Origin of the sequence: Roseateles asaccharophilus, from assembly GCF_031458115.1 — a bacterium.
Lineage (GTDB): Bacteria > Pseudomonadota > Gammaproteobacteria > Burkholderiales > Burkholderiaceae_C > Pelomonas > Pelomonas asaccharophilus_A.
In genome coordinates this window covers 55766-111603 of the sequence record NZ_JAVDXV010000004.1, presented here as the reverse complement: position 1 = coordinate 111603, position 55838 = coordinate 55766, and the positions used below count along the sequence as shown (strand labels likewise).

General features: G+C 70.2%; 48 protein-coding genes and 6 tRNA genes (2 of these 54 running past the window's edge). 27 read left to right on the top strand and 27 right to left on the bottom strand.

What is annotated here, in order from left to right; all coding sequences use genetic code 11:
- The 3 genes in view from J2X21_RS11400 to J2X21_RS11390 are tightly spaced (at most 21 nt apart) and all read left to right on the top strand, a layout consistent with a single transcriptional unit that may run on beyond the window.
- Nucleotides 1-489: the 3' portion of a tRNA-uridine aminocarboxypropyltransferase gene (locus J2X21_RS11400; RefSeq protein WP_310328584.1), read on the top strand. Its footprint begins 60 nt before the window's first position; the window shows 489 of its 549 coding nt (coding positions 61-549); its start codon lies off the left edge, out of view; its stop codon occupies nt 487-489.
- A 21-nt stretch (nt 490-510) separates the two neighbouring features.
- On the top strand, nt 511-2589 hold the full coding sequence (locus J2X21_RS11395; protein WP_310328581.1) for a protein-disulfide reductase DsbD family protein: 2079 nt from the start codon (nt 511-513) through the stop codon (nt 2587-2589).
- A complete protein-coding gene (locus J2X21_RS11390) occupies nt 2589-3197 on the top strand; it encodes a redoxin domain-containing protein (RefSeq protein WP_310328580.1) in 609 nt (202 codons plus the stop codon). Before J2X21_RS11395 ends, J2X21_RS11390 begins: the two co-directional genes overlap by 1 nt.
- Here J2X21_RS11390 and J2X21_RS11385 read toward each other — a convergent pair.
- Nucleotides 3194-4105, bottom strand: a complete 912-nt coding sequence (locus J2X21_RS11385; RefSeq protein ID WP_310328579.1) for a glutaminase — start codon at nt 4103-4105, stop codon at nt 3194-3196. The two genes, J2X21_RS11390 and J2X21_RS11385, sit on opposite strands and share 4 nt — an antisense overlap.
- 32 nt (nt 4106-4137) lie before the next feature.
- Between J2X21_RS11385 and J2X21_RS11380 the strand changes: the two genes are divergently transcribed.
- The 7 genes from J2X21_RS11380 to J2X21_RS11350 all read left to right on the top strand — a co-directional run bounded on the left by J2X21_RS11380 (nt 4138) and on the right by J2X21_RS11350 (nt 11250).
- Entirely contained in the window at nt 4138-5028 is an 891-nt protein-coding gene (locus J2X21_RS11380; RefSeq protein WP_310328577.1) for a class I SAM-dependent methyltransferase, read from the top strand.
- Nucleotides 5029-5059: 31 nt separating this feature from the next.
- Nucleotides 5060-5584, top strand: a complete 525-nt coding sequence (locus J2X21_RS11375) for an RNA polymerase sigma factor (RefSeq protein WP_310328575.1) — start codon at nt 5060-5062, stop codon at nt 5582-5584.
- Nucleotides 5581-6159, top strand: coding sequence for a hypothetical protein (locus J2X21_RS11370; RefSeq protein WP_310328574.1), 579 nt, complete (start codon nt 5581-5583; stop codon nt 6157-6159). Before J2X21_RS11375 ends, J2X21_RS11370 begins: the two co-directional genes overlap by 4 nt.
- The gene (locus tag J2X21_RS11365; RefSeq protein ID WP_310328572.1) at nt 6156-7778 is read left to right on the top strand and encodes a serine hydrolase domain-containing protein; all 1623 of its coding nucleotides are present in this window, start codon (nt 6156-6158) and stop codon (nt 7776-7778) included. Before J2X21_RS11370 ends, J2X21_RS11365 begins: the two co-directional genes overlap by 4 nt.
- 69 nt (nt 7779-7847) lie before the next feature.
- Nucleotides 7848-8300, top strand: a complete 453-nt coding sequence (locus J2X21_RS11360) for a (2Fe-2S)-binding protein (RefSeq protein ID WP_310328571.1) — start codon at nt 7848-7850, stop codon at nt 8298-8300.
- Nucleotides 8297-10318 (top strand): xanthine dehydrogenase family protein molybdopterin-binding subunit, encoded by a 2022-nt coding sequence (locus J2X21_RS11355; protein ID WP_310328570.1) that lies wholly within the window; start codon nt 8297-8299, stop codon nt 10316-10318. Before J2X21_RS11360 ends, J2X21_RS11355 begins: the two co-directional genes overlap by 4 nt.
- Before the next feature lie 2 nt (nt 10319-10320).
- Nucleotides 10321-11250: a helix-turn-helix transcriptional regulator gene (locus J2X21_RS11350; RefSeq protein WP_310328567.1), complete on the top strand. Its 930-nt coding sequence runs from the start codon at nt 10321-10323 to the stop codon at nt 11248-11250.
- A gap of 3 nt (nt 11251-11253) precedes the next feature.
- Here J2X21_RS11350 and J2X21_RS11345 read toward each other — a convergent pair whose 3' ends face one another.
- From J2X21_RS11345 to J2X21_RS11275, 15 genes are all read right to left on the bottom strand, one after another.
- Nucleotides 11254-11568, bottom strand: coding sequence for a DUF3325 domain-containing protein (locus J2X21_RS11345; RefSeq protein ID WP_310328566.1), 315 nt, complete (start codon nt 11566-11568; stop codon nt 11254-11256).
- Complete coding sequence (locus J2X21_RS11340) at nt 11561-13231, bottom strand: PepSY-associated TM helix domain-containing protein (protein WP_310328564.1); 1671 nt, start codon at nt 13229-13231, stop codon at nt 11561-11563. The genes J2X21_RS11345 and J2X21_RS11340 overlap by 8 nt, the downstream gene beginning before the upstream one ends.
- 15 nt (nt 13232-13246) lie before the next feature.
- On the bottom strand, nt 13247-13558 hold the full coding sequence (locus J2X21_RS11335; protein ID WP_310328563.1) for an iron uptake protein: 312 nt from the start codon (nt 13556-13558) through the stop codon (nt 13247-13249).
- 231 nt (nt 13559-13789) lie between these two features.
- Entirely contained in the window at nt 13790-15247 is a 1458-nt protein-coding gene (locus J2X21_RS11330; protein ID WP_310328562.1) for a serine/threonine-protein kinase, read from the bottom strand.
- Between the two features lie 13 nt (nt 15248-15260).
- Complete coding sequence (locus J2X21_RS11325) at nt 15261-16133, bottom strand: c-type heme family protein (RefSeq protein WP_310328561.1); 873 nt, start codon at nt 16131-16133, stop codon at nt 15261-15263.
- Nucleotides 16134-16275: 142 nt separating this feature from the next.
- Nucleotides 16276-17493, bottom strand: a complete 1218-nt coding sequence (locus J2X21_RS11320) for an RtcB family protein (protein WP_310328560.1) — start codon at nt 17491-17493, stop codon at nt 16276-16278.
- A 68-nt stretch (nt 17494-17561) separates the two neighbouring features.
- The gene (locus tag J2X21_RS11315; RefSeq protein ID WP_310328559.1) at nt 17562-18698 is read right to left on the bottom strand and encodes a slipin family protein; all 1137 of its coding nucleotides are present in this window, start codon (nt 18696-18698) and stop codon (nt 17562-17564) included.
- Nucleotides 18699-19193: 495 nt separating this feature from the next.
- The gene (locus J2X21_RS11310) at nt 19194-19754 is read right to left on the bottom strand and encodes an HNH endonuclease (RefSeq protein ID WP_310328557.1); all 561 of its coding nucleotides are present in this window, start codon (nt 19752-19754) and stop codon (nt 19194-19196) included.
- Nucleotides 19755-19795: 41 nt separating this feature from the next.
- A tRNA-Leu gene (locus J2X21_RS11305) sits at nt 19796-19880 on the bottom strand.
- Between the two features lie 17 nt (nt 19881-19897).
- A tRNA-Asp gene (locus J2X21_RS11300) sits at nt 19898-19973 on the bottom strand.
- An 11-nt stretch (nt 19974-19984) separates the two neighbouring features.
- Nucleotides 19985-20061 (bottom strand) — tRNA-Pro (locus tag J2X21_RS11295).
- 100 nt (nt 20062-20161) lie between these two features.
- Nucleotides 20162-20237, bottom strand: a tRNA-Trp gene (locus tag J2X21_RS11290).
- 7 nt (nt 20238-20244) lie between these two features.
- Nucleotides 20245-20319, bottom strand: a tRNA-Glu gene (locus tag J2X21_RS11285).
- A gap of 7 nt (nt 20320-20326) precedes the next feature.
- Nucleotides 20327-20403: transfer RNA gene (locus J2X21_RS11280), tRNA-Arg, on the bottom strand.
- A 351-nt stretch (nt 20404-20754) separates the two neighbouring features.
- Nucleotides 20755-20931: a hypothetical protein gene (locus J2X21_RS11275; RefSeq protein ID WP_310328556.1), complete on the bottom strand. Its 177-nt coding sequence runs from the start codon at nt 20929-20931 to the stop codon at nt 20755-20757.
- A 166-nt stretch (nt 20932-21097) separates the two neighbouring features.
- On the opposite strand from J2X21_RS11275, the gene J2X21_RS11270 reads away from it, so the two are divergent.
- Nucleotides 21098-21463 (top strand): hypothetical protein, encoded by a 366-nt coding sequence (locus tag J2X21_RS11270; RefSeq protein ID WP_310328555.1) that lies wholly within the window; start codon nt 21098-21100, stop codon nt 21461-21463.
- 7 nt (nt 21464-21470) lie between these two features.
- On the opposite strand, the gene J2X21_RS11265 is transcribed toward J2X21_RS11270, so the two are convergent.
- Nucleotides 21471-23183, bottom strand: coding sequence for a sensor domain-containing diguanylate cyclase (locus J2X21_RS11265; protein ID WP_310328554.1), 1713 nt, complete (start codon nt 23181-23183; stop codon nt 21471-21473).
- A gap of 122 nt (nt 23184-23305) precedes the next feature.
- On the opposite strand from J2X21_RS11265, the gene J2X21_RS11260 reads away from it, so the two are divergent.
- From J2X21_RS11260 to J2X21_RS11240, 5 genes are all read left to right on the top strand, one after another.
- On the top strand, nt 23306-23983 hold the full coding sequence (locus J2X21_RS11260) for a response regulator (protein WP_310328553.1): 678 nt from the start codon (nt 23306-23308) through the stop codon (nt 23981-23983).
- A complete protein-coding gene (locus J2X21_RS11255) occupies nt 23984-25369 on the top strand; it encodes a sensor histidine kinase (RefSeq protein ID WP_310328551.1) in 1386 nt (461 codons plus the stop codon).
- A gap of 33 nt (nt 25370-25402) precedes the next feature.
- Entirely contained in the window at nt 25403-25900 is a 498-nt protein-coding gene (locus J2X21_RS11250) for a GAF domain-containing protein (protein ID WP_310328549.1), read from the top strand.
- Nucleotides 25897-26307: a DNA-binding transcriptional response regulator gene (locus J2X21_RS11245; RefSeq protein ID WP_310328548.1), complete on the top strand. Its 411-nt coding sequence runs from the start codon at nt 25897-25899 to the stop codon at nt 26305-26307. Before J2X21_RS11250 ends, J2X21_RS11245 begins: the two co-directional genes overlap by 4 nt.
- Before the next feature lie 68 nt (nt 26308-26375).
- On the top strand, nt 26376-26930 hold the full coding sequence (locus tag J2X21_RS11240; protein WP_310328547.1) for a hypothetical protein: 555 nt from the start codon (nt 26376-26378) through the stop codon (nt 26928-26930).
- Nucleotides 26931-27003: 73 nt separating this feature from the next.
- Here the strand turns inward: J2X21_RS11240 and J2X21_RS11235 are convergent, their stop codons facing one another.
- The gene (locus J2X21_RS11235; protein ID WP_310328545.1) at nt 27004-27798 is read right to left on the bottom strand and encodes a carbon-nitrogen hydrolase family protein; all 795 of its coding nucleotides are present in this window, start codon (nt 27796-27798) and stop codon (nt 27004-27006) included.
- A 108-nt stretch (nt 27799-27906) separates the two neighbouring features.
- Between J2X21_RS11235 and J2X21_RS11230 the strand changes: the two genes are divergently transcribed.
- On the top strand, nt 27907-28734 hold the full coding sequence (locus J2X21_RS11230; protein ID WP_310328543.1) for a substrate-binding periplasmic protein: 828 nt from the start codon (nt 27907-27909) through the stop codon (nt 28732-28734).
- On the opposite strand, the gene J2X21_RS11225 is transcribed toward J2X21_RS11230, so the two are convergent.
- Nucleotides 28731-32798, bottom strand: a complete 4068-nt coding sequence (locus J2X21_RS11225) for a YhdP family protein (protein WP_310328540.1) — start codon at nt 32796-32798, stop codon at nt 28731-28733. The two genes, J2X21_RS11230 and J2X21_RS11225, sit on opposite strands and share 4 nt — an antisense overlap.
- A 212-nt stretch (nt 32799-33010) precedes the next feature.
- On the opposite strand from J2X21_RS11225, the gene glnE reads away from it, so the two are divergent.
- The 3 genes from glnE to J2X21_RS11210 are packed head-to-tail and all read left to right on the top strand — an operon-like array spanning nt 33011 to nt 36987.
- Nucleotides 33011-35728, top strand: a complete 2718-nt coding sequence (glnE, locus tag J2X21_RS11220; protein ID WP_310328537.1) for a bifunctional [glutamate--ammonia ligase]-adenylyl-L-tyrosine phosphorylase/[glutamate--ammonia-ligase] adenylyltransferase — start codon at nt 33011-33013, stop codon at nt 35726-35728.
- Nucleotides 35729-35771: 43 nt separating this feature from the next.
- On the top strand, nt 35772-36362 hold the full coding sequence (gene rrtA / locus J2X21_RS11215; RefSeq protein ID WP_310328535.1) for a rhombosortase: 591 nt from the start codon (nt 35772-35774) through the stop codon (nt 36360-36362).
- Complete coding sequence (locus J2X21_RS11210; protein ID WP_310328533.1) at nt 36352-36987, top strand: hypothetical protein; 636 nt, start codon at nt 36352-36354, stop codon at nt 36985-36987. The genes rrtA and J2X21_RS11210 overlap by 11 nt, the downstream gene beginning before the upstream one ends.
- A gap of 9 nt (nt 36988-36996) precedes the next feature.
- On the opposite strand, the gene J2X21_RS11205 is transcribed toward J2X21_RS11210, so the two are convergent.
- Nucleotides 36997-38154: an NAD(P)/FAD-dependent oxidoreductase gene (locus tag J2X21_RS11205; RefSeq protein ID WP_310328531.1), complete on the bottom strand. Its 1158-nt coding sequence runs from the start codon at nt 38152-38154 to the stop codon at nt 36997-36999.
- A gap of 18 nt (nt 38155-38172) precedes the next feature.
- Between J2X21_RS11205 and J2X21_RS11200 the strand changes: the two genes are divergently transcribed.
- From J2X21_RS11200 to J2X21_RS11190, 3 genes are all read left to right on the top strand, one after another.
- Nucleotides 38173-39057: a DMT family transporter gene (locus J2X21_RS11200; protein WP_310328529.1), complete on the top strand. Its 885-nt coding sequence runs from the start codon at nt 38173-38175 to the stop codon at nt 39055-39057.
- 67 nt (nt 39058-39124) lie between these two features.
- Complete coding sequence (locus J2X21_RS11195; RefSeq protein WP_310328528.1) at nt 39125-39781, top strand: glutathione S-transferase family protein; 657 nt, start codon at nt 39125-39127, stop codon at nt 39779-39781.
- A gap of 96 nt (nt 39782-39877) precedes the next feature.
- Complete coding sequence (locus tag J2X21_RS11190) at nt 39878-41953, top strand: S8 family peptidase (protein ID WP_310328526.1); 2076 nt, start codon at nt 39878-39880, stop codon at nt 41951-41953.
- Here J2X21_RS11190 and J2X21_RS11185 read toward each other — a convergent pair.
- The 3 genes from J2X21_RS11185 to J2X21_RS11175 form a co-directional block, all read right to left on the bottom strand.
- A complete protein-coding gene (locus tag J2X21_RS11185; protein WP_310328524.1) occupies nt 41901-42572 on the bottom strand; it encodes a hypothetical protein in 672 nt (223 codons plus the stop codon). The genes J2X21_RS11190 and J2X21_RS11185 overlap by 53 nt on opposite strands.
- A complete protein-coding gene (locus tag J2X21_RS11180) occupies nt 42569-43288 on the bottom strand; it encodes a biotin--[acetyl-CoA-carboxylase] ligase (protein ID WP_310328522.1) in 720 nt (239 codons plus the stop codon). Before J2X21_RS11180 ends, J2X21_RS11185 begins: the two co-directional genes overlap by 4 nt.
- 162 nt (nt 43289-43450) lie before the next feature.
- The gene (locus tag J2X21_RS11175) at nt 43451-43912 is read right to left on the bottom strand and encodes an SET domain-containing protein (RefSeq protein WP_310328519.1); all 462 of its coding nucleotides are present in this window, start codon (nt 43910-43912) and stop codon (nt 43451-43453) included.
- 117 nt (nt 43913-44029) lie between these two features.
- Between J2X21_RS11175 and J2X21_RS11170 the strand changes: the two genes are divergently transcribed.
- The 4 genes from J2X21_RS11170 to J2X21_RS11155 all read left to right on the top strand — a co-directional run bounded on the left by J2X21_RS11170 (nt 44030) and on the right by J2X21_RS11155 (nt 52496).
- Nucleotides 44030-46627 (top strand): DNA topoisomerase III, encoded by a 2598-nt coding sequence (locus tag J2X21_RS11170; protein ID WP_310328515.1) that lies wholly within the window; start codon nt 44030-44032, stop codon nt 46625-46627.
- Nucleotides 46628-46691: 64 nt separating this feature from the next.
- Nucleotides 46692-48551 carry an ATP-binding protein gene (locus J2X21_RS11165; protein ID WP_310328512.1) on the top strand — a complete coding sequence of 620 codons (1860 nt, stop codon included), beginning with the start codon at nt 46692-46694 and terminating at the stop codon, nt 48549-48551.
- Entirely contained in the window at nt 48548-49540 is a 993-nt protein-coding gene (locus tag J2X21_RS11160) for an AEC family transporter (protein WP_310328511.1), read from the top strand. Before J2X21_RS11165 ends, J2X21_RS11160 begins: the two co-directional genes overlap by 4 nt.
- A 121-nt stretch (nt 49541-49661) precedes the next feature.
- The gene (locus J2X21_RS11155; protein WP_310328510.1) at nt 49662-52496 is read left to right on the top strand and encodes a M16 family metallopeptidase; all 2835 of its coding nucleotides are present in this window, start codon (nt 49662-49664) and stop codon (nt 52494-52496) included.
- On the opposite strand, the gene J2X21_RS11150 is transcribed toward J2X21_RS11155, so the two are convergent.
- The 4 genes in view from J2X21_RS11150 to J2X21_RS11135 are tightly spaced (at most 49 nt apart) and all read right to left on the bottom strand, a layout consistent with a single transcriptional unit that may run on beyond the window.
- The gene (locus J2X21_RS11150; protein ID WP_310328508.1) at nt 52482-53249 is read right to left on the bottom strand and encodes a ParA family protein; all 768 of its coding nucleotides are present in this window, start codon (nt 53247-53249) and stop codon (nt 52482-52484) included. The genes J2X21_RS11155 and J2X21_RS11150 overlap by 15 nt on opposite strands.
- 49 nt (nt 53250-53298) lie before the next feature.
- Complete coding sequence (locus J2X21_RS11145) at nt 53299-53628, bottom strand: antibiotic biosynthesis monooxygenase family protein (protein WP_310328507.1); 330 nt, start codon at nt 53626-53628, stop codon at nt 53299-53301.
- A complete protein-coding gene (locus tag J2X21_RS11140; protein ID WP_310328506.1) occupies nt 53628-55622 on the bottom strand; it encodes a B12-binding domain-containing radical SAM protein in 1995 nt (664 codons plus the stop codon). Before J2X21_RS11140 ends, J2X21_RS11145 begins: the two co-directional genes overlap by 1 nt.
- Before the next feature lie 33 nt (nt 55623-55655).
- Nucleotides 55656-55838: the 3' portion of a GAD-like domain-containing protein gene (locus tag J2X21_RS11135; protein ID WP_310328505.1), read on the bottom strand. Its footprint extends 453 nt past the window's final position; 183 of the gene's 636 nt are visible here — the last part of the coding sequence; its start codon lies beyond the right edge, outside the window — the gene reads right to left on this strand; it ends in the stop codon at nt 55656-55658.

Genomic DNA, 55838 nt, shown 5'->3' with positions numbered 1-55838 from the left:
TTGCCGGTGCCGCCGCTGGCGCACCGCACCGAGCTGCTGATCCTGCAGCACCCGGCCGAGGCCGGCCACGCGAAGAACACGGCGCTGCTGCTCACGTTGGGGCTGCAATCGGCCCGGCTGCTGCGCGGTGAGGTATTCGACGCCGGCCTGGCCGCGCCCGGCACGACGCTGCTCTATCCCGGCGAGGGCACGGCGGCGCCGGCCGACGTGAAGCGCCTGGTGTTGCTGGATGGCAGCTGGCGCCAGAGCCGCCGCCTGCTGTCCGCCAACCCGTGGCTGGCCACGCTGCCGCGCCTGAGCCTGCCCGAGCAGCCGGGCCGCTATGCGATCCGCCGCGCGCACCGGCCGGGTCAGCTGTCCACGCTGGAGGCTGGCCTGCATGCGCTGGCCTTGCTGGAGGGCGGTCCGGAGCGCTTCGCGCCGCTGTGGGCCACGTTTGAAGCCTTCGTCAAAGCCGGGCTTTACAGACGGGAAACGGGGATGACCTAGCATTTCCGGATGCTTTTGCTCTTGCGTCTTGCCCTTTCGGCCCTGCTGGCCGCCCCGTTGTTGGCCTCGGCCGCGCCCTCCGAGGCCGCGACGGAGCATGTGAAGGCCCGTCTCGTGTCCAGCCAGTCGGCCGTCGCGCCGGGCCAGCGCTTCACGGTCGCGCTGGAGCAGGACATCAAGCCGCACTGGCACACCTACTGGATCAACCCCGGCGATTCCGGCCAGGCCACGACCATCGACTGGACCGGCGCGGAGGCCGGCCCCATCCAGTGGCCCACACCGGCCGTGCAGCCTATCGGGCCGCTGGTCAACTATGGCTATGAGGGCCGCCCGGCGCTGCTGGTGGAGCTGACCGTGCCGGCTGATGCCAAGGCCGGTGGCCGCTTCAAGCCGGTGGCCGAGGTGCGCTGGCTGGTCTGCAAGGACGTCTGCATCCCCGAGCAGGTGACGCTGGGGCTGGATCTGCCGGTCGCGGCGCAAGCCCAGGCCGGCGCCGATGCGGCCCAGATCGACGAATGGCGCCGCGCCGTGCCCCAGCCGGCACCGTTCGCGGTGCAGATCAAGCCGGCCGCGCAGGGTGTGCAGATCAGCGGACCGACGGCGGGCGTCACCAAGGCCTATTTCTTCGCCGACACCTGGGGCGCCGTCACGCACAGCGCGCCGCAGGCGCTGAAGGCCCAAGCCGACGGCTGGGCGCTGGACGTGCCGGCCGGCGAAGACCCGGTGAAGGCCGGACAGCCGCTGTCGGGCGTGCTGGTGCTGACGTCGTCAGCCGGCGAGCAGGCCTGGACCGTCTCCGCCCCCATGCCCGAGGGCGCCGGCAAGGGCCCCGCGCCGGCCGACCTCGGCGCACCGGCCGCCGCCGCTGCGGCCGTGGCGCCGGTGGAAAGCGACCTGGGCTTGCTGCCCGCGCTGGCGCTGGCGCTGGTGGGCGGCCTGATCCTGAACCTGATGCCCTGCGTGTTCCCGGTGCTGTCCATCAAGGCGTTGGCGCTTGTGGGCGGCGGCAACCACAAGGCCGAGGGCCTGGCCTACACGGCCGGCGTGCTGGCCAGCTTCGTGCTGCTGGCGGCCGTGCTGATCGCGTTGCGCGCCGGCGGCCAGCAGGTGGGCTGGGGCTTCCAGTTCCACTCGCCGGTGTTCGTGCTCATCGTCGCCTACCTGCTGTTCCTGGTCGGCCTGAACCTGTCCGGCTTCTTCGACGTGGGTGGCAGCTTCACCGGCATCGGCTCGGGCCTGGCCGCGAGGCAAGGCTTGGCGGGCAGCTTCTTCACCGGCGTGCTGGCGGCCGTGGTCGCCACGCCGTGCACGGCACCCTTCATGGGCGCGGCGCTGGCGTTTGCGCTGAGCCAGCCGGCCGCGGTCATGCTGGCCGTGTTCCTGGCGTTGGGCCTGGGCCTGGCGCTGCCGTTCCTGATCCTGGCCTTCTGGCCCGCGGCGCAGCGCTGGCTGCCGCGCCCGGGCGCGTGGATGGACAAGTTCAAGCAGTTCCTCGCCTTCCCGATGTACGGCGCGGTCGTCTGGCTGCTGTGGGTGCTGGCGCAGCAGGCCGGGCCGGATGGCGTGGCGCTGGCGCTGATCGGTCTGGTCGTCATCGCGTTCGGCCTGTGGTGGCGCAACGCCAGCGGCGCGAGCGCCGTCGGCACCGTGGCGGCGCTGGCCGGCGTGGTGCTGGCATTGGGCCTGTCGACCTGGATCAAGCCGGTGGCGGCCGACGTCGCGACGGCCGGCGCTGCTGCCGGCCACGAGCCCTACAGCGCCGAGCGCGTGACCGAGTTGCGCGCGCAGAACAAGCCGGTGTTCATCAACATGACGGCTTCGTGGTGCATCTCCTGCCTGGTGAACGAGCGCGTGGCGCTGTCCCGCCCCGAGGTGAAGGACGCGTTCGCCAAGGCCGGCATCACCTACCTGAAGGGCGACTGGACCCGCGAGGATCCCAAGATCACCGCCGTGCTGAAGGCCCATGGCCGCTCCGGCGTGCCGCTCTACCTCTACTACGCACCGGGCGCCGCCGAGGCGCAGGTGCTGCCGCAGATCCTCACCCCCGGCCTCGTCATCGAGGCTGTTTCCTCCCCTGCAACCCCCCGGAGTTCGACATGATGATGAAACTGCTTCGCCGCTCGCTGATCGCCGCCGTCGTCGCCGCCCCCGTGCTGGCGCTGGCCAATGCCAACGTGGACGCCGCCGCGCCCGCGTTCACGGCCACGACGGCCGATGGCAAGACCGTGAACCTCGCCGACTACAAGGGCAAGACCGTCGTGCTGGAGTGGACCAACCATGACTGCCCCTTCGTCAAGAAGCACTACAACGGCAACATGCAAAGCCACCAGAAGGACGCCGCTGCGCAGGGCGTGGTCTGGCTGCAGGTGATCTCGTCGGCCCCCGGCCAGCAGGGCCATGTCGATGGCGCCACCGCCAAGAAGCTCAACGCCGACCGCGGCGCCGCCCCGGCCGGCACGCTGCTGGACCCCAAGGGTGAACTGGGCAAGCTCTACGGCGCGCAGACCACGCCGCACATGTACGTCATCAAGCCCGATGGCACGCTGGCCTACAAGGGTGGCATCGATAGCATCGCCACCGCCAAGGTGGACGACATCGCCAAGGCCGAGCCCTATGTGAAGCTGGCGCTGGCCGACGTGGCTGCGGGCAAGAAGGTCGAGAAGTCGTCGACGCGGCCCTACGGCTGCTCGGTGAAGTACGCCTCCTAAAAGACCGACAGCCCGGTCTTGGTGACGAAGAGTTCCAAGGCCTGGCGCCCCAGGAAGGAATTGCCCGTCTCGTCCAGCGCGGGCGACCAGACGCACAGCGTGAGGTGGTCCGGCACCACGGCGACGATGCCGCCACCCACGCCGCTCTTGCACGGCAGCCCGATGCGGAAGGCGAACTCGCCGGCCGCGTCGTAGGTGCCGCAGGTCAGCATCAACGCGTTCACACGCCGCGCCTGCGCCGAACTCAGCACCGGCGTGCCGGCCAGCGGGTGCTTGCCGTCGCGGCACAGATAGCCGGCGGCGCAGGCCACCTGCTCGCAGGTCATCGCGATGGCGCACTGGTTGAAGTAGACGTCCAGCACCGTGGCGATGTCGTTGTCCAGCGTGCCGAAGCCCTTCATGAAGTTGGCCAGCGCGGTGTTGCGATAACCCGTGTCGGCCTCCGATTGCGCGACCTCGGTGTCGATGCTCACCGGCTCGCCGCACAGCCGTGACAGCAGCGCCAGCAGCTCGGCCTTGCCGTCACCCAGCGACACAAGGCGATCGGCCACCGCAATCGCGCCAGCATTGATGAAGGGGTTGCGCGGGATGCCCCGCTCCGTCTCCAGTTGCACCAGCGAGTTGAACGGGCTGCCCGACGGCTCGCGGCCAATGCGGTCCCACAGCGCCTCGCCCAGCGCCTTGATCGCCAGCGTCAGCGAGAACACCTTGGACATGCTCTGGATGGAGAAGGGCACGGCGCTGTCGCCGGCCTGCGCCACCTCGCCGTCACAGGTGCGCAGCGCAATGCCGAACTGCAGCGGCGACACCCGCGCCAGCGCCGGGATGTAGCTGGCCACCTTGCCGCCCTCGCCCAGCAGCGGGCGCAACTCGGTGTTGATCTGGTCGAGAACGAGTTGGAAGTCCATGGTTGGATCCTAGACCCCGGGACAATCGCGCGATGCAAGCCCTGCTCGACGCCATTGCCACGATGGCGCTTCCCACCGACGCCCAGCGCCTCTTCCACGGCCGCGGAGGTCTTCACCCCGGCTGCGAGCACCTCGCGCTGGATGCCTTCCCACCGGTGCTGCTGCTGACCTCCTTCAAGCCGCTGGATGACGTGGCTCTGGCCGCCGTCGGCGGCGCGCTGACCGCGCGCTTCGGCGACGCGCTGAACTGGGTCTACCAATCTCGCGGCGAGGGCGCCGAAACGCGCTTGATGATCGGCGCCGTGCCCGAGCCGCACATCGTCACCGAGGCCGGCACGCGCTATGTCGTACACCTGCTGCGCGGCCAGAACCATGGCCTGTTCCTGGACATGGGCGAAGGCCGGCGCTGGGTGCGCGAGCACATCACTTCCGGCGCCAAGGTGCTGAACCTGTTCGCCTACAGCTGCGCGTTCTCCGTCGTCGCGCTGCAGGCGGGTGCCAGCGAAGTGGTCAACGTGGACATGGCGTCAGGCGCGCTCGCCACCGGCCGCACGAACCATGAGCTGAACGGTGTGAAGGCCGGCGCGAAGTTCCTGGCCCACGACATCTTCAACTCCTGGGGCAAGCTGACGCGCGGCGGGCCTTACGACCTGGTCGTCTGCGACCCACCCAGCTTCCAGAAGGGCAGCTTTGTCGCGACCAAGGACTACGCACGGCTGGCCCGCCGCCTGCCCACGCTGCTGGCGCCAGGCGGCCACGCGCTGCTGTGCCTGAATGCGCCGGAGCTGGGCGTGGACTTCCTGCGCGAGGCCGTGGAAGCCAATGCGCCCGAGCTGAGCTTCATCGGCCGCGTGGCCAACCCGGCCGCCTTCCAGGACGTGTCCGAGGACCGCAGTCTCAAGGTTCTTGCCTACCGGCTGTAAGAAGTTCCGCGCGGCCGTCACTACCTGCTGCATGACCGCTTCGAACCCGCAAGACCAGCTCTATCGCCAGGCCATCGCGGCCCACGGCGCCGAGCTGGCCCGCTGCTGCGCAGGCTATGAGCGCGACGCCGCCTTGCGCCAGGAGCTGCAACAGGAGCTGCACCTGGCGCTGTGGCAGAGCCTGGCCGGCTTTCGCGGCGACTGCTCGCTGCGCACCTGGGTCTACCGCGTGGCCCACAACGTCGGCGCCCGCCATGTGCAGCAGCATGCCGGCAAGAGCACCAAGATGCTGGAGCTGGACGAGATCGAGCATCTGCCCGATGAGCGCCTGGACCCCGGCCATACCGAGCGCCGGCTGGACCTGCAGCGCGTGCTTGCGCTGGTGCACCGCCTGGCGCCGCTGGACCGCGAGCTGATGCTGCTCTACCTGGAGGAGCTGGACGCCGCCAGCATCGCCGACATCACCGGCCTGTCGGCGCGCAATGTCGCCACCAAGATCCACCGCATCAAGGCGCTGCTGGCCAGCCAGTTGAGTGCCCCGAGGAGCGCGCGATGACCACGCATACCGCCGAAGACGGCGCCCGCAATCTGTGGCGTGGGCAAGACCTGCCAGCGCTGCAGCCCCTCCAGTCGCAGGCGTTGGCGGAGCAGGCCGAGAAACTGCAGGGCATCGTGTCGCGGCGCAACCGGCGCGAGACCCTCGTCGCGGCCTTGCTCGCGCCGACCTTCCTGTTCTTCGCCTGGTTCTTTCCGCATTGGCTGACCAAGCTCGGCGCGCTGCTCATCGTGGCGGGCGGTGGCTTCACGCAGTGGCAGATGCGCCGCCGTGCGTCGGCGCGGCCGCTGCCCGAGGCCTGGGCCGGCAGCCTGCTGGCCTTCCACCGGGAGGAGCTGGTCCGCCAGCGCGACGCGCTGCGTTCGGTCTGGCTCTGGTATGTCGCGCCGTCGGTCCCCGGCATGGCCTTGTTCCTGTGCGGGCGGCAGATCGAGAACGGCTTCTGGCAGCCGTGGATCTTCGTTTTCGTCGCGGCGGTGCTGGGCGGCGTCGTGCTGCTCAACCTTCACGGCGCACGCCGACTGCAGCGCCGCATCGACAAACTGGATCAACTGACCCGAGAGGACATTGCATGACACGCCACCTGTTCGCCGCCTTGACGTGCCTGCCCATGCTGGCCATGGCGGTGCCAGCGAGCGACGCCGACGTCGAGAAGCTGCTTGCCGACCGCTTCGACAGCGACCGCAGCGGCGCGTGTGTGCAGGCCGCCGTCATCGAGCCGGGCAAGGTCTGGCGCGCCACGCGCTGCGCCGGCACGCGCAAAGACGGCGCACCGGCGGCGGGCGCGGCCTTCGAGATCGGATCGGTCACCAAGACCATGACCGCGGCGCTGGTGGCCGGGTTGATCGACGCGGGCCGCTGGTCGCTGGACGACCCCGTCGCCCGCCACCTGCCCGAGGGCACGGTCGTGCCACGCCAGGGCGAACGCCAGATCCTCGTGCGCGACCTCGTCACGCACACCAGTGGCCTGCCCGCGTTGCCACCCGGGTTGTCCGTCATCGACCCCGCCAACCCGTATGCGTCGCTGACGGAGGCCCAGGTGCTGGCGGCGCTGAAGAAGGTGCAGCTCACGCGCCCCATCGGCAGCCAGCCCGAGTATTCCAATTTCGGCATGCTGGTGCTGTCCATGGCCGTGGCGCGCAGCCATGGCGGCGATCTGGAGGGTGCGCTGCGAGAGCAGCTGTTCAAGCCGCTGGGCATGAACACGGCCTACATCGCCAAGCCGCTGGGCGCCGCGCCCGCCATGGGCCACCTGCCGGACGGTACGCCCACGCCGGCCTGGACCATCGCCACCAACCTGGCCGGCGTCGGCATGGTCAAGGCCACGCTGGACGACATGGTGCGCTACGCCCGCGCCCAGCTCGGCGATGGTCCGGCGGCACTGGTCGCGCAACTGCGCCGCACGCAGCAGCCGCTGGCCCATGGCTTCGGCATGAACTGGGTGCTGCACAAGCGGCAAGGGCGAGACATGGCCCTGCATGAGGGCGGCACGGGCGGCTTCTCGTCGCTGGTGGTGCTGGAACCGGCGGCCAAGCGTGCCGTCGTGGTGCTGGCCGACACGGCGTTGACCGACCTGGGCGGTTTGGGTGATATCGGCCTGGCGCTGCTGGGCAACGAGATGCCATTGCAACCCCGCCGCGCCGTCGAGGCGCCCGCCGCGCTTCGTCAGGCGCTGGTCGGCGACTACGAGCTGGGCCCCATGCGGCTGAAGATCTGGGAGGCCGACGGCAAGCTGATGGCCCAGGCCGCTGGCCAGGGCGCTTTCGAACTGCGCCACGACAGCCGCGGCGACTTCTACCCGCTGGGCCTGTCAGCGCTGCTGCGCCCCGAGCCGCCCGAGATGGACAAACCCGTCGCGCGCTTCATGTGGCACCAGATGGGCGGCCAGACGCAAGCCCGCCGCGTGGGCCTGGTGGAGTCGCCGCCCACCATCACCAACGCCGCCTGGCGCGACTGGGCCGGTGAATTCCAGCTGGCGCCGCAGTTCAGCTTGAAGGTCTTTGAGCGAGATGGCCAGTTGATGGTGCAGGGCAGCGGCCAGCCGGCCATTGCGGCCGAGGTGGAGGGCAAGGACCGCATCGCGATCAAGGCCGTCGGCGCTGTCGTCGAGTTCGAGCGCAATACCGATGGTCAGGTCATTGCGGCCGTGCTGCTGCAGGGCGGGCAGAGGCTGCGCGGCGCCAGGAAACCATAGCTGGCGCAATTCTTCTATACCGCCCCGCCGCCGTGGAGGATGCTCCGGCCACTTCTTCAAGGAGTGGCGATGGAACTTCAGATCAACGGCCAGCCGTACGCCGTGGCGCCAGAGTGGCGCGACGAGATGCTGCTGCACGTGCTGCGCGAACACCTGGGTCTCGTCGGCAGCAAGTTCGGCTGCGGCGTGGGCCTGTGCGGCGCCTGCACCGTGCTGCTGGACGGCACGGCCACGCGCAGTTGCGTGCTGCCGCTGGGTGCGGCGGTTGGGCATGAACTGACGACCATCGAAGGGCTGGCCCGCGACGACGGGCAACTGCATCCGCTGCAACAGGCCTGGCTCGAGGAGCAGGTGCCGCAATGCGGCTATTGCCAGGCCGGCCAGCTGATGAGCGCGGCAGCGCTGCAGCGCGGCAACCCCAAGCCCGACGCCGCCGCCTGCGAGACGGCGATGGCTGGCAACCTGTGCCGCTGCGGCACGCAGCAGCGCATTCGCAACGTGCTCATCAAGGTGGTGCGATGAGCGCCGTGCTGTCCCGCCGTGGCGTGCTGGCCGGGCTTACGGTCGTGCTGTTCAGCGGCTGCGCGCTGCCGGTCATCCCCAAGCGCCCCGCCCCCAAGCTGGAGGATGCGCTGGGCTGGATACGCCATGACGGCGCCGGCCTCTACACGTTGTGGCTGCCGCGTGTGGAGATGGGGCAGGGCATCCTGACCGGACTGAAGCAGATCGCCTGCGCCGAGCTGGGTGTCGCCTGGGATGCGGTGACGGTGAAACTGCCCAGCACGCAAGACATTCCCCGCGTGAAGGCGACGGTGGGCAGCGACTCCATCAAGGACTACGCGCTGCCGCTGGCGCAGGGCTGTGCGCTGTTGCGTGACGCAGTCGCGCGCGGCGGCTTTGCTGCGGCGGGCGACAAGCCGCCCACGCCGCGCTGGCCGACTGCTGATCGGCCCGACCTGCGCCGCCCGCCGCTGGCGCAAGGCGAGGCCATCGTCACCGGCCGCCCGCTCTACGTGGCCGACGTGCGCCGGCCCGGCATGGTGTTCGGGCGCGTGCTGTATGCGCCGCTGTCGCCAGAGTTCGCGTCGTCGCCGCGCGCCTTCGACGAAGCTGCCGCACGGGCGCTGCCGGGCTTTGTGGCGCTGGTGCGCAGCCCGCTGTTCGAGCAGGGCCAGGCGCGGGGCATCGCCATCGTTGCGGCCACGCCGGGGGCGCTGGACCGCATCACCCGCGCGCTGGCCGTGCAGTGGCAGATGCAGACGCCATCCGTCGGTGGGCGCGAGCTGCTGGACGTCGACGCCCGTCTGCCGCACGCCGTGCATGACGACAGCGTGCCGCGCGAGGGCGCCTGGGACGTGGACCTGCGTTTCGACATCCCGCCCGCCACGCACGCGTCCATCGAGCCGCGCGCGGCCGTGGCCGAGTTCGACGCGCAAGGCCGGCTGCAGCTGTGGGTGGGCAGCCAGGATGTGTTCTACCAACGCGACGTCGTCGCCAAGCGCCTGGGCCTGGATGACGACGAGATCACCGTGCACAGCCACCGCCTGGGCGGCGCATTCGGCGCGCGCACCATCTGCACCGTGGAGCTGGAGGCGGCGGTGCTGGCCCGCGCCGTGGGCAAGCCGGTCAAGGTGCAGTGGACGCGCGCGCAGGAGTTCGCCCAGGGCTTTCACCGCGCGCCGTCCCGCCACCGCCTACGCGTGCGGCTCAAGGACGGCCGGTTGCAGCACTGGTGGCATGCCTTCGCCAGCGCACACGTCCTGTTCACCAACGCGGCCATGCCTCCGTGGATGCAGAGCGTGAGCCGCTTCATCGGCGACGCCGGCGTCGCGCGCGGCGCCAAGCTGCCGTACCGGGCGGCCTTGCGCGAAACGCGCTTTGCTCTGCAGCGGCTGCCGGTGCTGACGGGCCCGTGGCGCGGCCTGGGTGCGGGTCCCAATCATTTCGCGGTGGAGTCGACCATCGACGAATGCGCGCGATTGGTGGGTCAGGATCCGCTGGCATTTCGGCTGGCGCATGTGGAGGACGCGCGGCTGGCGCGCGTGCTGCAGCGCGTGGCGCAGGCGGCGAACTGGGGCCAGCCACTTGCCGGCGAGCGCGTGGGTCGCGGTCTGGCCTGCGGCATCTACAAGGACATGAGCTACGCGGCGGTCGTCGCCGACGTGGCCGTGGCGCCCGACGGCGCCGCGCGCGTGCTGCGGCTGTGGTGCGCGCATGACTGCGGCCGCGTCGTCAACGCCAGCCAGGTGCGCGCGCAATGCGAAGGCAATCTGGTGTGGTGCGTGGGCATGGTGCTGGTGGAGCAGTTGCCGTTCGAAGCGGGCGAGGTCAAGGCGGCCAGCTTTGCCGACTCGCCCATCCCGCGCTGGGGCGACATTCCGCAGATGCACATCGAACTGGTGGACGAAGGCGACGCGCCCACCGGTGCCGGCGAGACGGCCATGGTGGCCGGCGGCGCGGCGATTGCGAATGCGCTGCGTGCGGCGACCGGCGTGCGGCTGACGTCGCTGCCTTGGCGACCCACAATGCCGGCCCAGTGAGCATGCCCATCGCCCCGCCCGACTTCGCCAGCGCCGCGATGCTGCGTGTGCTCGCCCAAGGCCTGCGCGAACTGGGCCTGGAGGCGCCCGCCACGCCCGACGGCGCCACCGTGGGCCTGGACGCCAAGCGCGCGTTGCTGCATCACGCCATCCAGCAAGGCGGCATGCGCTGCCTGGCGCTGCTGGGCCGCGGCCTGCATCGCTTCACGCACGACCCCACGCACCGCGCGCTGGCCACGGCCCGCGATGCGCGCGACCTGTTCGAGCGCTGGGCGCGGCTGGAGCGCTACATCCACTCGCGCCACCGCGTACAGATCGTCGCAGTGGGTGTCGGCGAGGCGCGCCTGCGCCATGTGTCGCTGCGCGCGCAGGCGCCACCGCATGCCGCCGAGGACCTGGTGGTGCTGGGCGTGCTGGTGGCGTTTCTGGAAGCCTGCGGCCACACGGGCCTGCAGGCCTGGGCCGGTGCCGTGCGCGTCTATCCGGCCTGCGGTGATGAGGCTCCTGGCGCTGACAGCAGCGAATGGCGCATCACGTGGGCTGCTCACGCCATGCCGTCACGGCCGGCGGGGGCGGACCCGGGCGACCTGGCGCCGGACGAGGTCTGGTCGGGCGATGTGAAGGCCTTGTTCAACGGCTTGGTGGCCCGGCTGCCGGCCGCACCCGCCATGGACGCGCTGGCCCGTGAACTGGGCCGCGCCCGCCGCAGCCTGCAGCGCGAGCTGCAGCTGCAAGGCACGGGCTACCGTCCACTGCTGGCCGAGGCGCGCTACCGCACGGCAGCTTGGTGGCTGTTGCAGACCGATGCGGCGCTGGCCGAGATCGGCTTCCTGTGCGGCCATGCAGACCAGTCGCACTTCACGCGCGAGTTCCGCCGCCGCAGCGGCATGACGCCGGCCGACTACCGGCGGCATTTCGCCGCCGCGAGCTGAGCCTCAGCGGGCCGGTGCCGGCCAGACCGCGCGCAGCCAGTGCGGGCGGGTCGACAGCGTCATCGCGACGCCCACCGCCGAGCCGGCCAGCAGCATGAACCACACCAGCACGGCCATCGTCGCGTGATCCACGGCCAGGCACAGCGCGAACGACAGCGCCAACGCGGCGCCACCGCCCCAGCGCAGCCGCGCCGACGGCGGCGTGGCCGCATCGCCGTGCACCTGCGCCCAGTGCACATCCATGCCCAGCGCCAGCCAGGCCAGGCCCACCAGCGTGGCCGCGGCGGCGGCGATCAGCAGCAGCGACGACTCAGCCATGCGACACCTCGACCACAGTGGGGCGGGCCGAGGCCGCAGTTGCCGGCGCGCGCTGCCCCAGCCGGCGTGCAGCCAGCAGCGCGATGGCCGCGGCGGCCAGCAGGCTCAGGTCCACACCGGCCACGGGCCAGTAGCCGGCCGACAGCGTGCGGCCCAGGTGGTCGCCGGTGGTCACCGCGTTGGCGACGACGGCCGCCACGGCGGTGGCCGCCACCGCCACGCATTGCTCGCGCCAGGCGGGGCTGAACCCGCCCTGCGCGACGGCGCCGTTGCGCACGAAGGCATGCACCAGCGCCAGCGCCCAGGCGCTCCAGAACACGGTCTGCTCCCAGCCGCCCTTGTCGGCCAGCGTGACCGGCAGCAGGCGGTTGGCCAGCAGCATCGCCGCGGCGGCGAACACCATGCCGGTCACCGTCGTCACGGCCAGCGCGTCCACGACGCGGCTGCCCTGCGAGCCGCCCTTGGCATGCTGCTTCTTGCGCTTCTCGACGAAGAAGATGAAGCCGGTGGCGATGCAGACGCAGCCCAGCAGGCCGCCCAGCACGTAGAGCCAGCGCAGCATCCAGTGGCGGAAGTGCTGCAGGTGCAGGCCGGTCAGGAACTCGTTGATGCTGGCGACGGCGGTGCTGGGCGGTTCCTCGCGCAGCACCGCGCCGGTGGTGGCCTTGAAATGAATGCCTTGGCCCGTCAGCGCGACGCGGTCGGTGCCGGCGCGGTAGATGCTGACGTAGCTGTCGGCATCGCCCGGGTGTTGCACGATCAGCGCGCCCACCTCGCCGGCCATGCCGCGCAAGGCCCAGCGGCGCTGCGCCTCGGCCACCATCGCATCCACCGACGCGATGGGTGCGGCCACGCCGGCCGGCTTGGCGGCCATGCCGGTCTCGCGCGCCTCGATCTTCTCGTGCAGCTCATGCAGGTCATGCATCTGCGTGTGCGCGACGGGGAAGTAGATGCCCGCGAAGATCACCAGGCCCGTGAATGCAAAAAAGAAATGGAAGGGCAGCGCGACGACGCCGGTCAGGTTGTGCAGGTCCAGCGCGCTGCGCTGCGTGCTCTTGTCGCGGCGGAAGGTGAAGAACTCGCGGAAGATCTTGCGGTGCATCACCACGCCGCTGACCAGCGCGGCCAGCATCACCAGCGTGGCGAAGCCGACGATCCAGGTGCCGAGATCCTTCCACTTCAGGTTCAGGCTGTAGTGCAGCGGGTAGAAAAAGCCGCTGCCGATGTTGAGCGCACCCTCGGGCATGACCTCGCCGCTGCGCGGATCGATGTGCCGGATGGCCCACAGCGTCTCTTCCGGGTCTTTGGCCTGGGGCACGGCGAAGCCCCCGTAGACCAGCAGCGTGGGGTCGCGGTGCGTGGTGTAGGCGCCCAGCATGCGCACCGTGTCGAAGCGTTCGGGCACGGGGCCGTTGACCTTGCCTTCCAGCGTGGCGGCTTCCTGCGCGTTGGGCTGCAGCCGCGCGAACACGGGCGCCAGCAGCCGGTCATAGGACGGCAGGGGCTGGGGCTCGAAGCGCGTCTGCGGCTGGGCCCAGCGGTCGATCTCGCGGTCGAACACCGACAGCGAGCCGAAGAAGAAGCACACCATCAGCACGAAGCCCAGCACCAGGCCGAACCAGGTGTGCAGCCATGCCATGGAGAGGCGGAAGTTCTGGAACATCGGAGGTCTCCCGTCTCAGCCCAGCAGACTGCGCTGCAGCAATTGCCCGGCGCCAGCCATCAAGGCGCCGCCACCCAGCAACACCAGCCAGACGCGGCCCATGCGCTGTGCTGCAAAGGTCCAGCAGAACACGACGAGGTAGATCAGCAGGCCCAGGATGCTGCTGAGATGCTCGGCGTCATGGAAGGCCATGCCGGCCGCGTAGAAACCGCTCAGGCCCAGCGCGACGACGCCCCAGCAAAAGGCGTAGCCGCCCAGCACGGCGGCGGCGATACGGGACAGCAGCGGCAGGGCGCGCTGAACGGGGTTCGAGGTGGTGGCGCTCATGGGCGAACTCGGCGGCCGTGCCGAGGGACGGAGTGAGCGCGAAAGTGTACGCTTATTTGCGAATAATTCGCATCTGCATTGCAGCCGCCAGGCCTCCCGGGCCGAGCGCCGGGCCGCCCCAAGCCGGCCCGCCGGGCGATGTGCGCGCGGCTCGAAGCCGCGTGCATCGCCGTCCCCTCGGCGGACCGATCAGGCGTACCCGCGTTCAGCAGGGTGCAACTGGGCGAGGGGTCAATTCAGCTTGCCCAGGTCCGCCAGCAGCTTGTCGCGGGCTTTGGCGTCGTTCACCGCTTCGGCCAGCCGGTTGAAGAACACGGCGCGGCTGTCCGTGCCGGCGGCGGCGCGCTTGGCCAGCACCTTGGCAATGGGGCCCACGTGCTGGGCGAGCAGGGCCTGCGCCTTGTCGATGACCGCATCGTTCAGCGGCCCGCCCAGCATCGTGCCGCCGGATGCTCCGGTGGAGCCCTTGGAGCCACCGCTGGACGGCGTGCCAGCCGTGCCGCCGGCGGTGCGCGGGCTGCTACCGCCGGTCACCAGGCTGGCCTGGCCCAGGAAGGCGTCGCGGGCACGTGCATCGGGCACCTGGTCGGCCAGCTTGCTGTACAGCTCATTGAGGTCATGGCATTCACGTGCCGCGCGGCGCACCAGCACGCTGGCCAGCGGGCCCACGTGCCGGGCCAGCGTCATCTCTACCTGGTTGAGCTGGGCCTTGTCCCAGTGAGACGGTGGCGGCGCACCACTGCCGCTGGACGCGCTGGACACGGACGGCGGCGCCAGCGTGGGCGTCAGAGGCGAGCGGGCCGGGCGCGGCGGCGCCATCAGCACCGTCTGCTCCCAGGCGGAGTCGTCGACGTTGCGGCCGATGGCATCGACCAGCGCCTGCTTGAACTCGAAGGTGGTGGCGTAGCGGTCGGCCGGCCGCTTGGCCAGCGCGCGGGCGATGATGCCGTCGAACCAGCCGGGCCGTGCAACGCCCTCGACGACCGACGGCGGCTCGGGCATGTCGTTGACGACCTTGTACATCAGCGCTTCGGTCGTGCCGACGAAGGGCGCGCGGCCGGTCAGCAGCTGGTACAGCACGACGCCGGCGCCGTAGATGTCCACGCGCCGGTCCATGGGTTTGCCGAGGAACTGCTCGGGCGCCATGTGGCTGGGCGTGCCCACCATGTAGTGGGTCTGCGTCAGGTGCTGGGTCTCGATGCGGGCGATGCCGAAGTCGGCCACCTTCAGCCGGCCGCCGGTCGTCATGATGATGTTGGCCGGCTTGATGTCGCGGTGCCAGACGCCCTTGTCGTGCGCGTGGCCCAGCGCGTCCAGCAGCTGGCTCATGATGCCCACGATGTCGGTGTCGGTGAAGCGCACCTTGGCCGTCAGGTAGCTGGCCAGCGAACGGCCCTCGACGAATTCCATCGCGATGTAGGCGACATGCTGGTCGCGGCCGAAGTCGTAGACGCCCACGATGCCCGGGTGGGCCAGGCGGCCCGCGGCCTGGGCCTCGTTGCGGAAGCGCGAGGCGGCGGCGCCGGGGCTGTCGTCCTCGGTGTCGAGCTGGGTGCGTATGGTCTTCAGCGCGACGGTGCGCTGGATGTCCGGATCGAAGCCCTTGTAGACGACGCCCATCGCGCCCTCACCGAGAACCTCGGTGATGCGGTACTTGCCCAGTTGTTGCGGATGGCGCGTGTCGCTCATCGGGTGGAATGACTCAGGAATCGAGGAGCTTCATCGCTTGCACGACGCTGGCGCGCATGCGGGAGAACGAGTCGGACAGCGTGGCGATCTCGTCCTTGCTGGACGTCTTGAACTCGGGGGCTTCCAGGTCGCCCTGGCTGACGCGGTCGGCCAGCGCGGACAGCTGCGTGACCGGGCGCACGACCAGCATCCAGACCATCAGGTTCAGCACGATGCCCACGACGACGAACACGCCCACCAGCGATGTGATGAAGACCTTGAACACGTTGTCGGCCCGCTGCATCGGCACGCCCAGCGGCACGGACACGATCTGTGCGCCGATGACTTCGTTCAGGTTCCAGCCAAAACCGTTGGCCGGGCCGTACTTGGCCACCATGGTGGCGGGCGCGGCGTCCACGCTGCTGTGACAAGCCAGGCAGGCAGGGTCGGTGATGCGCAGCGGGCGGGCGATGTACAGCGACTTGCCGGCCGGCGTGTCGCGCTCACCCACCGTTTCCTTCAGGTCAGTGGCGCTCCTGAATTGACCCACGACGTCCACTTCCCAGCTCGTCGCGCGGTCGCGCGGGTTGGTGGGGTTCAGCGTCGCTTCCTTGTAGGCGAACTCGGGGTGCTTGGCCAGCAAGGTGTTCAACACCTCGGTCGCGGCGAAGCTGGGCACCGTCTGCGGCAGGAACTCGTGCGTCATTTGCGACGCGAGCAGCGGGCGCACCTGCGTGTTGGTGTAGTTGCGCACGGCCAGCGCCTTCTCCATCAGCATCTGCGCGCTGTTGACAACTTCTTGCTTCGCGTTGTCCTGCAGCAACTGGCGGGCGATGTAGCCGCTGAGCGCGATGCCCAGGCTCATGACCAGCAGGTAGACCAGGTTGAATTTGACGAGCAGTTTCATGGCGATCTCGGTTCGGGCGGCAATGGTAGTGCGCCAACATGGCTGAGTGACCTCATGCCGGTTCCCAGTTCCCTGGCGGAATGCACAAAAAAGAAGGGCGCCCGACCGGAGTCGGGCGCCCTGAGGGGGAGTGAACGAGGCTTCAGCCTTTCACGCAGACCACTTGCTTGAGGGTGTGAACCACCTCCACCAGCTCGCGCTGGGCGGCCATGACGGCGTCGATGTCCTTGTAGGCCGCGGGCGTCTCGTCGAGCACGTCGCGGTCCTTGCGGCATTCGACGCCCTCGGTGGCGGCGCGGTGGTCGGCCAGCGTGAAGTGGCGCTTGGCATCGCCGCGGCTCATCACGCGGCCGGCACCGTGGGAGCAGCTCTCGAAGCTGTTCGCGTTGCCCTTGCCGCGCACGATGTAGCTGCGCGCGCCCATGCTGCCCGGGATGATGCCCAGCTGGCCCTTCTTGGCGCTCACCGCGCCCTTGCGGGTCAGGTAGACCTCCTGGCCGAAGTGCGTTTCCTTCTGCACATAGTTGTGGTGGCAGTTCACCGCCTCGACGTGGGCCTGGAAGTTCTTGTGAATGACGGTCTTGGCCGCCTCGATGACGCGCTTCATCATCACCTCGCGGTTCAGCGCGGCGAACTTCTGCGCCCAGCTGACGCTGCGCACGTAGTCGCCGAAGTAGCGGCTGCCTTCCTCGAAGTAGGCCAGGTCGCGGTCCGGCAGGTTGGCCTGGTGCCGCAGCGCGTCCTGCTTGGCCAGCTCGATGAACATCGTGCCGATGAAGTTGCCCACGCCGCGCGAGCCCGAGTGCAGCATGAACCACACGGCGCCCGCTTCGTCGAGGCAGACCTCGATGAAGTGGTTGCCGCTGCCCAGCGTGCCCAGATGCTGGATATGGTTGGTCTTGGCCAGCTTGGGATAGTCGCGGCACAGCTCGGTGAACTCGGGCTCCAGTTGCGCCCAGGCGGTGTTGACCGAGCCGGGCGGCTTCTGCCAGGCGCCGGGGTCGCGGTTGCCGGGCTGGCGGCCGTGCGGCACGGCGCGCTCGATGGCCGCGCGCAGCGGGCCGAGGTTGTCGGGCAGGTCCTCGGCCTTCAGCGTGGTCTTGCAGGCCATCATGCCGCAGCCGATGTCCACACCGACGGCGGCCGGGATGATGGCCTTGACGGTGGGGATGACCGAGCCGACGGTGGCGCCGATGCCGAAGTGCACGTCCGGCATCGCGGCGATGTGCTTGAAGACGATGGGCAGGCGGGCCGCGTTCTGCAGCTGGCGCTTGGCCTGCGGCTCGACGGGCACGCCCTGCGTCCACAGCTTCAGCGGCACGCCGCCGGGAACGTCTTCGTGGATGTGTTGGGGTTCCATGGTTGTTCTCCAGAATTCTGAGGGGAGCCCGCGTGGACGCGGCATGGCCGGTCCACGGGGCCTGAGGGTCAGCGCAGCTTGACGAGCCCGTTGAGCACCTGGTCCAGACCTCCGAACACGGAGATCTTGTCGATGCGCTCGGCCACGCGTTCCAGCGTCTCCAGCTCCTTCAGACGCAGCGCGACGGGGTTGTCCTCCATCACCTTGGCCGTGTTGAGCAGGGCACGCGTCGCCGCGGTTTCCTCGCGGCGGCGGATCACGTTGGCTTCGGCCGCCTTGCCGGCTTCCACCACCTGGGCCAGGATGGTCTTCATCTCGCCCGGCAGCACGATGTCCTTCACGCCCACGCCGTCGAGCTGCAGGCCGTGGCCGGCCAGCTTCGCGGTGACCTGGGCGGTTACGACCTCGTCGATGACCGACTTGTTCTCCAGCAGCTCGTCCAGCGTGCGGGTGCCCACCGCCGCACGCAGGCCGAACTGCAGCTCGCGGTAGAGGTGGTCGGCCGGCTTGGCGAGTTGCTCGAACGCGCGCAGCACGTCGGTGTAGCGCCAGGTCGCCGAGAGATTCAGCCGCAGCGCGACCTTGTCGCGGGTCAGGATCTCCTGGCCCGTCACATCCAGCGTCTGCAGCCGCAGGTCCACCAGCTCCGCGGCCACGTTGCGGCCGAACTTCCAGAAGGCGTAGGTGCCCGCGGTCAGCAGGCGCTCGACCTTGCCGTCGACGCGCAGCAGACCGGCGCCGGTTGCCGGCACCTCGACCTGCAGCACGCCGCCCAGGCCCGTCATCGCGCGCGGGCGCAGTTGCGGCTGCGCGAGTCGCGCGGCTATCGCCGCGGGCAGCTCGACGGATGCGCGCAGGTCGATCACGTCGAGCTGCACGTCCACCAGGCCGCGCCAGTACAGGCGCCGCGTGGCGGGCGGCAGCACCTCGACGAGCACGCCGTTCTCGGAACGCAGACCGGCCTCGTGCTCGTTCAGCTCGACTCGCACGAACTCGGCTTCGACCACCGCCGGCTCTTTGGCCATCAGGTAGTCGGTCAGCGGGTGCACGAACGCCGGCGCGCTGATGTTGAAGATCTCGGCCTTCAACGTATCCAGCCCGGCGAACAGCCAGTGCGTGCCCGGTTGCAGCATGCGCTCGAAGTCGCCATTGCGCAGCAGGAGGCCGCGCTCGTTCTTGTTCACAGTCACACGCTTGATCGTCATGGTGTTCTCCTTGTGGTGACGCGTGTTTGAAAAGGGTGCCGTTACAGGGACCCGTGCGGACGCCGGATGCCAGGGCCTGGCGCCACGGTGCGCGTTGAACACCCCCTCCCTGAAGGCGTCCGCGGCTGGCCGTGGTGGCAGGGCCCCGCGTGCCCGGCGCACAAGCGCGGGCCGCTGATGCGCGGGTCCGGCCTGAGCCGGGGCGCACGTTCGGCGGGGTGGTCTTGCGACCGATGGTGGTTTGGAGCGGGAGTCGAACCCGCGACCGCAACGTTGTTGACGTTGTGCTCTAACCGTTTGAGCTATCCAAATGGTGGAAAAGAAGGGACTCGAACCCAACCCTTGCGGGACACCATGTCTTTCCTAGATCGACCGATTCCGGCAGGGCGGCATACGCCGTGGCGACAGGTGATGAAGCCTGGTCACGGCGCACCGGCGGGGCGTGGGAACCCTTGCCTGTGAGCCTTTGCCTTCCTCGGCAGATGGGTTGCCGCCTCAGCTGAGGCGAGATCCTTTGGGCAGGCGCGCGGCCAGCCAGTCGTGCACATCGGCGCGGATGTGCCGGCCCTTCAAGATGAAGTCCTCGAAGCGGCTGGGCACGAACGGCGCAAACAGCAGCGGCATGCGGGCCTCGTCCGGCGTGCGGTCGGCCTTGCGGGAGTTGCAGGCGCGGCAGGCCGCGACCGTGTTCATCCAACTCAGGCGGCCGCCGCGGCTGGCGGGCACGATGTGGTCCACCGTCAGCACACGCGAGTCGAACTGTTCGCCGCAGTACGCGCAGGTGCAACGGTCGCGCTTGATGACCTTGCCCTTGCCGTAGACCGGCGTCAGCTCGAAGAGGTTGATCCTTGACGCGCCGCGCAAGGCCACGATGGCCGGCACTTCCAGCCGCGACTGGCGGCCCGTGGCGCTGTTGAAGCCGCCGCGCAACACGGCCAGCGGCTCGGTCCCGGCGGACCAGACGACGGCACCGGTGGCGACCAGCGTGGCGGCGTCCTCTACCGAAATCCAGGCCTGGGGCAGGCCGGTGATGTCCAACTGCAAAACGTCGTGCATGCTGACCTCCTTTCCTGGGCTGGGCACGGGTGTTGAATGAGTGGTCCCCTCGGTCCGAGTCGAACGGACACGCCTCGCGGCCCCGGCTTCTGAGACCGGTGCGTCTGCCATTTCCGCCACGAGGGGACGATGCGTGAAAGTGATGGCGCCGCCAGCGGGTCCCGACCCCGCGACCTCCGGTTCGACAGACCAGCGCTCTTCCAGCTGAGCTATGGCGACATGGAGAAAGTTGGTCCGGGTGGCACGAGTTGAACGTGCAGCCACCTGCTCCCAAAGCAGGTGCTCTACCTGGTTGAGCTACACCCGGATGACTAAAAAGGTTGTCGGTGACGGGTTCCGACGCCGCCCAATCGTTGCGGCCGGTTTGCGCCCCTCGAAGCGTGAGTTCGCCAAGGGGCTTCGTTGAGTGGCTGGTCATGCAGGACTTGAACCTGCAACCTTCGGCTTTGGAGGCCGTTGCGCTGCCAATTGCGCCAATGACCAAGGGAGCTGGTGCCCCGTGCGGGAGTTGAACCCGCCTCTTCGGCTTGAAGGGCCGAGGACCTCACCGGAAGTCCAACGGGGCGTTGTGTTGGTGCCTCGTGAAGGACTCGAACCTCCAACCCCTGGCTTCGTAGACCAGTGCTCTATTCCATTGAGCTAACGAGACATGAAAGAGATGCCATCTCGGCTGTGTCCACACGCGACGCGGCTGGTTTGCGCAAACCAGGGTTGCATCGCTGCACGCGACAGGCGGCCGCCCGAGCGCACATGCACACCGGGCCGGCCGGTGCTTGTGCGTGGGCACACCCGAGATGGGGCAGGGTGGCCGAGCTTGAGCTCGGCGCCTGCCAGTGTTGAGTCGTGCCGATGGGCCGGCACGCACTCGATGCAAGTTGTGAAAGAACGGGCGCTGCGCGCAACACGCAGCGGCGCCGAGGCAGCCCCGGCGGCGAAGACAAAGCAAAAGGCCCGGTTCCTTGCGGAGACCGGGCCTCGAATGAGCATGGAAGGTCGGCGTCTAGCCGGGTCCTTCACCCGATAGGTTGGTGTCATGGCGCTCACGACCCAGGTCGTGTGCATAGGCGGCGACCGAGGCGGGCAAGCCCGCCGGCTTCAGTCTCTGCACCAACTGCGCGGCATCGCACCAGCGCTGGGCGCTGGTGAAGTCGATGACGGTGGCGAGATGGCGGTTCATGGCAGGGCTCGAAGAGGTTCGGTCGTCGGTGGGGTTGATCGGTGAAAGCTCGGTGCGTTGAGCGAATCCGCGCATTGTTAAGAATGTTCACGTACTGGTCAAGCGTCGGCGACCACCTAGAATGAGTGTGAAGTGTTTTAACAACACTCGCTTCGCCAGCCCATCCATGTCCAGCCTCGCCACCATTCGCCGGCTCAACGCGCTGGCGCTGTTCCAGACCTTCGCCGAAGAGCGCATCACCGCGGGCGATCCGCCCAAGGGGCTGGAGGCTGCCTGGGCGGCGCGCATCGGCGTCAGCGGCGCGACCTGGTCCATGGCCAAGAGCGGTGCGCGGCCCATCGGCGACAAGCTGGCGCGCCAGATCGAGCACCACTGCGACAAGCCGGCTGGCTGGATTGACGAGGAGCGCGAGCCTACCGGGCTCACCCCTGCTGAGCAGCAGTTCCTGGCGCTGGCGCTGAAGACCTATCGCGGCACCAACAGCGATGGACGCAAGAAGCTCAGACAGTGGCTGAAGGAGTTCGGCGGCTGAGCGCCCGTCAGGCGGTTTCCGAAGGCTGCTGCTGTCGCGAGCGCATCTCGGAGATGACGACGCAGTTGCGCCCGCGCCGCTTTGCTTCGTAGACAGCGCCGTCGGCCGCCTCGTGCAGCAGCTGCGGGTCGTCGTTGACCTCGTCCGAGCAGGCGATACCGAACGACGCGGTGACCTGCAGCGGCTTGCCGGAGTCCGTGATCACCAGCGCCAGCAAGGCTTCGCGGATCTGGTCAGCCTTCTGCGCGGCCTGCGCCTTGGCGCAATTGGGCAGGATCAGCACGAATTCCTCACCGCCGAAGCGGCAGGCGGCGTCGCTGCTGCGCAGGCTGCGGGCCAGCAGCTTGCCGGCTGCGCGCAGCACGGCGTCGCCCGCGGCGTGGCCGTGGCGGTCGTTGATCTGCTTGAAATTGTCCAGGTCCACCATGACCAGGCTGACGGTTGTCTGGTTGCGTGCCGCGCGCTGCAGCTCCTTGCGCAGCATCTCCTCCATGAAGCGGCGGTTGTGCAGGCCGGTCAACGGGTCGCGCAGCGACTGCTCGCGCAGTTCATGGCGCAGCTTGGCGTTGGACAGCGACAGCGCCACCTGCTCGCAGATGGTCTGCGCCAGCGACAGCAGCGCCTCGCGGTCTGCGGCCTGTTCGTCCAGGCGCAGGTGCATCAGGCCCAGCTCGCCGCCATGGGCGATCAGCGGCAGGCACACGTCCAGCCAGCCGCTGTGCGCCGTGCCGCAATGCGCGCAGCGCAGCGCGCTGTCGGCGGACTGCTGATGCGTCTGGCGGCGCCGCAGGCCCCAGCAGTCTCCGGGCTCGAAGCTGGCGGTGGCGGGCGCGTCCTCGCCCCAGCTGGCGCGCCGCTCCAGGGGGCCGTCGCCGCCATCGCCGAGATAGAGCGCCCCCGATGCGGTGGGCAGCAGGCGCTCGCAGAACACCCGGCAGATGTCCAGTGCCTCGGCCATGGGCATCTCGGTCTGTAGCACGCGCGACATCTCGCCCAGGTCCGAGATCTCGTCATTGCGGCGGCGCAGTGCCTGCATGCCGTGCTCCAGCGCCTCGCTGGTGCCCAGTGCCTGCGCGGCCAATCTCTCTTCGCGGCCCACGGCGCGGGCCATCAGCCGCGCGAGGTAAAGCAGCAGCGCGGCGCTGATCAGCGTGCTGACCAGCGAGAACAGGATGGCGCTGCGTATCTTGCTCTGCAGGTCCTCGGCCAGCGTCGCGCGCAGGGCCTCCTGCAGCCCGCTCAGTTCGGCAACGGCGACGCGCACGGCGTCGCTGTGGTGCTTGCCCTCGGCGGTGCTGATGATGGTCTGCACCGCCGCGAAGCCGGACGTGCGGCGCAGCTGCACGTTCTGCGTCAGGCCCGCCAGGCGTTCGCGGGCGTTGCTCAGCAGCGAGCGCAGCAGCTCCTGCTCGCGCGCCGACGGGTCGGTGAAGCGTGCCGGCAGCTGGTCCAGCGCGCTGGGCAGCGTCGCGATGGCCGCGTGGTAAGGCTGCAGGAATTCCTCGATGCCGGTGATGACATAGCCGCGCTGGCCGGTCTCGGCGTCGATCAGCAGCTCCTGCACCTGGCGCAAGGCCTGCAGCCGGTCCTCCACGCGCAGGCTGGCGTCGCGCACCTCGGTGACCCACACCAGGCTCAGCGGCGGCACGGCGGCCGTGAGCAGCATGATGACCGCGACGGCGATGCCGCCAAACTTCAGGCGCGAAAAGCTCAGGTTCATGGAGCAGCGAGAACCACGGGACAGCGCGCAGTGTCCAGCCTCCTGGGGCTGACGTACAGACCATGAGGACGTGACAGCCCGGCGTCAGCAGTTGGGGGCTTCTCGGGCCATACTGCCGACCCATGCGCATCCTGCTCGTCGAAGACGACGAACAACTCGTCGAAACCACCGCCCGCGCCTTGCGCTCCCAGGGCTGGGTCGTGGACTGCTCGTCCCGCGGCGAGCCCGTGCCGCGCTCGCTGCGCGAAGACGCTTACGACCTGCTCATCCTCGACATCGGCCTGGCCGGCATCGACGGCTTCGAGACGCTGCGCCGCGTGCGCGCCGAGGGCCTGGGCGTGCCGGTTCTGCTGCTGACGGCGCGGGACGCCGTCGAGGACCGCGTGCGCGGCCTGGAGGGCGGCGCCGACGACTACCTCGTCAAGCCCTTCGCGCTGACCGAGCTGGTGGCCCGTGCCCGTGCGCTGGTGCGGCGCAGCCAGGCACGCACCAGCAACCAGATCCAGCTGGCCCGCGTGCGCATCGACCAGGAGGCGCGCCGCGCCTTCATCGACGAGGAGCCGCTGGCGCTGTCGGCCCGCGAATGGGACGTGCTGGGCTACCTGATGGCGCGCGCCGGCAAGGTCGTGTCCAAGGAGCACATCGCGATGGCCAGCAATGCCTGGGACCAGGGCGTCAGCGACAACGCCATCGAGGTCTGCCTGTCGCGCCTGCGCGCCAAGATCGAACCCGGCGGCGTGCAGCTGCGCACCGTGCGCGGCCTGGGCTATTTGCTCGAGGAAATGCCCCAGGGTCTTTGAATGGCTGAAGGCCGCCGCGCCAGTCTGCACCGCCGGCTGTTCGGTTGGCTGCTGCTGCCGCTGATTCTCGTGTTGCCGCTGCTGGGCGTGGCCTTGTACGGCCAGGTGCAGCGCAGTGCGCAGAACTGGCTGGACGAAGGCCTGGAGGACACCGCGCTGACGCTGGCCGGCCAGATCGACCTGCGCGGCGGCGAGCCCCGGGTGGACATCAGTGCCACGATGGACCGCGCGCTGCGCTTCGATCGCCAGGACGATGTCTTCTACCTCGTTCAGGGCCCGCGCGGTGATGTGTTGCAGGGCGACGCCGGGCTGGCCGAGCTGCAGCCGCGGCCTCGGCTGCAGCCGGCCGGCAGCGTCTACTACGGCGACGTGCGGTTGCGCGACCGCGAGCTGCGGCTGGTGCAGCTGGGGCGCGAATGCGGCAAGGGCGCCTGCCAGGTGCTGGTGGCCGAGACGCTGAACAAGCGCGACGCGCTGCAGCGCGAGATCGCCACCTATGTCGTGTTGAACGGCGTCACGCTGGTCGTGCTGCTGGCGCTGGCCGGCTGGTGGGCCATACGCCAGGGCCTGGCACCGCTCACCGGCCTCAGCAGCGAACTGGAGCGCCGCGACCTGCACCGCCTGACGCCGCTGGCGGCCTCGCTGCCGCGCGAACTGGTGCCGCTGCAGGCCGCGTTCAACCGCCTGTTCGAGCGGCTGGGCCGTGCCGCGGAGGCGCAGCGCGAGTTTCTGGCCGACGCCGCCCACCAGCTGCGGACGCCGCTGACCTCGCTGCAGACCGAGATCGAGCTGGCGCTGCTGGAACCGCACGATGCGCGCGTGGACCCGATGCTGCAGCGGCTGCGCCAGCGCGTCGTGCGCAGCGCGCGGCTGGCACAGCAGCTGCTGTCGCTGGCGCGCGCCGAGGACCGCAGCGTGGATGTGGGCCAGCCGCTGGATCTGCGCGACGTCGCCACCGAGAGCGGCCAGGACTGGGCCCACCGCAGTCTGCCCAGCGGCATGGACCTTGGCTTCGAGCTGGCCGAGGCGCCCGCGCTGGGCCACTCCTTCCTGCTGCGTGAGGCGCTGGAGAACCTGATCCACAACGCCGTCAGCTATGCGGGCAACGGAGCCCGCATCACCGTGCGCTGCGGCAGCGGCAGCACGGGCGCCTGGCTGGAGGTGGAGGACAACGGCCCCGGCATCCCGCTGGCGGAGCGACCGGCGGCGCTGCAGCGCTTCCGGCGCGGCGGCAAGGCCAGCGGCACCGGCAGCGGTCTTGGGCTGGCCATCGCGGCCGACATCGCGGCCCGACATGGCGGCATCCTGCAACTGCTGGACGCCCATACGCCGCCGGGCCTGCGGGTGCGCTTGAGCTTGCCCCCATTGCCGGACTCCAGGCCCTAGACTCCCCATCGAACGGACGACCGAGGGAGAGACATGCTGCCCGCCCCCATCCCCGCCGACGACGAAGCCAGGCTGCAGGCGCTGCGCGAACTGCTGATCCTGGACACCCCGCCCGAGGAGCGCTTCGACCGCCTCGTCGAGTTCGCGGCCAGCGAGTTCGACGTGCCCATGGCGTTGATCAGCCTGGTGGACCGCGACCGCCAGTGGTTCAAGGCCCGTGTGGGGATGGAGGTCTGCGAGACCTCGCGCGAGGTCTCCTTCTGCGGCCATGCGATCACGCAGGACCAGCTGTTTGAAGTGCAGGACGCGCTGAATGACCCGCGCTTTGCCGACAACCCGATGGTGGTCGGTGCGCCGCATATCCGCTTCTATGTGGGCGCTCCGCTGGTGGTGCCGGGCGGCGCCCGCGTCGGCACGCTGTGCCTCATCGACGTGCGGCCGCGCGAGTTCGACGACATGGACCGCGCCATCCTCGGCACCGTGCGCGACCTGGCTGTCGCCGAACTGCTGGGGCAGGGCGGTGAGTTGTGAGACCCGCCGTCACTCCTTCGGGCCGGCTGCTGCTGGTCGAACCGCAATTCGTGCTGCGCCGCACGGTCGCCACGATGGCACGCGAGATGGGCCTGGCCGACGTGCAGGAGGCGACCAGCCCGGCGCTGGCCGAGCGGCTGCTGCACGAGCGCCGCTTTGACGCGCTGCTGATCGCGCTGGACGACGACGGCGAGGCGCTGAAGCTGGTGGGCCGCATTCGCGCGGGCGAGTCGCCGTACCCGGCCGATCTGCTGGTCGCCGCCACCGCTGGCAGCTGCGACGTTGAGCTGGCCCTGCGGCTGAAGGAGCTGGACGTGCGCCGGCTGCTGCTGAAACCCTTCAAGGTGCGCGGCATGCTGGAGGCGATCTCCGCGCTGGGCGCGCCGGTGCCGCTGCCCTCATCTTGAAATAGACCCTGCCGGCGGGCCTTTTTGCGGCCACCGACACGCCCGCCCTGGCCTAGCATGGACCACCCATGTCCCGTCTTGCCCTCGTTCCCCTCGCGCTGCTGGTGCTGAACCTGGCCGGCTGCGGCACGCCCGCCAAGCCGCTGCCCATGGTGGTCGCGCCGGTGGATGCGCTGCAGTTGCGCGGTTGGGTGCCCGATGCGTTGAAGGCGCAGGTCGCCGTCGCGCCGGTGCGGGGCGGCGGCGAGACGGGGCGCTGGTGGGGATCCCTAGTCAGCGCCGGCGTGCTGCAGCATGCGCTGGAGGAGTCGCTGCATGCGGTGGGCATGCGCGCGCTGATGCCCGAACCTGTGCCGCGCTTCGAGCTGCAGGCGCATCTGGTGCTGCTGGAGCAGCCCACCGTGCCGCCGCTGGCCGCCACCGTGGGCGTGGCCGTGCAGTACACGCTGACCGAGAAGGCCAGCGGCCGCGTCGTCTACCAGCGTCGCATCTACAACCAGGAAGAGGCTGGCCTCACCGACGCCCTCGTGTCGCCGCCCGACCGCGTGCGCATCGCCAACGAGCGCGCCGTGCGCGCCAACATCAACCTGCTGCTGCGCGACCTCGTCACGCTGCGGCCATGAACGCCGCCCCCCGTTCCGCCGCACCGCGCTGAACGCCTGTGCGTCGGCCCGGCGCTCGGCCCGCAATACCTTCTCAGAGCCGCCGGTGGCCCAGCGCCGGCAACTGCTGGCGCACCTGGGCCAGGCGTGCGGCGTCCAGCTCCGCCAGCGCGATGCCTTCGCCCTCGGGCACCACGGCCAGCACCTCGCCCCAGGGGTCCACGATCATGCTGTGGCCCCAGGTGCGGCGGCCGTTCTCGTGCTTGCCGCCCTGGGCCGGCGCGATGACGTAGCACTGGTTCTCCACCGCGCGGGCGCGCAGCAGCAGCTCCCAGTGCTTCTCGCCGGTTGTGTACGTGAACGCGGCGGGCACGGCCAGCAGGTCGCAGGGGTTGTAGCTGCGGAACAGCTCGGGGAAGCGCAGGTCGTAGCAGACCGACAGGCCGGTGCGCACGCCGCCGGCGTCGAACGCCGTGGGCTGGCTGCCGGCCTCCAGCACGCGCGCCTCGTCGTAGCTTTCGCGGCCGTTGTCGTAGGCGAACAGGTGGATCTTGTCGTAGCGCGCGACGCAGTCGCCGGTGGGCGAGAACACCAGCGTCGTGTTGCGCACGCGGTCGGGCTGCTCGGCCTTGATGGGCAGCGTGCCGCCGATGATCCACAGCCGCAGCTCGCGCGCGGCACGCGACAGCATGGCCTGGATGGGGCCGTGGCCCAGCTCCTCGGCACAGGCCAGCTTGTCGCTGTCCTGGTGGCCCATCAGGCAGAAATACTCGGGCAGCGCGGCCAGCTGGGCGCCCTGGGCGGCGGCGGATTCGAGCAGCCGGCTGGCGGCGACGAGGTTGGCGGCCAGGTCGGGGCCGGAGACCATCTGGCAGGCGGCAATTTTCATGGGCTTGATGCTAGCCCGGAAGGCGCGGCGGAAGTCACGCTTGCCTTGGCGCGGCCTAGGGTCTGCCAGCGGGGCGCCGGCGGTGGGGGCGCCCAAAATCGGGGCGTCATGCCGATGCCCTTGTGCCAGCGGCGCCAGCTGCTGGCGCTGCCCCTCGCCGCCGTGCTGCCCACGGCGCGTGGCGCGGGCATGCCGCCGACGCTGCGCCTGCCGCATCCCGAGGCCTACAGCGGCCACGGCCTGTTCTTCGCCGAGGTGCTGAAGCTGGCACTGGCCAAGACCGCCGACGGCGAGCCGCTGCCCGCGATGACCCACGCGGCGTCCAACCTGCCGCGCGAACGGCTGCGCCAGATGCTGCAGGACGGCCAGCTGGATGTGCTGTGGAGCACGACGACGCCCGAGCGCGAGGCGCAGGCGCTGCCGGTGCGCTTCAACCTGCTGAAGGGCACAAACGAGCTGCGCTTCCTGCTCGTGCGCGCGGCCGACCTGCCGGCCCTGCGCGGCGTGCGTTCCCTGGAGGCGCTGCGCAAGTACCGCGCCGGAGCGGGCACCTACTGGAGCGACGCGCAGATCCTGCGCGCCAATGGCTTCGCGGTCGAGACCGCACCCAAGTTCGACCTGCTGTTCCGCATGCTGAAGGCCGGCCGCTTCGACTTCATCCCGCGCACCCGCGACGAGATCGATGCCGAACTGGCCTTCCACAAGGATCAGGGCTTCGCCGAGCTGCCCGGCGTGGCGCTGCAGTACCGGCAGCCGCTGTATTTCTTCGTCGCGCGCGACCTGCCGCAGCTGGCCGAGCGGCTTCAGCGCGGCCTGGCGCTGGCCGCGGCGGACGGCAGCTTCGATGCGCTGTTCATGGCCCAGCCGGCATTGAAAGCGTCGCTGGCGCAGCTGCGTGGCTACACGGGCCTGCGGCTGCAGTTGAAGGCGCTTTAGGGCTTGCTGGCGGCCGCGCGCGGAGCCGGCGCTTCGTCCTTGTCCACCTTCTCGACCTTGGGATCGTCCCAGGTGCCGGTGATGTGGAACTCGCGCGTGTTGGCCGCCGCCACCGGCCGGCTCAGGATGAGCTGGGCCAGGAAGGCGCCCAAAGCGACCGCCGGGTTGATGGCAGCATAGGCCAGCGACGCGCCACCCGCCGACACCTCCGGCACCACCACGACGCGCAGCTTCTGCGTCTCGGCGGCCAGGTCGGTGCTGCCCTCCACCAGCACGGCGGCCTGCAGGCCGCGGATGCGGATGTTGTCGCTCTTCGCGATGCCGGCGGCGATCTTCACGTCGCCGGTCACGCCGTCGAACACGAAGCCCTCGGCGAACACGTCGCGGAAGTCCAGCAGGAAGCGGCGCGGCAGCGACTGCAGGCTCAGCACGCCCAGGAGGCGCCCCACGCCCGGCTCCGCCTTCAGGAAGGTGCCGCTGTCCAGCTGGACGTTCAGCGTGCCGGCCATGCTGGGGTAGTGCGGTGCCAGCGGCGAGCCGTCCCAGCCGACCTGGCCGGCCAGATGGCCCTTGCCGCCCTTCAGCACCGGGCTGTCCTTCTGGCCCTGGCCCAGCCGCTCCAGCAGCTTGCCGGCGTCGACGATGTCCAGCTTCCAGTCCAGCTGCGTGCGGCGCCGGCCGCTGCCGTCGCCGCCCCAGCGGCCGTTGGCGCTCAGCGTCGCGTCGGGCGACGTGATCTGCAGCTTGTCCAGCTTCCAGTCGCGCGCGGCGGCGGGCGCCTGTGCCAGCACTTGCAGCCGGCCCAGCCGCTTGCCGCGCAGCTCGAAGTCGTCCACCTCGATGTCCAGCGACGGCAGCGGGCTGCTGCTGTCGGCGGCCTTGGCCGGGTCGATCAGCTCGCTGACCTCCTCGGCCTCCGAGCGCGGCAGCGACAGCCGCAGCAGCCGCGCCTGCACGGCGTCGACCTGGCTGCCCTTGACGCCCTTCAACTCGATGCGGCCGGTCAGCTGCTCGGCGTCCACATCCAACCGCCAATTGGCGCCCTCGCGCGCGACGACCGCCGACACGCGGCCCAACTGGCGGCCGCCCACCTTCAGCGCCTGGCTGCGCAGCCCGATCTGGCTGGGCAGCAGGCCGGCCTCGGCGCCGGTGCCGCCGCTCTCGCCGCCGGACAGCTGGGCCAGGCGCTGCTGCCAGGCGTCCAGGTCCAGGCTGGCCACATTGGCTTGCAGCAGCACGCCGCTGGCCGGCAGCGCGGGCAGCTTGTCCTGCACGGCCAGCGCGGCGCGCAGCACCTGCGATGCCGGGCCGGACAGGTCGCGCTGCACCTGCGCCTGCAGCAGCGGCGCGCCGCTGGCGCCCACCTCCAGCCGCATCTCGTCGCGGCCCGCGCCGGTGGGCGACATCAGCAGCCGCAGCGGCTGCACCGCGTCGGCCTCCTTGCGCAGCGGCGCCGGCAGGTCGATGGCCAGGCCTTGCAGGTTGCTGCTCACGCTGAGTTCGCTCTGACCTTCCTTGGTGACGGCCAGCTGGAAGCGGTAGGCCGCCTGGCCGCTGGCGGCCTGGGCCAGCCGCGCGACGGCGCCCAGCTCGGTGGCGCGGCGCAGGCCGTCGGCGGTGGCCTGGCCCTGCACGGCAAAGCGCAGGCTGCCGTTCGCTTGCGTGCCACCTTCCAGGCCGGCGTCGCCGCCCAGCAGCCGCGCCGTCACGCCGGCCAGTTGCAGGCCCTTGCGGTCGAAGTCGATGCGGCCGCGCACGCCGCCCAGCGGCGGCAGCTCGGGGCGCAGCTTCAGGTCCACGCCGCCCAGCTGCAGCTGGCCCTTCAGCGTCGTCTGCGGCGTGTCGTCCAGCGGGATGGCCAGGCCCAGCTTCAGGCCCACGGGGCCCTGCGCGGTGGCGGTGCTGAGCGCATGGCCAAGCCATTCGTCCAGTGGTGACTGGCGCACGAAGCCCAACAGCTCGGGGCCGCCGCCGCGGCCGGTGCCGTCCAGCGCCAGCACGCGGCCGTGGTGCATGTCGGCGATGCCGCCGTTGACGCCGCTCAGCTCGTAGCCGCTCACGCGCGCACGGCCGTTCTTGATCTGCATGCCGGCGCGCTCGAACACCAGCTCGGCGTCCACGCCTTCCATGACCGGCCAGTTGGTGCCGACATCGCTGTGCGGCACATAGGCCAGCGTGACGCCGTGGGCCTGCAGGCCGACGCGGAACTGGCCATTGGAGCGCGGCCCGTCGAACGGGAACTCGGCCAGCTCGCCTTTCAGCCGCACGCTGATGCCACGGGCCTCGCCGGCCAGCAGCGCCCGGCTCAGGTAGCTGCGCGTGGCCGGCAGGCGCAGCGGGATGTAGCGGGCCACGCGGGTGGCGTCCATGCGCTGGGCGCGGCCGCTGAGGTCCAGGAAGCCGGGGCCGGTGGCGCCGGCCGGGCGGCGCCAGATCGCGTCGAACTCGCCGCTGAGGTCCGGCGTCTGCAGCACCAGGTCGCGCAGCTTGACCTCCACCTCGCCGGGCGACTTCGAGCTGGCCTGCGGCAGCAGCCACTGCAGCTGTGTGGTCAGTTGCGTGATGGGCAGCCGCGCCTCCTCGAACAGCCCGGGCAGCGCCACTTCGCCGTCCTGCAGGGCCAGCCGGGCGGAGCCGCCGCGCTCGCTGGCGTCCAGTTCCAGGCTGGCGCCGCGCAGGCCCGGACGGCCCAGGTGGCCGTCCTCGCCGGCCTTGGCGGCCACGGCCAAGCCGTCCAGCTGCGCCTTCACGCGGTAGCTGCGCGGTGCGTCCAGCGTGCCCTGCCAGCGGCCGTCCAGCGCGGTCAGCACGCCGCGCGGCTCCAGCTCGTCCAGCAGCCGGTGGGCGCGTTCGCCCAAAGGCAGGCGCTGCGCGATCTGCGCCATCAGCGCAAAGTCCAGCCGCTGTGCGTTGACCTCGCCGCCCAGCACCATTTCCTGACCGTCCTTGTTCTTGCCCAGCTGCAGCGCCACGCCCCAGTCCGAGCGCGGCCAGACGACGCCGCTGCCATTGGGCGCCGTGCTGACGAAGCCCAGCTGCCTGGCCTGCAGGCTGAGCCTGTCCTTGGAGCGGGCCAGATCCAGCCGGCCCTCGATGTGGTCCAGGTCCAGCTCGGGCGCGTTGTCCAGCAGCTTCAGCCGCACGGCGCGCAGCGCCAGGTCCAGCGTGGCGGCCGTGGGCTGGCCGTTCTTGATGTCGGCCCAGGCGCGCACGGCGCCGTCGCCTTCGCTCAACTGGAAGGGCAGGTCCACATGGCGGCGCAGCTCGCGCAGGTCGGCGCGCGGGAGTTCCGCGTAGACTTGGCCGCTCCATTCGTGGAACTCGCCGGGGCGCTTCAGCAGGCTTTGCGTGAACAGGCCGCGCACCGAGAAGCGCTGGCCCCAGGCGGCGGGCGGCGTGGCGTCCAGCCGCAGCTGGTGGCGGCGCAGGCCATTGCGCATGACGAAGTTCAGGTCGGCCAGCTCCAGCGGCCGGGCGTCGGCGCGCTTCTCGTCCAGCCAGCGAACGCGGCCGTTGATGATGGCCAGCTCGGGTTGGCTGAACAGCCAGTCCAGTGCGGCGTCCGTCGCGCCGGCGTCGGTGGTCTCGTCGGCGGCGTCCAGGTCCATGCCGGCGATGAAGATGCGGCCCTGCGCGTCGCGGCGTATGACCAGCTCCGGCCGGTCCACCAGCAGCTGCGCGAAGCGCGGCTCCAGCACCACCAGCGAATGCGCCGCCAGCACGGCCGTCACGCTGGGCAGCCGCAGCGCCGGGCGGCCGGCGGGGTCGAGCACCTGCACGTCGCCCAGCTCCATGCGGGGCATCCAGCCGCTGGATTCCACCGTGATGCGGCCGATGCGCAGCTCTACCCCCAAGGCCTTTGAGGCTTCCTTTTCCAGCCAGGGGCGCCAGTCATTGGCGTGCGGGAGAATGGCCCAGTGCAACACCGCCCACGCCGTCACCCCCAGCGCCCACAGCAGCGCCAGCAGCAGCAATGCCACGCGCAGCACGCGCCAGCACAGGCGCAAAGGCCAGCTGACGGCGCGGGAGCAATGGTGGAGGGCGGCCGAGAAGAAGTCAGACACGGTGTCAGGGAAGCGCTGAATAAGTCTCCGCGAGGCGGCGCGCCCCGCCTCGGGATGGGATGCAAGGCGCCAAGCACAGCCATGGTTTTGCCATGGCGAGCATTTGCAACGCCGCAGACCGCCCGAAGCGGGGATGCGGCGCGCGCGAGAGGCTTATTCAGCGCTTCCCCGCGCACGTGGAAACCGGCCGGCAGTCAATCTAGCACAGGGTCATGAGCGCACTGTTTCCCGTTATTGCTGAGCACAGCCGCTATGTGCAGCGCGTGCGCCGCCGCTATGCGGCGGAGCTGGGCCGGCTGCCGGCCGGGCTCCCGCACAGCGCCGTCATCGCGGCGCTGATTGACGATCTGGTCGCCGACCGCCCGCTCGCCAGCGCGCTGCGCGTGGCCCGGCACCTGGTGCTGGAGCGCCTGGCCGTGCTGGACGTGGAGCAGGCCGCACCCGTGGAAGACATCACGCTGGCGATGACCCACCTGGCCGAGGTGACGCTGGACCGCGCGCTCGTGGCCGCCCGCGCCGAGCTGGACGCCATCCACGGCGCGCCGCGCACGGCGGAGGGCGGCGACATCGCGTTCTGGGTCATCGGCATGGGCAAGCTGGGCGCCCGCGAGCTGAACGTGTCGTCCGACATCGACCTGATCTATGTCTACGAGGACGACGGCGAGACGCATGGCCCGCGGCCCGTCAGTGCGCACGAGTATTTCTCCAGCGTCGCCAAGAAGCTGTATGCGCTGATCGGCGATGTGACCGACGACGGCCAGGTGTTCCGCGTGGACCTGGCGCTGCGCCCCAACGGCAAGAGCGGCCCGCCGGTCGTGAGCCTGGGCATGCTGGAGGAGTATTTCCTCGTGCAGGGCCGCGAATGGGAGCGCTTCGCGTGGCTGAAAAGCCGCGTCGTCGCGCCGCTGACCGGCCTGGGCGCACCCACCGACCCGCGCACGCTGGCGCTGCGCGACCTGGTCACGCCTTTCGTCTACCGCCGCTACCTGGACTACGGTGTGTTCGAGGGGCTGCGCCAGCTGCACGGCAAGATCCGCAGCGAGGCCAAGGCGCGCGCCGCCGGCCGGCCCGAGCGCGCCAACGACGTGAAGCTGTCGCGCGGCGGCATCCGCGAGATCGAGTTCATCGTGCAGCTGCTGCAGGTGGTGCGCGGCGGGCAGTTTCCCGAGATCCGCACCCGCTCCACCGTGAAGGCGCTGGGCCGCGTGGCCGAGCGCGGATTGATGAAGCCCGAGACGGCCGCGAAGCTGGTGGACGCCTATGTGTTCCTGCGCCGCGTGGAGCACCGCATCCAGTTCCTGGACGACCAGCAGACCCACTGCCTGCCGCAGGCCGACGCCGACCTGGCGTGGATCGCCGCGTCGCTGGGCATGCAGTGCACCCGCGAGGCTTGCGAGCTGTTCGAGAAGCTGGGCGAGGTGCGCGAGCTGGTTGCCACCGAGTTCGATGCGCTGCTGCACGGCGCCCCGCAGTCCGGTGGCTGCACCGGCGGCCAATGTGGTGGCCCCAAGCCCACGGTGGATGGCGAAGACTTCCTCCAGCGCCTGCCCGAGGCGCTGGCCGTGGCCGTGCGTGCGCTGGCGGAGACGCCGCGCGTTCAGGGCCTGCGCGAGGAGTCACGCCAGCGGCTGGCCAAGCTGTTCTACCGCGCCGCGCAGGCGGTCGAGGCGGATGAGTGCTCACTGGATGCGGCCGTGCGCTTCGTCGACTGGGTGGAGCCGCTGCTGCGCCGCGAGAGCTACCTGGCCATGCTGGTGGAGCGCCCGGCCGTGCAGGCGCGGCTGCTGCGCCTGCTGGGCCTGGCGCGCTGGCCCATGCGCTACCTGATGCAGCACCCGGGCGTCATCGACGAGCTGGCCGACCCGCTGCTGCTGACGGCCCGCTTCGACCGCGATGCGTTTCTCGCCGACCTGCGCGACCGCGAGCAGGGCTGGGCCCGCAGCGGCGAGGCCGACGAGGAAGCGCTGCTGGACACGCTGCGCCGCGCCCACCACGCCGAGGTGTTCCGCACGCTGGTGCGCGACGTGGAAGGCCGCATCACCGTGGAGCAGGTCGCCGACGACCTGTCGCTGCTGGCCGACGCCGTGCTGCAGATCGCCATTTCCTGGGCGTGGGCGCGTTTCAAGCCGGCCCACCGCGAGCAGCCGCGCGTGGCCGTCATCGCCTACGGCAAGCTGGGCGGCAAGGAGCTGGGCTACGGCGGCGACCTGGACGTGGTGTTCGTCTTCGACGACGACGACGAGAACGCCAGCGAGATCTACGGCGCCTTCGTGCGCCGCCTCATCAGCTGGCTGACGCTGCGCACCGCGGCCGGCGAGCTGTTCGACATCGACACCGCGCTGCGGCCCAACGGCAACTCGGGGCTGCTGGTCACGTCGCTGGCCCACTTCGAGGCCTACCAGACCGGCCGCGGCAGCAACACCGCATGGACCTGGGAGCACCAGGCCATCACGCGGGCGCGCTTCTGCGCCGGCCCGGCCGACCTGGCGCCGCGCTGCGAGGCGGTGCGCCGCCAGGTGCTGACCGCGCCGCGCGACGTGGACGCGCTCAAGCGCGAGGTGCAGGCCATGCGCGAGAAGGTGCGCGCGGCCAAGCCGGTGCGCGCCGGCCTGTTCGACGTGAAGCACAGCGAGGGCGGCATGATGGACGCCGAGTTCGCCGTGCAGCTGCTGGTGCTGGCGCATTCGGCGGCCCATCCCGAGTTGCAGGACGACCTGGGCAACATCGCGCTGCTGCGCATGGCCGAGACGGCCGGGCTGTTGCCGGCGGGCGTGGGTGTGGCGGCGTCGGACGCGTACCGCGAGCTGCGCCGCGTGCAGCACCGGGCGCGGCTGGATGAGCAGTCCACGGCGCTGGATGCGGAGGCGGCGGCGCCGCTGGCGGATCACCGGGCTGCGGTGAAGGCTTTGTGGCTCGCGGTGTTTGGTTAGTGCCCAGGCCCGCCGGGGCGAACTCCCGGCATGGGCCTTTGCGATGACCAGCGCCAGGGGCTGGCTGGCGCTCTGCGCAGTGCTGGCCGTGCTGTCGTTGCTGGCCTGGCCGCTGCCGCGTGAAGCGCTGGACTGGCAGCCGGGCCTGGTCGCGACACAGTCCTGGCGCGTCGTCACCGCCGCCTTTGTTCACCTGACGCCGCTGCACCTGGCGGCCAACCTCGCCGGCTGTGCCGTTCTGGCGCTGCTGGGCTGGCGTGCAGGCCTGGGCCGCCGCGAGGCGCTGGCTGGCGTTGTTGCGCTGCCATTGGTGCAACTGGGCCTTCTGTTGCGCCCTGAGCTGCAGCGCTACGCGGGCCTGTCTGGCGAGCTGCATGCGCTGGCCGCCATCGCGGCGCTCACGCTGCTGACGCGCCGCAGCCGTGACCACTTCATCGGGGCTGCTGTCGTCATCGGTCTCATCGTCAAGCTCGTGCTGGAACACCCGCTGGGCCCTGCCTTGCGCGCCACGCCGGGCTTCGACTTCGCCGTTGCGCCTTTCGCCCATCTGTCGGGCGCCGTGGCCGGCCTCATCGCCTGGGGCATGACAATGCAGCGCTTTTCCAGACCACCGAGGACTCCGCATGGGACGTGAAGCCCGCTGTACCGCCCACGTCGGCAACGAATCCGCCGAAGTGACGGCCCTGCTCGAATCGACCACCGTCGTGCTGCGCGGCGACCTCAAACGCAAATGGGACATCACCGCGCTGCAGAACCTGCGCGTGGAAGACGGCGGCGCGCTGCGCTTCGAGGCCGGCGACGCCGCCGTCACGCTGCAGTTGGGCGAGCCCGAGGCCGGCAAGTGGTTGAAGAAGCTGCAGACGCCGCCGCCCACGCTGGCTGCCAAGCTGGGCGTCAGCGCCGTCAACCCGGCGCTGCTGATCGGCCCCACCGTCGGCACGCTGGACCCGGCGCTGGCCGAGGCGCTGGCCGGTGCCATCACGACCAATCTGCGCGAGGCGCGCATGCTGGTGGCCGTCATCACCAAGCGGGACGAGTTGGCCCGCATGGCCGACTTCCACGCCGACATGATCTGCAAAACCGTCTGGGTCGTGCACCCCAAAGGCCCCGGCGCCAACCCGTCGGACGCCGACGTGCGGCTGGAACTGCGCGCGCGCGGCTATGTGGACAACAAGACCAGCGCGGTGTCGGACACGCTGACGGCCACGCGCTACGTGCTGAGCGAGCCGCCCGCCAAGAAGCGGGTGCGCAACCGCTGAGCGGCGGCCCTAGATCACGTTGGCCTCGCGCAGAGGCCGGCCGTCCACCAGCCGCTGCGGGCTCAGTGCCTCGATCAGCGGCGCATCCAGCCCCGCGATCAGCCGTGCCATCGAGTGCCCCACGGCGGGCGACTGCTGCATGCCATGGCCCGAGAAGCCGCAGGCGGTGAACGCGTTCGCATAACCCGGCAGGCGTCCCGCGAGGCCGTTGTGGTCGAAGCTGTTCATCTCGTAGTAACCGGCCCAGGCCGAGCGCACGCGTAGCGCCTCCAAGGCCGGCACGCGGGCGGCCAGCACGGGCCACAGCTGCTCATCGAACAGGCCCAGGTCGATGTCGTGCAGCGGCGCGTCGTCCACGTCCTCGCCACGCGGCGGGCCGCCGGCCAGGATCAACGAGCCCTCGGGGCGGAACCAGAAGCCGCTGGGGTCGATGACCAGCGGGCAGTGCGGCAGCATGGCCGGCGTCTCCAGCACGAACACGTCGCGCTTTTTCGCGTGCACGGGCAGCGTGAGGCCCAGCGCGCGACCCAGCGGCGCGCTCCAGGCGCCGGCCGCGATGACGAAGGCGTCGCCTGCGACGCGTGAGCCGTCGCTGCAGCGCAGCGCGGTCACGCGGTCGGCGCTGGTCTCGAAGCCCACGGCCTCGGTCGTCACGAAGCGCGCGCCGCAGGCGATGGCCTTGCGCCGGAACGCGCGGTGCAGCGCCGGGCCGTCGAACCAGCCTTCGCCGCTGAGCCCCAGCGAGCCCAGCGCGAGGTCGTCGACGGCCAGCCAGGGGAAGCGGGCGGCTAGCTGGGCTGGGTCCAGCAGGGCCACGTCCACACCGTCGGCCTGCTGCATCGCTTGCAGTTCGCGCAGCGTCGCTGCGCCCGCGTCGGTCGCCAGGTACAGATAGCCCGGCTCCACCAGGCCCAGCGCGGGCCGGTCGGCGGCCACGGCGAGTTCTTCGGCCGCGCGGCGCAGGAAGCCGAGACTCCAGCGTGACAGCGCGATGTTGGCGGGCTGCGAGAACTGCTGGCGGATAGAGCTCAGCGACAGCGAGCTGGAGGCTCGCGCATACGACGGGTCGCGCTCGACGACGGTCACGCGCGCGCCGTGGTCGCGTGCCAGGAAACAGGCGGTGGCCGCGCCCATCACACCGCCGCCGATGACGATCACCTCAGACATGCTGGCAGCATAGAGGGCATGACCCGCCAGACCCATCTCGACGCCCGCGCCATCGTTTTGCTGCTGCTGTGCTGCCTGCTGTGGGGCATCAACCAGGTGGCCGCGAAGGCGGCGCTGACCGAGATCACGCCGCTGTGGCAGGCGGGGCTGCGTTCGGTGGTGGCGGGGCTGCTGGTGTGGGCCTGGTCGGCGTCGCGCGGCATCCGGCTGTTCGAGCGCGACGGCAGCCTGGGTGGCGGGCTGCTGGCGGGGCTGCTGTTCGCGGCCGAGTTCGCCTGCATCTTCGTGGGCCTGCAGTACACCAGCGCGTCGCGCATGGTGGTGTTCATCTACCTGTCGCCGTTTGTCGTGGCGCTGGGCATGCCCTTCATCGCCAAGGGCGAGACGCTGGCCGCGCGGCAATGGGCCGGCCTGGTGCTGGCCTTCGGCGCGGTGGCCTATGCCTTCGCCGAGGGCTTCTCGGCGCCGCACAGCCCCAACCAGTGGTGGGGCGACGCTTTGGGCGTGCTGGCGGCGGTGCTTTGGGGCGGCACGACGCTGGCCATACGCGGCACGCGGCTGTCGTCAGCCGCGGCCGAGAAGACGCTGCTCTACCAGCTGGGCGTGTCCGCGCTGGCGCTGTGCGCCGCAGCTATTGCGGCGGGTGAACCGCTGCCGCTGCAGTGGTCGCCGCGGCTCGTGGGCCTGTTCGGCTTCCAGGCCGTCGTCGTCACGTTCGCGAGCTACCTCGTCTGGTTCTGGCTGATCCGCCACTACGCGGCCACCAAGCTGGCCGTGTTCACGTTGAGCACGCCGCTGTTCGGCCTGCTGGCCGGCGCGCTGCTGCTGGGCGAGGGCATCAGCGCGCGGCTGGTGGCGGCGCTGGTGGCGCTGGCGGCGGGCATCGTGCTGGTGAGCCGCTGATGTCGCGCCCGTGCCAGGGGCCGCATCCGGCCCTGCCTAGACTGCAGCCTTGTTCCAGGAGACACCCATGATCACCCTCTGCGGCATCCCGCTGTCCAACTACTACAACAAGGTCAAGCTGGCCCTGCTGGAGAAGGGCATCCCGTTCACCGAGGAGTACGTGAAGACGCATTCCCACGACGAGGCGGTGCTGAGCTGCACGCCGCTGGGCAAGGTGCCCTTCATCAAGACGCCGCAGGGCCCGCTGTGCGAGAGCCAGGCCATTGCCGAGTACCTGGAGGCCGCCTATCCCGACACGCCGCGGCTGATGCCGGCCGATGCCTACGAGGCGGCCAAGGTGCGCGAGCTGATCACTTACGTCGAGTTGCATCTGGAGCTGGTGGCGCGCGAGCTGTACGCCGAGGCCTTCTTCGGCGGCCAGGTCAGCGACGGCACGAAGAAGCGCGTCGCGCGCGTGCTGCCCGAGAACATCGCCGCTTTCAAGCGGCTGGCGAAGTTCGGCCCCTATCTGGCGGGTGACCGCTTCACGCTGGCCGACTGCGCCGGCTGGGTCAGCCTGCCGCTGGTGGCGCTGGCGACCAAGGCCATCTACGGCGAAGACCTGCTGGCCGCCGGCGGCGTGGACTGGAAGCCCTACGCCAAGCTGATCGGCGAGCGCCCGCATGCGCTGCGCGTGGCCGCCGACCGCAAGGCGGACCAGGAACGTTCGCTGGGCAAGCGCTGACCCCCAACTTCAAGCCATCGGCGCGGCAATAGTTGCACTCTGGGCGAGGTGGCGCGGCCTAAACTGGCTTGACCCCCCCGCCCTCCGAGTGACGTCATGAAGTTGTCGCGCACCCTGCTGCTCACCCTCGCCGCCCTGTTGCCCGTTGCGCCCGTGTGGGCGCAGGCCGATGCCGAAGCCCGCCTCATCGTTCGCTTCAAGCCGCAGGCCGACAGCGTGCGTGCCAAGGCGCTGGCCTTGCGCGCCACGCGGCAGGAGGCGCGCGAGGTGGCGCAGACCCGCGCGACCGCTCTGGGCATGCGTACGGGCCATGCGCTGCGCGCCGGCCTCAGCATCGACGAGCGCACGCATGTGGTGATGGCCAGCGGCCTCAGCAGCGCGCAGCTGGCCAAGCGGCTGGCCGCCGATCCCGAGGTGGAGCTGGTGGCCGTGGACGGCCGCCGCAAGCGCATGGCCTTGCCCAACGACCCGCTGTTCGGCGGTGCGACGGTCAACGCCGAAACCACATCGGGCGGCATGCAGAACCGCGTCATCGACCAGTGGTATCTGAAGGCGCCCGGCAGCATCACCAACCCGGCGGTCGTCTCCGGCATCAACGCGCCGGCGGCCTGGGACATCACGACCGGCTCGGCCAGCGTCATCGTCGCCGTGCTGGACACCGGTGTGCGCATGGACCACCCGGACCTGTCCGCCAAGCTGGTGGCCGGTTACGACATGATCGGCTTCGGCAACCCCAACAGCAGCGTGGCCACGGCCATCGCCAATGACGGCAACGGCCACGATTCCGACCCCTCCGACCCGGGCGACTGGGTCACGCAGGCCGACATCGACGGCGGCACGCTGGGCAGCAGCTGCACCAGTGCCGACATCGGCGGCAGCTCCTGGCACGGCACGCGCGTGGCCGGCCTCGCGGCCGCGGCCAGCAACAACGGCACCGGCATGGCCGGCGTGGGCTGGGGGCTGAAGATCCAGCCCATCCGCGTGCTGGGCAAGTGTGGCGGCTACGACAGCGACATCATGGCCGGCATGCGCTGGGCCGCCGGCATCGCGGTGCCGGGTCTGCCCGCCAATGCCAACAAGGCCAAGGTGCTGAACCTCAGCCTGGGCGGCAGCGGCAGCTGCGGCACCACCGGGGTCGGTGGCCTTTACCGCGACACGATCACGCAGGTCAATGCGGCCGGCGCCACCATCGTCATCGCGGCCGGCAACTCGGCCGGGCTGGCCGTGGGCCTGCCGGGCAACTGCCCGGGCGTCATCACGGTGGGCGCACTGCGCCATGTGGGCACCAAGGTCGGCTTCTCCAGCGTGGGCCCCGAGGTGACGGTCTCCGCGCCCGGCGGCAACTGCATCAATATCGGTGCCGGCGATCCCTGCCTGTATCCCATGGTCAGCGCCACCAACCGCGGCACCACCGTGCCGACGCAGGCGGACGCCTCGTACACCGGCAGTGGCTCTTCGGTCGGCACCAGCTTCTCGGCGCCCATCGTCAGCGGCATCGTGGGCCTGATGGCGTCGGTGCGGCCCAGCCTGACGTCCGCCGAGGCCACGCAGATCTTGAAAGCGACCGCGCGCGCCTTCCCCACCACGGGCGGCGGCAGCGCCGCCGACGGCAATCCGCCGCAGTGCCGCGCTCCGAACGGGACGGAGCTGCTGGAGTGCTACTGCACGACCACCACCTGCGGCGCCGGCATGGTGGATGCGTTCGAGGCGGTCAAGGCGGCCCAGGCGCTGAACGGCGCGACGGTGGCCATCGCGCAGTCGCCGGCCAGCGGCCTGACGGCAGGTCAGACGCTGTCGCTGACCGCGTCCATCACCGGGCTGGCCAGCGGCCGCACGGTGGCGTCCACCACCTGGAGCATCACCGACAACGGCGGCATCGTCAGCACGTTCGCTTCGGGCGCCGCGACGGCCACGGCCACCATCACGCCCAGCGCGGCCGGCACGTTCACCGTGCGCGCCGAGGTGGTCGACAACCTGGGCTTCGTCTATGGCCAGACGGCCACCATCACCGTGGCTGCGGCGCCGGTGGTCACGCCACCGCCCTCAGGCGGTGGTGGCGGAGGCGGTGGCGGCGGTTCGGCCAGCCTGGCCTGGCTGGCGGCGCTGCTGCTCGCCGCGTTCAGCTTGAAGCGGCCGACGCCGCGGCCGGTGCCGCTGCCGTGCAGGCCTTGAAGCCGGCGGCCAGCGCGGGATCCTTGCTGGCCTTGAGGCGATTCGCCAGCAGCGCGTCGGCCTGGATCACCAGCGTGTGCTGCGACTGGGCGGGCTTCAGCGCCAGCACGCGTATGCCCTTCAGGCCACGCTTGCCGAAGGCCTCCATCTGGGTCTCGGCCTCGGCGATGCTGGCGTGCCGCGTCAGCACGAAGGTCGGGTTCTCGGCCGGCATGCCTTCCAGCAGCTCGTAGTTCAGGCGCAGCTGCTTGTAGGTGGCTTCCTTGCGGGCGCGGAACTCGGGGTCGGCCATCTTGATGGTGGCCACGGCCCACTCGCCGCCCTGCTCGCTGCTGCGCACCTGCGCGTCGGCGCCCATCGCGCGCAGCACGGTCTGGGCCGCGGTCAACGCGGTGTCGCCGTCCAGCGGGCCCAGCTCCAGGCAGCTGCGCTGCGCCAGCGCCGCGACGGCACTGGCCGCCAGCGGCTGGATGCGCTCGGGATGCTGCTGGGCCGCCACGCGCTGCGGCTCGCGGCCAGCCTCCGCAGGCAGGCCGGTGACCGTGTCCAGCCAGCCGCGCGACCAGGCGAAGAAGAGGGCGTTGACCGCCAGCAGCACGATGACCAGCACACGCATCACGGGGAAGTCTCCAATCTCAGGCTGAGTTCGCCGGCGCTGACGGCCTGCAGGCCGTCGGCCGTCTGCAGCAGCAACTCGCCGCGCAGCGACACGCCGCGGGCGACGCCGGATTGCGCGCCCACGCGCACCGGCCGGTCGGCCGTCAGGTCACGTTGTCTGAAGGCCGCCTGCCAGGGCGCGAAGCCGGCGATCTCGAAATCGGCGAGCAGGCCGCGCAGCGCGGGGTCGAGGCGGTCCAAGGCCGTGGCGGCGGTGGCGCCAGGGAGCAGCGTCTGCAGCGCGGCATGGCCGCTGGCGTAGCCGGCGCGGTCCGCGTCGGCTGGCAGCGGCGCCATGTTCAGGCCGATGCCGATCACCACGCCGCGTCGTCCGTCGGCGAGGGCCACGGTCTCGATGAGGATGCCGCCGAGCTTGGCGCCGTCCAGGAACAGGTCGTTGGGCCACTTCAGCTGGATGCGTGCAGCGGCCGGGTCCAGCGCCTCGGCCACGGCACAGCCGACGGCCAGCGAGAGGCCGGAGAGGTCCAGCGCGGCCGGCATCGTCGTCGCGATGGAGAACTTCAGCGCAGCCTCATCGCTCTGCCAGACCCGGCCGTGGCGGCCGCGGCCGTCGGTCTGCACGGAGGCGGACAGGATCAACGGCCCGCCGCCGGCCCGCAGGTGCGCCAGCGCCTCGGTGTTGGTGGAGCCGCATTCGGCGAGGTGGCGCCGCTCCATCAGAAGCTGTGGGCGGACCTGGCGCGGCCGAGCAGACCGCCGCGGCGCCGCCAATCAAGGCGCAAAGCGGAGCCGTAGCAGAGACTACGGCGAGCATTTGCAACGCCGAGTGGCGGCGTTGCGGCGGGATGAGCGGCCGTGAGGGGTGCGTTCACAGCTTCTCTAGCGCTTGGGGGCCAGCATCGTGCCGCGGCACGTCAGCGCACCACACCAGCACGCGAACTGCTTCTTCACCTTGGCGGTGTGGCGCTCGTCCAGCACCAGGCCGTAGTCGTAGAACAGCTCCTCGCCGGGCTCCAGGTCGCGCAGCGCCTTGATGAAGACGCGGCCGTCCACTTCGTCGGCCTCGCAGTTGGGTTCGCAGGCGTGGTTGATCCAGCGCGCACTGTTGCCGCCGTACAGCGCGTCGATGACGAGGCCGCCGTCCAGGTGGAAATAGAAGGTGTGGTTGGGCTGCGCCGGGTCGTGGGGGTGGCGGTCCACCGCCTCTTCCCACGTGATGCGTTCGCCGGTGTACTCGATGATCTTGGCGCCCGCCGGGATGGGCGCCACCGCGTAGACGCCGCGGCCGTGCACGCCGGAATCCCGGACTTCGATCTTGCGGCGAGGGGTTTTAGCGGTCATCGGCGCTGTGGTACGGTGATTTCATGGGTGCGCGCGTGCGTAGGCGTGCGCGCGAGGCCCGGATTGTAGGCAGGGGATTTCAGGTTCTCTGCCAGGGAAACGAAGAGACACGACCCGATGACCAAGACTCTGATCATTGCCGAGAAGCCCTCCGTCGCGCAGGACATCGTCCGCGCACTGACTCCGGTGGCCGGCAAGTTCGACAAGCACGACGACCATTTCGAGAACGACCAGTACGTGGTCTCCTCCGCCGTAGGCCACCTGGTGGAGATCGCCGCGCCCGAGGAGTTCGACGTCAAGCGCGGCAAGTGGAGCTTTGCCAACCTGCCGGTCATTCCGCCGCACTTCGACCTCAACCCCATCGACAAGAACAAGGGCCGGCTCAACGCGCTGAGCAAGCTGATCCGCCGCAAGGACGTGACGGCGCTCATCAACGCCTGTGACGCGGGCCGCGAGGGCGAGCTGATCTTCCGGCTCATCGAGCAGTACGCGCAGCCGGCCAAGGGCAAGCTGAACAAGCCCATCCAGCGGCTGTGGCTGCAGTCCATGACGCCCGCGGCCATCCGCGAGGGCTTCGAGAAGCTGCGCAGCGACGAACAGATGCTGCCGCTGGCCGACGCCGCGCGCTGCCGCTCCGAGGCCGACTGGCTGGTGGGCATCAACGGCACGCGCGCGATGACCGCGTTCAACTCGCGCGACGGTGGCTTCTTCCTGACCACCGTGGGCCGCGTGCAGACGCCGACGCTGTCGGTGGTCGTGGAGCGCGAGGAGAAGATCCGCAAGCACGTCGCCCGCGACTATTGGGAGCTGCGCGCCAACTTTGACGCCCAGGCCGGCCAGTACGAAGGCAAGTGGTTCGACCCCGCCTGGAAGAAGAACGACGACCTGGAGCGCCGTGCGGACCGGCTGTGGACGCAAGCCGAGGCCGACGAGATCGCCAAGGCCGTGCTGGGCCAACCGGCGACCGTCACCGAGGAAAGCAAGCCCAGCACGACCAGCTGCGGCGGCCTCTACGACCTGACGACGCTGCAGCGCGAGGCCAACTCGCGCTTCGGCTTCTCGGCCAAGACGACGCTGGGCCTGGCGCAGGCGCTGTACGAGAAGCACAAGGTGCTGACCTACCCGCGGACGGACTCGCGCTTCCTGCCCGAGGACTACCTGGCCGTCGCCAAGGACACGGCCAAGATGCTGGCGACGGAGGACCTGCCCGGCCCGCTGGCCGCGCTGAGCCAGCATGCGGCCACGTCGCTGAAGGAGGGCTACATCAAGCCCACCAAGAAGGTGTTCGACAACGCCAAGGTGTCGGACCACTTCGCCATCATCCCGACGCTGCAGGCGCCCAAGATGCTGACCGAGGCCGAGGCCAAGCTGTACGACATGGTCGTCAAGCGCTTCCTGGCGGTGTTCTTCCCGCCGGCCGAGTTCCTGGTAACGACGCGCATCTCCAAGGTCGACAAGCATCACTTCCAGACCAACGGCAAGGTGCTGGTGAAGCCGGGCTGGCTGGCCGTCTATGGCAAGGACGTGGACGACGAGGATGCCAACCTCGTGCCGGTGCAGGCCAACGAGGTGGTGCGCACCGAGAGCGTGGACGTGAAGGCGCTGCAGACCAAGCCGCCGGCGCGCTACACGGAAGCGACGCTGCTGAGCGCGATGGAAGGTGCCGGCAAGCTCATCGACGACGACGAGCTGCGCGAGGCCATGGCCGAGAAGGGTCTGGGCACGCCGGCCACGCGCGCGGCCACCATCGAAGGCCTGATCACCGAGAAGTACATGCTGCGCGAGGGCCGCGAGCTGATCCCCACGGCGAAGGCCTTCCAGCTGATGACGCTGCTGCGCGGCCTGGAGGTCGAGGACCTGACCAAGCCCGAGCTGACCGGCGACTGGGAAAGCAAGCTGGCCGCGATGGAGAAGGGCAAGCTGAGCCGCGAGGTCTTCATGGCCGAGATCGCGGCGATGACCGAGAAGATGGTCGCCAAGGCCAAGGGCTACGACCGCGACACGATTCCCGGCGACTACGCGACGCTGAAGACGCCCTGCCCCAAGTGCGGCGGCATCGTGAAGGAGAACTACCGCCGCTTCACCTGCACGGGCAAGAGCGGCTCGGGCGACGACGCCTGCGGCTTCTCCATCGGCAAGATCCCCGGTGGCCGCAGCTTCGAACTGGCCGAGGTGGAGCAGTTCCTGCGCGACAAGAAGATCGGTCCGCTGGAAGGCTTCCGCTCCAAGGCCGGCTGGCCGTTCACGGCCGAGTTGGCGTTGGTGTTCGACGACGAGATCCAGAACTGGAAGCTGGAGTTCGACTTCGGCGAAGACGCCAAGAAGGCCGAGAACGACGGCGAGCCGGTGGACTTCTCCGGCCAGCAGAGCCTGGGCGCCTGCCCCAAGTGCGCGGGCCGCGTGTTCGAGTACGGCAGCAACTACGTCTGCGAGCGTTCGGTAGGCGAGACGGTGACCTGCGACTTCAAGACCGGCAAGGTCATCCTGACGCAGCCCATAGACGCAGCGCAGGTGCACAAGCTGCTGACCGACGGCAAGACCGACCTGCTGGAGAACTTCGTCTCCAACAAGACGCGCCGCAAGTTCAAGGCATTCCTGGCCTACGACAAGAAGGAAGGCAAGGTCGTGTTCGAGTTCGAGCCGCGCGCGGGCAAGCCCGCCGGCAAGGCGGCCGCGAAGAAAGCGCCGGCCAAGAAGGCAGCCGCCAAGGCCTGACCGGAGGCCCGCAAATGCCCCTATGCTCGGGCCCAACGCCCGCGACGGGAGGGGAGGACTGCGGATGGCGCCATTGAGCATGGGCATCCAGGCACGCCTGACGGCCGGCATCGCGCTGGTGGCCAGCCTGCTCGTGCTGGCCGTCGGCTGGTACTGGACCTCTCACGAGGAAGGCGAGCTGCTGCAGGCACTGCAACAGCGCGAGGTGCGCATGGCCGGCCTCATCGAGCGCGGCTTTGCCGGGCCGATCTGGAACCTGGACCATGTCGCCATCGAGAACCTGCTCGATGCCGTCATGGCTGACCCGGAGGTGCATGCCATCGAGTTGCGGGGTTTGGGCCTGCGCGGCGGCCAGGCGCGGCGCGAGCGCGACGAGGCCGCCAGCGGCCCCATCCGCCGCGAGTTCAACATCACCTACCAACCCGCGGCGGAAGCGCCGGGCACGCAGGTCGCGTCCGCGGTGCTGACCTTCCGGCGCGACCTGGTGGACGGGCAGATCCAGCGCACGCAGTTGTTCGTCATGCAGGTGCTGGCCGTCGTGGTCATCGGCATCGTGGCGGCCAGCTGGCTGCTGGTGCATTGGCTGGTGCGCCGGCCGGTGGCCAAGCTGGGCGCGCTGGCCCAGCGCGTGGCCGCGGGCGACCTGGGAGCGCAGGAGCGCATCGAGCGTGCCGACGAGATCGGCGAGCTGACGGCCCGCTTCAACGCAATGAGCCTGAAGCTGCGCAGCGCGGCCGACCAGGTGCAGCTCACCGCCGAGGGCATGCGTGCCAGCGAGGCGCGCTACCGCAGCCTGTTCGAGAACGCGACCGAGGGCATCTTCCAGGCCGATGCCGACGGCCGCGTGCTCAGCATGAACCGCGCGCTGACGCAGATGCTGGGCATGGGCTCGCAGAGCCCGGTGGGTCGCCGCCTGCGCGCGGTCTCGGGGCTGTCGCGCGACGAGATGCTGCGCGTGGTGCGCGTGATGGACGAGCACGGCAAGGTGCAGCAGGCGCAGTTGCAGCTGCGCGGTGCCGGCGGCCGGCCGCTGTGGGTGGAGCTGAGCGCGCACTGGGTCGAGTCCGACGGCGGCGAGCGCCGCGTGGAGGGCATGGTCAGCGACATCTCGCGGCGCCGCCAGGCCGAGGCCGAGCTGACCCGCCACCGCGAGCATCTGGAAGACCTGGTCAACGAGCGCACGGCCGAACTCAGCGAGGCCATGCTGCGCGCCGAGGCCGCCAACCAGGCCAAGGGCCGCTTCCTGGCGACCATGAGCCACGAGTTCCGCACGCCGCTGAACGCCATCCTGGGCTTCACGCAGCTGATGCAGATGGACGCGGCCATCCCCGCCAACCAGAAGGGCAAGCTGCAGCTGATGCGCGACTCGGGCCTGCACCTGCTGGAGCTGATCAGCGACGTGCTGGACATGGCCAGCATCGAGGCGGGCAAGGTGTCGCTGAAGCCCGCGCCCGCCGAACTGCGCTCGCTGGTGGAGATGGCCTGCGACAGCGTGCGCCTGCGCGCCGAGCAGAAGAACCTCAGCTTCGTCATGGACATCGACCCCAAGCTGCCGACGCAGGTGATGGTGGACGGCCAGCGCTTGCGCCAGGTCTTGCTGAACCTGCTGTCCAACGCGGTGAAGTTCACCGACGTGGGCACGGTCACGCTCAGCGCGGCGCTGCTGGAGCCGCCGCACGACGGCCACGCGCGGCTGCGCTTCGCCGTCACCGACAGCGGCATCGGCATGACACCGGCCCAGCAGGCGCGGCTGTTCCAGGCCTTCGAGCAGGTCTCCGACCAATCGCGCCACGTGGGCGGCACGGGACTGGGACTGTCCATCAGCCAGCAGTTGGTGCGGCTGATGGGCAGCCAGATCCACGTGCAGAGCACGGCGGGGCAGGGCAGCAGTTTTTCGTTCGAGCTGCGAGTGGCGCTGGCGTGACCTGGGCGATTGCAGCGAAGCTGGTAGCGATCCTCGTGGCGGTTGCCATCGGCTGGATCGTCGGCCGCATGCGCTGGCTGGGCGGCGGCGAGGCCGGCAGCGACACCGATCCGGCCCGGGTGCTGGCCAATGCGGCCTTCTACATCTTCGTGCCGGCGCTGTTGTTCCGCACCACGGCGCGGCTGGACACCTCCGCGCTGCCCTGGGCCTTCCTGGGCGCGTTCTTCCTGCCGGCGCTGGCGCTGGTGGCGCTGCTGTACGTCATCCACCGCTGGCGGCGCAAGCCCGAGGAGAACATCGTCGCGCCCAGCGTCAAGGCCATCACCGCGGGCTTCGGCAACACGCTGCAGGTGGGCCTGCCGGTGGCGGCCGGCGTGTTCGGCGAGCAAGGCCTGGCCCTGCACATCGCCGTCGTCAGCCTGCATGCGCTGTGCATCCTGACGCTGCTGACCACGCTGGTGGAGCTGGACCTGGCGCGCGAGCGCAGCGGCGGCCACCTGGGCCACACGCTGCTGCAGACCGTGCGCAACACCGTCATCCACCCGGTCGTGCTGCCGGTGCTGGCCGGCCTGGCCTGGAACGCGACGGGCCTGCCCATCCCGGCCGTGGCGGACGAGGCGCTGCAAAGCCTGGGCACGGCCGTCGTGCCGCTGTGCCTGACGCTGATCGGCATGTCGCTGGCCTACTACGGCTGGCCGCGCACCTGGAACGGCCTGCTGGGCATGGTGCTCACCAAGCTGCTGGTGATGCCGGCCGTCGTGCTGGCCATCGCGCACTGGGGCCTGGGCCTGACCGGCATGCCGTTGGCCGTCATCGTCATGATCGCGGCGCTGCCCACGGGCTCCAACGCGCTGATCTTCGCGCAGCGCTACCGCGCGCTTGAGGCCGAGGTCACGGCCGCCACGGTGGTGTCCACCGGGCTGTATGTCGCCACCGCGCCGATATGGCTGGCGCTGCTGGCGTGGCTTTCGCCATGGCAGGGCGGCTGACAGCAAACTCAAAGGCAACCACAGAGGCACAGAGACACAGAGCGTCCTGAAGCAACGATTTCTCCGTGACTCTGTGCCTCTAAGGTTGCATTCCTGCATTCCTTCCTTACCGAAGCTTTCGATGAACGCTCCCACCCCCCGCCGTCTCGTCGCACTGCTGGCCCTGGCCGGCGCGCTGTCCGCCTCGCTGCCCGCCATCGCGGCGCCCGAGGTACAGCAAGGCGCCGTCAGCACGGCCAACGGCCAGCTGGCCATACGCCAGGAGAAGTTCACGCTGCCCAACGGCTTCGAGGTCATCCTGGTGCAAGACCACCGGCTGCCGCTGGTGGCCTTCAACCTGTGGGTGCATGCCGGCCCGCGCGACGAGGCCAAGGGCCAGACCGGGTTTGCCCACCTGTTCGAGCACCTGGTCTTTGCCGGCAGCCGCCACATCCCGCGCGGCGAGTTCGACAAATACATCGACGCCGCCGGCGGCACCGACGCCAACGGCTCCACCAACTTCGACCGCACCAACTACTTCTTCACGCTGCCGTCCAACCAGCTGGAGAAGGGCCTGTGGCTGAAGGCCGACATGCTGGGCTGGATGATCGACGAGGTGGACTCCGTGTCGCTGGCCAACCAGCAGGATGTCGTGCGCAACGAGCGCCGCCAGAGCGTGGAGAACCAGCCCTACGGCATCGTCGAGGAAGCGCTGTACCAGGCGCTGTACCCCGAGGGCCACCCCTACCGCGCGGTGGTCATCGGCTCGCACGCCGACATCCAGTCCATCAAGCTGGCCGACGTGAAGGCCTTCGCCCGCACCTACTACCGGCCCAACAACGCGACGCTGGTGCTGGCCGGCGACTTCGACGCGAAGGAAGCCAAGGCGCTGGTGCAGAAGTACTTTGGCACGATGAAGCCCGGCCCCAAGCCGCCCGAGGTCAAGGTCGCCACGCCGCAGATCACGAAGGAGCGCCGGCTGGTCGTGAAGGACCGCATCGAGCTGCAGCGTGTCAACATCGCGTGGCACACGCCGGCCATGTTCGCGGCCGGCGACGCCGAGCTGGACATCGCCGCCCATGTGCTGGGCGGCGGCAAGGCCAGCCGCCTGTACGGCCTGTTGGTGCGTGACAAGCAGGTGGCGCAGAGCGTCAGCGTCAGCCAGGGCTCGCAGTCGCTGAGCTCGGTGTTCAACATCGAGGTCGTGGCCCGACCCGGGGCGTCGCTGGACGACATCGAGGCGCTGGTGGACGCGGAGATCGCGAAGCTGGCGGCCACGCCACCCACGGCCGCCGAGATCGCGCAGGCCCGCGCCGTCATCGAGACCGAGCTGCTGCAGCGCATGGAGAAGGTCGCCACGCTGGCCGACCTGGTCAACCACTACAACCAGATGGCCGGCGACCCCGGCTTCGTCGGCAAGGACCTGGCGCGCTATGCCGCGCTGACGCCCCCCGGCGTCAGCGGCGCGGTCGCGCAATGGCTGAAGAAGGATGCGCGCGTCGTTGCGCAGGCGCTGCCCGGCGAACAGGTGCTGGCCGCCGAAGTGCCCACGCCGCCCATGCCGACGAAGGCGGCCAAAGGAGAGCGTGAGTCGCTGAACGGCCATGAGGCCTGGCGCCTGAAGCCGCCGGCGGCCGCGGTGCCCAAGCCCTTGACGCTGCCTGCCGCGCAGAGCTTCACGCTCGCCAACGGCCTGACCGTCATCCATTCGCCCAAGGCGGGCCTGCCGCTGGTCAGTGCCAGCCTGGTCGTGCGGGCGGGGCAGGGGGCCAACCCGGCGGACAAGCCGGGCCTGGCCAGCTTCGTCGCCGCGATGCTGCCCGAGGGCACCACCACGCGCAGCGCGCAGCAGATCGCCGAGACCGCCGCGGCCTTGGGCGCCACGCTGACGGCCAGCCCCGGCGCCGAGGAGGCGCGCGTGCAGTTCTCGGGCCGCAAGGCCAGCGCCCGCGAAGGCCTGGCGCTGCTGGCCGACGTGGCGCTGAACCCGGCCTTCGCCGCCCCCGAGGTCGAGCGCGTGCGCGCGCAGATGCTGGCGGCTTTGGCCCAGGTGCGCGAGGAGCCCGCCGCGCTGGCCCAGGCCGTGGGCAACCGCGTGACCTATGGCGAGGGCCACCCGCTGGCCGTGCACGCGCTGGGCACCGAAGCGGGCCTGAAGGCCGTGGATGCGAGCGCGCTGCGCGCGTTCTGGCAGGCCCACTACCGGCCCGACAACGCCGCGCTGGTGGTGGCCGGCGACCTGACCGAGGCCGAACTACGCGCGCTGGTGGAGCCGCTGTTCGGCGCTTGGCAGGGCCAGGGCGCGGCGCCCGCGCGGCAGCCGTTGCCGCCGGCCAGGCCCATCGCGGCGCGCACCGTGCTGGTCGACAAGCCCGGCGCACCGCAGACCGCGCTGGCCGTCGTCGCACCCGGCCCGTTCGCGGGTGCGCCCGACACGGCGGCCCTCAAGGTCATGAACGCCGCGTTGGGCGGCCTGTTCACGTCGCGCATCAACACCCAGCTGCGCGAGGTCAAGGGCTACAGCTACGGCGTGTTCTCCGGCTTCAGCATGGGCCGCGAGCGCGGCCAGTTCGCCGTCCAGGGCAGCGTGCGCACCGACGTGACCGGCCCGGCGCTGGCCGACCTGTGGAAGGAGATCAACGGCATGCGCGCCAAGCCCATGGGCGCGGCCGAGCTGAACCGCGTGCGCAACGCGCAGCTGCTGTCGCTGCCGGGGCTGTTCGACACCAACGGCGCCGTCGTGGCCGGCTATGCGGGCAACTGGTCTTCGGGCCAGCCGCTGTCCACCATCACCGAGCTGCCGGGCAAGTACGCCGCCGTCACGTCGGCCGCCGCGCTGAAGGCCGCGCAGCAGCACCTGCTGCCGCAGCAGCTCATCGTCGTGGCCGTGGGCGACAAGGCCAAGGTGCAGCCGCAGCTGCAGAAGCTGGGCCGCAAGCCGGAGCTGCGCGACGCCGAGGGGCTAACGGTCAAGTGACTCGTACAGCGCCACCAGCTCCTGCGTGAGCTTGTGGCGCGGGTCGAGGTGGATCATGGGTTTTGAAAGCTCATGCGATTCCTTGACCTTGACGCTGCTGGAGAGATAAGGCGCCAGCACTGGCAGGCCCTCGTCCTGCAGCTCCTGCACGACGCGCTGCGGCAGCGACGCGCGGGCCTGGAACTGGTTGACGACGATGCCTTCCACGTTCAGCTCGGGCGCGTGGTCGGCCTGGATCTCCTGCACCGCCTCCAGCAGCCCGTACAGCGCGCGGCGCGAGAAGTCGTCGCAGTCGAACGGGATCAGGCAGCCCTGCGACGCGATCAGCGCCGAGCGCGTGTAGAAGTTCAGCGCCGGCGGCGTGTCTATCCAGATCTCGTCGTACTGCTTGTCCAGCTTCTGCAGCGCATCGCGCAGCTTGTAGATCTTGTAGCGGCTCTCCAGCTTGGCATGCAGCTCGTCCAGCTCGGCGCTGGCCGCCATCACGTGCAGGCCGTCCCAGGCCGTCTCGCTGATGAACTCGCTGCCGTCGGTGTCGCGCACGCTGAACTTCAGCGTCTGGCCGAAGAAGTCGGCCGAGCCGGCCAGGTCGTCGTCGGCCGCGTCGCCCAGCAGGTAGCGCGTCGTGTTGCGCTGGCAGTCCAGGTCGATGACCAGCACGCGCCGGCCTTGCGAGGCCGCGATGGCCGCCAGGTTGCTCGTGATCGTGGACTTGCCCACGCCGCCCTTCTGGTTGAACACCACCCGCCGCATCGCCGCACCTCCGACCGATTGGATGCGGCGATTGTGCACTGCACAAAAGTCAGTCGGCGGACGCTTTTCTCAACGGATGTGGGATGCCGCCGTCGCCATAGCTGCGCACCACCTGCGCGATGACGACCTGGTAGCCCTTCAGCCAGCTGGCCTGGCGCGCCTTGGCCTCGCGGTGGTCGGCATGCTGCATCAGCTGCTGCAAGGCCTCCATCGAGTCCCAGTAGTAGACGTTGGAGACCAGGCCGGTGGCGGCGTTCTCCCAGGCCTCCTCGCCCAGATAGCCGGGGATGGCACGGGCCATGTCCGCGATGCGGCCGTCCAGCGCATGGAACTCGGCGTCGTAGGCGCCGGGGGCGAAGGTGAAAGTGGACGTGAACATCAGCGCATTGTGGACAGCGCGCGTTCGACAAACCGTCGCGGCACCGTCGTCTTGGGCACGCGCACCGGGAACCAGCTGCGGATGTCGCTGTCGACGCCGATGCCGTGCATGACGTTGTAGAGCCCTTTCTTCAGCCCCTGGCCCAGGCCGTCGTGGTCGGTGGGCGTGGGGTCGACAAAGGCGATGTCGTTCTTCGCGAAGCGGGCGTCGGCCGGCAGCGGCTGCAGCGTGACGCCGTACTCCGCCGGGTTCATGCCCACCGGCGAATGCACCGTGCAGGCGAAGCGGTGGAAGAAGCCGCTGTGGATGCAGCCGTTCTCGAACAGCTGGCGCACGTACTCCAGCGCGTCGACCGTGTCCTGCGTCGTCTGCGTCGGAAAGCCGTACATCAGGTAGGCATGTACCAGCACGCCGGCGTCGGCGAGCGCCTTGGTCACGCGGGCCACCTGTTCGACGGAGACGCCCTTTTTCATCAGCTGCAGCAGCCGGTCCGACGCCACCTCCAGCCCACCCGAGATCGCGATGCAGCCGCTGTCGGCCAGCAGCTGGCACAGCTCGGGCGTGAAGGTTTTTTCAAAGCGGATATTGCCCCACCACGAGATGGCCACGCCGCGCCGGATCAGCTCTTCCGCGAGAGCCTTCAATGCCTTCGGCGGCGCCGCTTCGTCAACGAAATGGAAGCCCGTCTGCCCCGTCTCCTTGACGATGGCCTCGATGCGGTCCACCAGCGTGGTGGCCGACGCGGCCTCGTAGCGCGAGATGTAGTCCAGGCTCACGTCGCAGAAGCTGCACTTCTTCCAGTAGCAGCCATGCGCGATGGTCAGCTTGTTCCAGCGCCCGTCGCTCCACAGCCGGTTCATCGGGTTCAGCATGTCCAGCAGCGACAGGTAGCGGTCCAGCGGCAGACCGTCCCAGGTGGGCGTGCCGACGTCGTCAAAGGGCACGTCGGGCTCGACGAAGTTCGTGTACCGAACTGTTGGCCCCCGCGGTCGAGGCTGCGTCTCGACGGTCCCCCCGACGGGGGCTGAATCGCCTTGGGACGGCCCGGCGGCGATTTCGTCGGTGCCGTCGCGCCAGAACGTGCGCACGAGACGCGTCTTCGATCGCTTGCCCGCCACATGCTCCAGCAGCGCCAGCAGCGGCCGTTCGCCGGCGTCCAGCGTCACGTAGTCAACGAAGTCGAACAGCCGCGGCTCCGACAACTCGCGCAGCTCGGTGTTCACATAGCCGCCGCCCAGCACGCAGATCACCTCGGGCCGCGCGGCCTTGACGGCCTGCGCGATGCGCAGCGCCGCGAACACCGAGCCGGGGAAGGGCACGGACAGCAGCACCACGTCGGGGTTGTGCCGTTCCAGCGCCTGCAACGTCAGCCGCTGCAGCGTGCGGTCGATCAGGTGCGGCGGTTCGGCCAGTGCGTCGGCCAGCGGGTCGAAGTAGGCCTGCGCGGCGGCCAGCTTCTCGGCGTAGCGGACGAACTCGAAGCGCGGGTCCACCGCGTCGCGCAGCACGTCGGCCAGGTCGTTCAGGAACAGCGTGGCCAGATGGCGGGCGCGGTCCTGCAGACCCAAAGCGCCGAAGGCCCAGGCGAGCGGGTCTTCGCCCTCCTCGCCGATGTAGTGGTCCAGCGACGCGAAGCGCGCGCCTTCGGGCAGGAAGGCCCGCGTGTTGATGCGGTGCGCCAGCGTCGGGTCGTTGCCTTGCAGGAAGCGCAGCACGCGCGGCGTGGCGGCGGTGATGACGGGGAATTCGCCGTCGAACCAGGCGGTCTGCGGGGTCTGTTGCTCCGGCGGCAGCGCCCGGACGACCTCGCGCAATTCAAGCAGGCCGGCGGGCGAGAACAGCTCCAGCACCAGCGCGAGCGCCAGGTCCACCTGATGCGCGTCGATCTGGCGCGAGCGCAGGAAGCCGGTCAGGTAGGCGGTGGACGGGTAGGGCGTGTTCAGCTGCGTCATCGGCGGGATGACGGCGAGCACGCGGGGGGACGACAACGACATGCCCCGATTGTCGCGGGCGCCGCGTCGGCCGGCTTAGCTGGTCGCCAACTGCAGCAGCAGATCCAGATGCACCGGTGCGCTGCCACGCGCGATGTGCGCCAGGCTGCCGTCTCCGCCCAGCCGCAAGGCCGGCTCGTGGAAGTACATCTGGTCGCGCGCCAGCGGGCCGGCCCGGGCCGCCATCGCGTCGAGCTCCTTGGCGTGCAGGTAGTCCGC

Coding starts and splice junctions, on each gene's coding strand:
- J2X21_RS11390 (WP_310328580.1), top strand. CDS start 2,589: ATGATGAAACTGCTTCGCCGCTCGCTGATCGCCGCCGTCGTCGCCGCC.
- J2X21_RS11385 (WP_310328579.1), bottom strand. CDS start 4,105: ATGGACTTCCAACTCGTTCTCGACCAGATCAACACCGAGTTGCGCCCG.
- J2X21_RS11380 (WP_310328577.1), top strand. CDS start 4,138: ATGCAAGCCCTGCTCGACGCCATTGCCACGATGGCGCTTCCCACCGAC.
- J2X21_RS11375 (WP_310328575.1), top strand. CDS start 5,060: ATGACCGCTTCGAACCCGCAAGACCAGCTCTATCGCCAGGCCATCGCG.
- J2X21_RS11370 (WP_310328574.1), top strand. CDS start 5,581: ATGACCACGCATACCGCCGAAGACGGCGCCCGCAATCTGTGGCGTGGG.
- J2X21_RS11365 (WP_310328572.1), top strand. CDS start 6,156: ATGACACGCCACCTGTTCGCCGCCTTGACGTGCCTGCCCATGCTGGCC.
- J2X21_RS11360 (WP_310328571.1), top strand. CDS start 7,848: ATGGAACTTCAGATCAACGGCCAGCCGTACGCCGTGGCGCCAGAGTGG.
- J2X21_RS11355 (WP_310328570.1), top strand. CDS start 8,297: ATGAGCGCCGTGCTGTCCCGCCGTGGCGTGCTGGCCGGGCTTACGGTC.
- J2X21_RS11350 (WP_310328567.1), top strand. CDS start 10,321: ATGCCCATCGCCCCGCCCGACTTCGCCAGCGCCGCGATGCTGCGTGTG.
- J2X21_RS11345 (WP_310328566.1), bottom strand. CDS start 11,568: ATGGCTGAGTCGTCGCTGCTGCTGATCGCCGCCGCCGCGGCCACGCTG.
- J2X21_RS11340 (WP_310328564.1), bottom strand. CDS start 13,231: ATGTTCCAGAACTTCCGCCTCTCCATGGCATGGCTGCACACCTGGTTC.
- J2X21_RS11335 (WP_310328563.1), bottom strand. CDS start 13,558: ATGAGCGCCACCACCTCGAACCCCGTTCAGCGCGCCCTGCCGCTGCTG.
- J2X21_RS11330 (WP_310328562.1), bottom strand. CDS start 15,247: ATGAGCGACACGCGCCATCCGCAACAACTGGGCAAGTACCGCATCACC.
- J2X21_RS11325 (WP_310328561.1), bottom strand. CDS start 16,133: ATGAAACTGCTCGTCAAATTCAACCTGGTCTACCTGCTGGTCATGAGC.
- J2X21_RS11320 (WP_310328560.1), bottom strand. CDS start 17,493: ATGGAACCCCAACACATCCACGAAGACGTTCCCGGCGGCGTGCCGCTG.
- J2X21_RS11315 (WP_310328559.1), bottom strand. CDS start 18,698: ATGACGATCAAGCGTGTGACTGTGAACAAGAACGAGCGCGGCCTCCTG.
- J2X21_RS11310 (WP_310328557.1), bottom strand. CDS start 19,754: ATGCACGACGTTTTGCAGTTGGACATCACCGGCCTGCCCCAGGCCTGG.
- J2X21_RS11275 (WP_310328556.1), bottom strand. CDS start 20,931: ATGAACCGCCATCTCGCCACCGTCATCGACTTCACCAGCGCCCAGCGC.
- J2X21_RS11270 (WP_310328555.1), top strand. CDS start 21,098: ATGTCCAGCCTCGCCACCATTCGCCGGCTCAACGCGCTGGCGCTGTTC.
- J2X21_RS11265 (WP_310328554.1), bottom strand. CDS start 23,183: ATGAACCTGAGCTTTTCGCGCCTGAAGTTTGGCGGCATCGCCGTCGCG.
- J2X21_RS11260 (WP_310328553.1), top strand. CDS start 23,306: ATGCGCATCCTGCTCGTCGAAGACGACGAACAACTCGTCGAAACCACC.
- J2X21_RS11255 (WP_310328551.1), top strand. CDS start 23,984: ATGGCTGAAGGCCGCCGCGCCAGTCTGCACCGCCGGCTGTTCGGTTGG.
- J2X21_RS11250 (WP_310328549.1), top strand. CDS start 25,403: ATGCTGCCCGCCCCCATCCCCGCCGACGACGAAGCCAGGCTGCAGGCG.
- J2X21_RS11240 (WP_310328547.1), top strand. CDS start 26,376: ATGTCCCGTCTTGCCCTCGTTCCCCTCGCGCTGCTGGTGCTGAACCTG.
- J2X21_RS11235 (WP_310328545.1), bottom strand. CDS start 27,798: ATGAAAATTGCCGCCTGCCAGATGGTCTCCGGCCCCGACCTGGCCGCC.
- J2X21_RS11230 (WP_310328543.1), top strand. CDS start 27,907: ATGCCGATGCCCTTGTGCCAGCGGCGCCAGCTGCTGGCGCTGCCCCTC.
- glnE (WP_310328537.1), top strand. CDS start 33,011: ATGAGCGCACTGTTTCCCGTTATTGCTGAGCACAGCCGCTATGTGCAG.
- rrtA (WP_310328535.1), top strand. CDS start 35,772: ATGACCAGCGCCAGGGGCTGGCTGGCGCTCTGCGCAGTGCTGGCCGTG.
- J2X21_RS11210 (WP_310328533.1), top strand. CDS start 36,352: ATGGGACGTGAAGCCCGCTGTACCGCCCACGTCGGCAACGAATCCGCC.
- J2X21_RS11205 (WP_310328531.1), bottom strand. CDS start 38,154: ATGTCTGAGGTGATCGTCATCGGCGGCGGTGTGATGGGCGCGGCCACC.
- J2X21_RS11200 (WP_310328529.1), top strand. CDS start 38,173: ATGACCCGCCAGACCCATCTCGACGCCCGCGCCATCGTTTTGCTGCTG.
- J2X21_RS11195 (WP_310328528.1), top strand. CDS start 39,125: ATGATCACCCTCTGCGGCATCCCGCTGTCCAACTACTACAACAAGGTC.
- J2X21_RS11190 (WP_310328526.1), top strand. CDS start 39,878: ATGAAGTTGTCGCGCACCCTGCTGCTCACCCTCGCCGCCCTGTTGCCC.
- J2X21_RS11180 (WP_310328522.1), bottom strand. CDS start 43,288: ATGGAGCGGCGCCACCTCGCCGAATGCGGCTCCACCAACACCGAGGCG.
- J2X21_RS11175 (WP_310328519.1), bottom strand. CDS start 43,912: ATGACCGCTAAAACCCCTCGCCGCAAGATCGAAGTCCGGGATTCCGGC.
- J2X21_RS11170 (WP_310328515.1), top strand. CDS start 44,030: ATGACCAAGACTCTGATCATTGCCGAGAAGCCCTCCGTCGCGCAGGAC.
- J2X21_RS11165 (WP_310328512.1), top strand. CDS start 46,692: ATGGCGCCATTGAGCATGGGCATCCAGGCACGCCTGACGGCCGGCATC.
- J2X21_RS11155 (WP_310328510.1), top strand. CDS start 49,662: ATGAACGCTCCCACCCCCCGCCGTCTCGTCGCACTGCTGGCCCTGGCC.
- J2X21_RS11150 (WP_310328508.1), bottom strand. CDS start 53,249: ATGCGGCGGGTGGTGTTCAACCAGAAGGGCGGCGTGGGCAAGTCCACG.
- J2X21_RS11145 (WP_310328507.1), bottom strand. CDS start 53,628: ATGTTCACGTCCACTTTCACCTTCGCCCCCGGCGCCTACGACGCCGAG.
- J2X21_RS11140 (WP_310328506.1), bottom strand. CDS start 55,622: ATGTCGTTGTCGTCCCCCCGCGTGCTCGCCGTCATCCCGCCGATGACG.